This window comes from Cohnella mopanensis, from assembly GCF_022352055.1.
GTDB lineage: Bacteria > Bacillota > Bacilli > Paenibacillales > Paenibacillaceae > Cohnella > Cohnella mopanensis.
In genome coordinates, this window is the sequence record NZ_JAKRWM010000031.1 from 1 (window position 1) to 55,488 (window position 55,488).

Consider the following 55,488-nt stretch of genomic DNA (forward strand, 5'->3'; position numbering starts at 1 on the left):
TATTTAGACGAAGTTTCTCTTCCCAGAGGAACTTCGTCTTTTTGCGTTATACGTTATAAATATTTAGTTACATAAATTAGTTATTTCCTATTTGCGTATTCACTTGTGTTGGAATCCAATCGAATTCAAGGATGTAGAGAAGCACTGGGCGAAACGTGCCGTTAACGAAATGGGTTCGCGCATGGTCATTGAAGGTAAGGGAAATGGAATGTTCAGCCCTGACCAGAACATCACCCGCGCCGAATATGCCGCAATTGTCGTACGAGGACTGGGACTAAAGCTTGAGCGAGGAGCAACGCCATTCAAAGACGTTAACCTAACCGATTGGTATAACGGGGCTATTCATACCGCTTACGAATATGGATTAATTAGTGGATATGAGGACGGAAGTTTCCGGCCAAATGAGCAGATTACTCGTGAACAAGCCGCCGTCATCATGGCGAAGGCAATTGCAATGACGCCTCTACTAGATAAGCTTCCGGAGCGCCATGGTCGACTGCCTACGGGCGGAAGTCATTTCAGGCAGAAAAGGGAACGAGCTTGCACCGCAAGTCTTTATCACCCGAGCGGAAGTAGCGATGATTATTCATTTCCCCGACGGGAGCCTCTTATCGGACTGGAGGAAGGCTTTAGGTGAGCGATAGAACAACTGCGTGGGAAATTATGAGGATTCCAATTGGAGCCCGCAAACATAGAACAAGGGGGTCGTAAGAGGGTGAGCATGATGCGTGTGCAATTAACCGCTGGATGATCGAAGTCGGAGCGAGGGAATTAGAAGTTATGAACTCTTTCTGTTGAGCCGGACTATTTCGTACGATTACGGAATAACGGCACGGGGGTGCTGTTATTCCGAAGCAAAGCGTCATTTTTCTCGAAGTTAGAGTCCGCCACGCCGTTATTTGGATTGAAATTCGAAGAAACGATCGATTGTTTTTGAAATAGCGGTCCCCGGTGCCATTACAACTTAGCAAAGCGGAAATCCCTCCATGAATAACGGCACCTGGTGTCGGTATACATGAATCCCCTTTGGTTGCTAACCGGAGGGGGCCAAGCTCGTTATGGGATAACAAAGCAGATCATAATTCGCTGTTCCTTAATTGAATAAAGCTTTTGCGCCACCTACATACTAAGATTAAGTGGATTGGATAACGGATTACGTAACGCGTTGCATTTTCCGAAAAGCGGCGTATAATAAAACTATAGTCAAAGAAAGTCAAAGTCAGATCAGCCCCTAAATGCTGAGCCGGATAGAGAGGTCTTAAGCGCTCATCCGTCGGCTTTCATCCATGAAAGGAGGTTGGACGTTGGCTAACATAACAGATCTGATCGAGGAGTACTTGAAACAAATATTGCAGAGCAGCTCGGAAGGCTCGGTTGAGATCCAAAGAAGCGACTTGGCCGACAAGTTCTCTTGCGTGCCATCGCAGATCAACTATGTTATCAGCACGAGATTTACGCTGGAGAAGGGCTACTTCGTGGAAAGCAAACGCGGAGGGGGAGGCTATATTCGGATTCAGCGAGTGAGTCTGCCTTCGTTGGAAGCCGTACAGCGCCACATCCAACAGACGGTTGGCGAGCAGATCGACCAGACGACAGCGGAAGGGCTTATTTATCAATTAGAGGAAGCTCGGTTCATCACGATGCGAGAAGCCCGCCTTCTCAAGACCGCTGTTTCCCGGGATGTATTGGCTTTGAAGTTGCCGCTCCGGGATGAGATTCGGGCTAAGCTCGTGAAGGCGATATTGATTGCCCTGCTGGCGAAATGAGGAAAGGAGGCTTGTCCGATGCAGTGCCAAGAATGCGGCAAACGTCCGGCAACTCTTCATTTTACGAAAATCGTGAACGGAGAGAAGGCGGAATTGCACATTTGCGAATCGTGCGCTAGGGAGAAGGGAGAGCTTATTCCCGGAACCTCGAGCGGATTTTCCATTCACAATTTGCTCTCGGGCTTGCTTGATTTCGAGAACCCGAATCCGAACCCTATGGCTAAACCTCCTGCGGCCAAATGCGAAACTTGCGGAATGACATACACCCAGTTCAGCAAAATCGGCCGGTTCGGGTGCAGCCACTGCTATAAGCAATTCTCGGAAAGGCTTGATCCTTTGCTTAAACGGGTACATGGAAATACGGTGCATGTTGGCAAAGTGCCGAAGAGGGCAGGAGGAAGGCTTAAGACGAAGCGGGAGATCGATCGGCTTAAGAAGGAAATGCAAGGGCGCATCGAACGTGAAGACTTCGAGACCGCAGCTCAGCTGCGCGACCGGATTCGCGAGCTCGAGAAAGAAATGAGCGGCTGAAGGGTAGGGGGACACAATGACCAATCGGAAATTCGTCAAGCAAGCACTCAGTCAATGGATGGACGGCGAGGGTCCGGATTCTGAAGTCGTGATCAGCAGCCGAGTGCGCATCGCTCGCAATATACGCAATATGCCTTTTCCGCTAATGGCTGACCCTACCCAATCACACTCCGTGATGGAGCAGTTGCTCGGCGTGGCGGATAGCGGACGGTTAAACGGATTGGGCCAAATCGAACAAATTCGGCTATCCGAGCTAACCGAGCTTGAGAAGCTCGTTCTTGTCGAGAAGCACCTGATCAGTCCGAATCTGGCGAACGAATCCCGCAACGGGGCGTTAGTCTTAAGTCCTAACGAAGATATAAGCGTCATGATCAATGAGGAAGACCATTTGCGAATCCAATGCTTATGTTCCGGCTTTCAAGTGCACGAGGCATGGGATTCGGCAAGCAAGATCGACGATATCTTCGAAGAGCAGGTGGACTACGCTTTCGACGAGAAACATGGCTACCTAACGAGTTGTCCTACGAATGTAGGGACAGGAATTCGGGTATCGGTCATGATGCATTTGCCGGCTTTGGTCATGACGGGCCAGATTAACCGGATCTTATCCGCCGTTACGCAGGTCGGTCTTGCGGTCAGAGGGCTTTACGGGGAAGGTAGCGAAGCGACGGGTAATCTGTTCCAAGTATCCAATCAGATTACGCTTGGCCAATCCGAGCAAGAGATCATCGAAAATTTATTTCAGGTCGCGCGTCAAATGATCGAACACGAGAAGTCGGCCAGGAGTAAGCTAATATCCGAATCCCGCCTGCGGGTGGAAGATCGGGTTCGCAGATCGTTCGGGGTGTTGTCCCAAGCGATGATCATGGATTCTAAAGAAGCATCGCAACGGTTGTCCGACATCCGTCTGGGCGTTCATCTAGGTTTGCTTCCGGAAGTGGACCAGACAACCTTGAACGAACTTCTCGTGTCGACGCAGCCCGGATTTCTGCAGATGACATTCGGAGAAGCAATGGGTCCGGAAGACAGGGATAGATCAAGAGCGGAATTAATCCGATCACGACTGGCAACTATTTCATAAATGTTTTATTCTTAACTTTATAGGAGGTGTGTCTCATGATGTTTGGTAGATTCACGGAACGTGCACAGAAGGTATTGGCCTTGGCTCAAGAAGAAGCGGTGCGTTTGGGACACAATAATATCGGTACAGAACATATTCTGCTCGGGTTGATCCGGGAAGGGGAAAGCATCGCAGCTAAAGCTCTTATCGCGCTAGGCCTCGGTTTGGAGAAAATCCAAGACGAAGTCGAATCGCTGATCGGCCGCGGGCAAGAACAGCCCACGAATATCGCATACACTCCGCGCGCTAAGAAAGTGATCGAGCTTTCCATGGATGAAGCACGCAAGCTTGGCCACACCTACGTTGGCACGGAGCATATTTTGCTCGGTCTTATTCGCGAAGGTGAAGGCGTTGCGGCTCGCGTTCTGAATAATCTAGGGATCAGCTTAAATAAAGCACGCCAGCAAGTTCTGCAATTGCTAGGCAGCAACGAAAGCGTGTCGCAGAATCACGGTCCGTCCGCTAACGTAAGCACGCCGACTTTGGACGGTCTTGCCCGTGATCTGACTGCTAGCGCGCGAGAAGGCAACATCGATCCGGTCATCGGCCGGCAGAAGGAAATCGAACGCGTGATTCAGGTATTGTCCCGCCGGACGAAAAATAATCCGGTTCTAATCGGGGAGCCGGGTGTAGGTAAAACGGCTATCGCCGAAGGACTTGCGCAGAAAATCGTAAACAACGAAATTCCTGAGACGCTGCGCGATAAACGTGTCATGACGCTCGATATGGGTTCCGTCGTTGCGGGCACGAAATACCGCGGGGAGTTCGAAGACCGCCTGAAAAAAATCATGGACGAAATTCGCCAAGCCGGCAACGTGATCCTGTTCATAGACGAGCTTCATACGTTGATCGGAGCAGGCGGCGCGGAGGGCGCGATCGATGCTTCCAACATTCTCAAGCCGGCTCTTGCTCGCGGCGAACTGCAATGTATCGGAGCGACGACGCTGGACGAATACCGCAAATATATCGAGAAGGACGCAGCATTGGAACGCCGGTTCCAGCCGATTACGGTAGATCAACCGACGCCTGAGGAAGCGATCCAAATCCTGCACGGCCTGCGCGATCGCTATGAGGCGCATCACCGGGTTAAAATTACGGATGAAGCGATCGAAGCCGCGGTGAAATTGTCCGATCGTTACATTCCGGATCGTTTCCTGCCCGACAAAGCGATCGATTTGATCGACGAAGCGGGATCGAAAGTAAGATTGAACTCGTACACGGTACCGCCAAACCTGAAACAGTTGGAAACAAGGCTGGAGGATATCCGCAAAGAGAAAGATGCAGCCGTTCAGAGCCAAGAGTTCGAGAAAGCTGCCGCCCTTCGCGATACGGAACAGAAAATTCGCGAAGAACTCGATCATACGAAAAACTTGTGGAAAGAAAAACAAGGCAGAACCGATTCCGAAGTTACGCCTGAGGATATCGCCCAAGTGGTCGCTAGCTGGACCGGCATTCCGGTCAGCAAGCTTGCGGAGGAAGAAACCGAGCGTTTGCTGAAGATGGAGAGCATCCTTCACGATCGCGTCATCGGTCAAGACGAAGCCGTCAAATCCGTATCCAGAGCGATTCGCCGGGCCCGTGCCGGCCTGAAGGATCCGAAGCGCCCTATGGGTTCCTTTATCTTCCTTGGACCAACGGGAGTCGGTAAGACGGAGCTTGCCAGAGCGATCGCGGAAGCGATGTTCGGCGACGAGAATGCCGTTATCCGGATCGATATGTCGGAGTATATGGAGAAGCATTCCACCTCGCGTCTCGTCGGAGCGCCTCCGGGATACGTCGGTTACGAAGAAGGCGGCCAATTGACGGAGAAAGTACGGCGCAAGCCATACTCCGTCGTATTGCTCGACGAAATCGAGAAAGCCCATCCGGAAGTATTCAACGTCTTGCTGCAGGTACTCGAAGACGGTCGCTTGACCGATTCAAAGGGCCGCTCCGTAGACTTCCGCAATACGCTGATCATCATGACGTCCAACGTCGGGGCAGAGCAAATCAAGAAAAACTCGACGCTCGGCTTCACGGCAACTCAAGACGCCGGCCGCGATTATCAGAATATGAAGGATAAAGTGCTTGGCGAGCTGAAGAAATCATTCCGTCCGGAGTTTTTGAACCGGATCGACGAATCGATCGTGTTCCACCCGCTTACGGAGGAGCATATCGCCGAGATCGTAACGCTTATGGCAGACGATCTTCGCAAGCGCCTTGTCGAGCATAACGTTAGCTTCGAGCTTACGGAATCCGCTAAGGCGTTCCTGGCGAAGGAAGGCTTCGATCCGCAATACGGAGCCCGTCCATTGCGCAGAGCGATCCAGAAGCATATCGAGGATCGGTTGTCCGAAGACTTGTTGCTTGGCAAAATCACGAAAGGCAACGCGCTTCTCATCGACGAGGAGAACGGCGGTCTTGTCGTGAAACAGAAAGACGGAATCGAGCTAACGAAAGCCTGATCCTAATAAATAATTAAAGGGCTCTCCGCAACGCCTTCATCGGCGTCCGTGCGGAGAGTCCTTTTTCATGGTAAAATTCTCGTATATAGAAGCGATAAAGGAGCCGTTATCTCAATGGCCAAGGTCAAAACAAAATTCGCCTGCACGCAATGTGGGACGGAATCCCCGAAGTGGATGGGCAAGTGCCCAGGCTGCCACGAGTGGAACACCATGGTCGAAGAGACCGAGACGGAAATCAAAGCACCGGTTGGACGGAGTGAGTTACTCCGGACGAAAGAAAAAGCACGTGCCATCATAGATATAGAAAGTGGGCGAGAGCCGCGGATTTCCACGGGCTTGTCCGAGCTGAATCGGGTTCTCGGAGGAGGGCTCGTGCCGGGCTCGTTAATGCTGGTCGGTGGAGACCCGGGCATCGGTAAATCGACGCTGTTGCTGCAAGCTTCTTATTCCTTGTCTACGCAAGGTTTGAAGGTGCTTTACGTGTCCGGGGAGGAATCGGTTCGCCAAACGAAGCTGAGGGCCGATCGTCTTGGGGCGCTGAACGATAAGCTGTACGTGTTGTGCGAGACGAATCTTGAGGTGATCGAGGAAGCGATAACGGAAGTGGGACCGGATTTCCTCGTCATCGACTCCATCCAAACCGTGTATCGCCCGGAAGTCGCTTCGGCTCCGGGAAGCGTAGCTCAAGTCAGGGAATGCACGGCTCATTTTATGAGAATATCGAAGATTAACGGAGTGGCCACCGTATTGGTCGGACACGTGACCAAGGAAGGAGCAATCGCCGGGCCTCGCCTGCTCGAGCATATGGTCGATTGCGTGCTCTACTTCGAAGGAGAACGGCATCATACTTATCGTATTCTGCGCGCGGTCAAGAATCGCTTCGGCTCCACGAACGAAATCGGAATATTCGATATGACGGAGGACGGCTTGCGAGAGGTCGTGAATCCGTCCGAGTTGTTCCTGTCGGAAAGGCCGTTAGGCGTATCGGGCTCTACTGTTGTTGCTAGCATGGAGGGGACGAGACCGGTGTTGGTGGAATTACAGGCTCTCGTTTCTCCGACCCATTTTCCGTCGCCGCGACGGATGGCATCCGGTTTCGATCATCATCGGATGTCTCTAGTCATCGCGGTTCTCGAGAAGCGCATGGGAATGTTCCTGCAAAATCAGGATGCTTACTTAAATGTAGCGGGCGGGGTTAAGCTAGATGAACCGGCAACGGATTTAGCGGCGGCTGTGAGCCTCGCATCAAGCTTTAAGGATTCTCCGACCAAGCCGTTCGACGTCATCTTCGGCGAAGTAGGCCTTACGGGGGAAGTAAGAGCGGTATCCAGAGCCGAGCAGCGGGTGAAGGAAGCGCATAAGCTAGGCTTCAAACGCGTCATCTTGCCGGAGGCGAGCATGAAGGGATGGCAGGCTCCCAAGGACATTACGCTGATCGGCGTCAGAACGGTTGCGGAAGCTCTTAAAGCCGCTTTGGAATAGGGGGGTATCGATGACAACATGAAAGATCATAAAGATAGAGATCCTAAGGATAAGGAACGCACTCAACAGGAGAAAACGATGAATTTGCTGCTGCAGATGGTGGCACCAGGCACCCCGTTTCGCGATGGGCTTGAGAACGTGCTACGGGCCAAAACCGGTGCGCTCATCGTTGTGGGCTACAGTCCGGAAGTGATGGAAGTCGTGGATGGCGGCTTCTCCATCAACTGCGATTTCAGCCCCAATTATTTGTATGAATTGGCCAAGATGGACGGTGCCATCATCCTTAACGAGGACGTCAAAAGGATACTGTACGCCAACACCCAGCTAATCCCGGATTCCTCGATCAGCTCGTCGGAAACGGGAATTCGCCACCGAACGGCGGAGCGGGTCGCCAAGCAGACGGGGAAGCTCGTCGTATCAATCTCTCAGCGCCGTAACGTCATTACCCTGTACCAAGGCCAACTCCGCTATGCGCTTAAAGAGATGGGAGTCATCTTGACGAAGGCGAATCAAGCGATCCAGACGTTAGAGAAATATCGTGCGGTCTTCACTCAAGCGCTGACGAACTTGTCTGCGCTGGAATTCGAAGAACTGGTTACGATGCATGAGGTCGCGCACGTCATTCAGCGTGCCGAGATGGTATTGCGGATCAACAACGAGATTAACCGCTATGTGCTGGAACTGGGTAACGAGGGTAGATTGATCAGCATGCAGAAGGAAGAGTTGGTCGGGGCGGCCGAGGAAGAAGCATGGCTGCTGCTTAGGGATTATGCCAAGGATGACGGGGAAACGAAAGTGCGTGAAATTCAGGCGGCTATTCGAAAGTTATCGTCTGAGGAGCTTCTCGATTCCGCTTTGTTAATCCGCATTCTCGGATATCCATCCTTGAGCTCCGTCGTCGAAGAAGGATTGTTGCCTAGAGGTTACCGGATGCTTAGCAAGATTCCCCGATTGCCAAGTGTTATCATCCATAATTTGGTCGAACGGTTCTGTGCTTTGCCGCATATCGTCATGGCGTCCATTGAAGAATTGGACGAAGTGGACGGGATCGGGGAGGTTCGGGCAAGAGCGATTAAAGAGGGGTTGAAACGGATCCAAGAGCAGGTGTTTGTTGACAGACAGATATAAGGGGAATACAATTGGAAATGTTCTTCAATTTGCGCAGATTTAAGAAAGCGCACCCTTTAGGCGATGTTTAGATCTCCGCTATCATCTCGAATGAATGCGCCGGAAGGCCGCGCTTAACATTCTGGTCAATAGGGTATAGTAAAGTCGAGGTGGCAAACATGATTACGAAATCGATACCGAATATCTTTACCATAGGCAATCTGTCTTTAGGCGTGATAGCCATTATTTTGGCGTTTAACAACGAAACGAACAGCTCGAACACGGCTGCTCTTCTGGTTATCATAGCGATGTTGCTGGATGGATTGGATGGACGCGTAGCTCGTGCTCTGAATGCGCAAAGCGAGTTCGGCAAAGAGCTGGATTCCCTCTCCGATGTCATTTCTTTCGGGGTTGCTCCGGCGTTCATTATGTATCAAGCTGCATTTCAAGGCGTGAATCCCGCGATTGCTTGGATCGTCACGGCGATTTTCCCGATTTGCGGAGCTTTAAGATTAGCAAGGTTTAATGTCATTGACGGAATTCCAGGTTATTTTATCGGTTTGCCGATTCCTGCGGCGGGCGGTGTGTTAGCGACATTGGCGCTGTTCCACCACGAGCTGCATTATTCTTTGTTATTAATCAGTACGGTCGCTCTGTCTTTCTTAATGGTTAGTAACATGAAATATCCGAATTTCAAGAAGCTGGGCTTGCCGAGGAAGGCAATGTGGGCGATACCCGTCGTTGTCTTAGGAGCCGCGGTGCTCGCTTATATGTTCCAAGAGGCGATTCCTAAAGTCATTCTGGCTCTGTTGCTTCTCTATGCTTTATGGGGCCTAAAAAAAAACGTTGATGGACTGCTCCCTTCAGGTAGAAGAGCGCGCAGGAAAGCGGCGGAAGAAGAGCAGGAGCAATCCAAGCATAGCGCTTAATTTTGCATGAGTATTCGTAGCATCGATGTCTCCCCCAGCGGTTGGGAGATAATCGATGCTTTTTTTCGGCTAATTGTTCGCTAATACCAATAGACCTACGATAGTCAGACCCCAGATCTTAAACCGTTTTTTTTCGGTCTTGCCTATTGTAAGGGAAATGAAGGTACTTTTTTGGCCTAGGTGATTCAGATGAGGCTGATGCGACGAAATTTGCAAATATTTTTGTCTCAACTAGGCTAGAACAGAATTAAAAGAAGCTGCAAAAAGTCGGAGTGACTTTTTGCAGCTTCTTTTATTCCAATATTAAGTTAAGTTAAACCAGCCAAGCGTAGAACATTTGTCAGCTTCCTTGGCGACAACTTCTTCCAGGCTGATATCTAGCAGATTGCACATTGCGGACATGTAGAAAAGATTCTTGCCCATTTCGCTGCGAATGATTTCTTTGCATTGCTCGCACAAGTCGCCTTCCATGTGGGATTTCGATTGGCGATGCGCTTGGTCGAGCGGCATTTCCTCGGAGAAGCCTTGGTTTCGTGCGTTTAAAGCAATACATCCGCATTCGGTGATCGATTTGGATATGGCCCGGTTGACGGATGCATTGGATTGACTGAACTTCGTGACAACATCGAGCAGACTGCGATGACGGAGTAACAATTCCGACACCTGACTCTGAAATTCATGAAGCGTAGGTGAGCTCATCCGTTCCACCTCGGTTACCTTTAATTTACTTTTCCTTCTTCATTATAGATCAAGGGCTGAGAGATTTCAAAAGAAGTTGTCGATCATTAACTTGCGAAGATGAGGTTAGTAATCGATAAATTGGAACATACTATTAAAGAAAACTTGGAATCAAGTTAAGAAAGGGAGTGATTTATCATGATGATGAAAAGAGTAATTCAGATTATAGGCATTTTTATTGGTGCTTTGCTTGGCCAACAAATGTCAGCCTCGTCAGTGTCTGTGAATGAGCCGTGGATGGGAACATTGCTGGGGGCATCGGCAGGCGGCGGGACGTTCAGCGCGGTGATCGGGGCTTTTGCCGGATTTTTGCTTGCGACCTCTATCGCTACGCCTTTATCTCGTTCCTTGTCGCGGGGAATTGATAGGCTGTCCAGCTATCCTGTATCGGATCTTCTTTCTGGCTTGATCGGCTTGACCTTCGGACTTACGCTTTCCTCATTCCTGTATCCTTACGCGTCGAATGTCCCCCATGTGGGACAAGTATTGGCAGCAGGAACGGCATTAACGCTCGGATACGCCGGTCTGAAAATCGGTACGCACAAAAAGGACGAGCTGGGCGACTGGTTCCGGTCGCGCAGAACGGCAGAGGTTCCTCCTAAGGAGGGGCCGCGGTTCGAAGAACATAAAATTTTGGATACTAGTGTCATAATCGACGGACGAATCGCAGATATTTGCAAAACCGGCTTTATTGAAGGAACGCTGGTCATTCCTGAATTCGTGCTGGAGGAGCTTCAGCATATCGCGGATTCTTCGGACTTGCTTAAGCGCAATCGGGGACGGAGGGGATTGGATATCCTTAATAAAATCCAGAAGGAATTAGACGTTAGGGTACTCATTTACGAAGATGCGAACGAAGAGCCCGGGGAAGTGGACAGCAAGCTCGTCAAGCTCGCGAAAGCGATGCAGGGCAAAGTGGTCACCAACGATTTTAACCTGAACAAAGTATGCGAGCTGCAAGGCGTGTCGGTGCTGAACATTAACGATCTGGCTAACGCGGTTAAACCTGTCGTTCTTCCGGGTGAGGAAATCGTCGTTCAAGTGATTAAGGACGGCAAGGAGCACGGGCAGGGCGTCGCTTATTTGGACGACGGCACAATGATCGTGGTGGAAGGCGGACGAGAGTTCATTGGAACGACGATGGAAGTACTCGTGACCAGTGTCCTGCAGACGTCCGCGGGACGAATGATTTTCGCGAAGCCGAAGCTATTGGAAAAAGCGCTGTAACGAGGTATGATATTAAGATTACGGGCGGGACGCGCTCTAGTGTCCCGTCTTTCGTTTGTCATCAAGGCAACTTTCGTTGCGATTTGCAATTATAAGGGGATCATAAGGAATGGATTGGGGAGCAGTCGTGGTAGCGGCGGGGCGCGGCACTCGAATGGGAGCCGCGGATAACAAGCCCTACTTGCAATTGGCCGGTCGTTCGGTGCTGGCACATACGCTCGATGCCTTCGAACGATGTTCCGTCGTGTCTTCCATTGTCTTGGTCGTGACTTCGGGAGAACAGAAGAAGGCGGCCGAGATCATAGCAAGCGAAGGATTCCGCAAAGTAAAATTAATTGTTCCGGGCGGAGCGGAGCGGCAAGATAGCGTATATGCGGGCTTAGCTGTTCTGGACACGGAAGGCGTGCTCGTCCATGACGCGGCAAGGCCGCTCATTACTTCCGGGCAAGTGGAAGCTTGTTGCCTGGCGGCGGAAGAGCATGGTTCGGCCGCGTTAGCGGTTCGGGTTAAAGATACGATCAAAGTTTCGGACGGCAACGGATTTATCGTCGCGACTCCAGAACGCCAGACGCTGTGGAGCGTGCAGACTCCGCAGGCTTTTTTGCGTCTTGAGCTGATGCACGCGCATCGGCAAGCGCAGGAAGTGGGCGCTTCGGCGACGGACGACGCGATGCTGCTAGAGCGGTTAGGCCGTAAAGTCGCTATCGTCGAAGGAAATTACGCGAATATTAAAATTACGACGCCGGAAGATTTGCCGATTGCCGAGCTTCTGCTCGCGAGGCGTTATGAGGAAGGGGTAAGGGAATGATTCGGATTGGACAGGGATTCGACGTACACCAGCTTGTTGCGGGACGCCCATGCATTATAGGAGGCGTTACAATTCCGTACGAGAAAGGGCTTTTAGGCCACTCGGACGCGGATGTGCTTCTACATACGATAAGCGATGCGATACTCGGCGCTCTTGCTCTCGGAGATATCGGCAAGCATTTTCCCGATACCGATCCTGAATTTAAGGATGCCGATAGCGTTAAATTGTTAGAACACGTCTGGGGCTTGGCCAAGGAACGGGGTTATCGGCTAGGCAACGCGGATGCGACGATCATCGCTCAGGCGCCTAAGATGGCTCCGTATATTCCGGCGATGGTCAAGGTAATCGCTCGTGTGTTGGAGTGCGATGAAACCGAGATCAACGTGAAAGCAACGACGACTGAACGTCTTGGATTTCCCGGACGGGGCGAAGGCATAGCATCTCAAGCGGTTGTTCTTCTCGTTAAAGATTGAGAGGCTCTCCGCACGTAGCTCCGCATTTCAAGCCAGTTTATTTTAGGAGGAACAATCATGTCTACGAAAGTCCGCGTACGTTACGCGCCTAGCCCAACGGGCCATTTGCATATCGGTAATGCACGAACGGCTATTTTCAACTATTTATTCGCTCGCCACCATGGGGGCGACTTCATCATTCGCATCGAGGATACGGACGTGAAACGTAACGTAGCCGGAGGTGAGGAAAGTCAGCTCACTTATCTGAAATGGCTCGGCGTCGACTGGGATGAAAGCATTGACCGTCCAGGCGATTACGGCCCTTACCGCCAGACGGAGCGTATCGATATTTACAATACTCACACGCAACAATTGCTGGATCGTCAGCTCGCTTATCCTTGCTATTGCAATGAAGCGGAACTGGAACAGGAACGCGAGGAGCAATCCGCGCGCGGCGAAACGCCGAAATACTCCGGTAAATGCCGCCATCTTGACGCTGAAGGGCGAGCTAAGCTTGCTGCCGAAGGACGAATTCCAAGCATTCGGTTTACCGTCCCGACAGACCGGGTGTATACGTTCACCGATACGGTCAAAGGGGAAATTTCGTTCCGTGCCGACGATTTCGGCGATTTCGTTATCGTGAAGAAAGACGGAATTCCAACCTATAACTATGCCGTGGCCGTTGACGATCATCTGATGGCGATCACGCACGTCTTGCGCGGCGAAGACCATATCACGAACACTCCTCGCCAATTGATGATCTATGAAGCGTTCGATTGGACCCCGCCGGAGTTCGGCCATATGACGCTGATCGTGAACGACCAACGCAAGAAGCTTTCCAAACGGGACGAATCCATCGTTCAATTCATTCAGCAGTACGACGAATTGGGCTACTTGCCGGAAGCGATATTTAACTTCATCACGTTGCTTGGCTGGTCTCCGGAAGGGGAAGAGGAAATCTACAGCCGCGAGCAGCTCATTGAAGTTTTTAATGCGAACCGTCTTTCCAAGAGTCCTGCGGTATTCGACACGGCCAAGCTTAGCTGGTTGAATCAGCATTACTTGAAGCAAGCTTCGCCGGAGCGCGTTATCGAGCTATGCCTGCCTCACCTGAAGGCTTCGGGCCGGTTGCCAGAGGTGCCGAACGAACAGGAAATGGAATGGGCTACCGCATTAGTGACTCTATTCCGGGATCACTTGAGATTCGGAGCCGAGATCGTATCGCTATCCGATCTTTTCTTCCAAGAGTCGCTTGAGTTCAATGATGAGGCGGAGGCCGTACTGGCCGAAGAGACCGTTCCTACCGTGCTGGCGGCTTTCCTTGCCGGACTTGAGGAGGCGGGCGAAGAGGGTTTCACGGTCGAGAATATGAAGAGCCTGATCAAAGGCGTTCAGACGGCTACCGGAGTGAAGGGTAAAGGATTGTTCATGCCGATCCGCGTGGCTCTTACCGGGCAGACGCACGGACCGGATTTGAACGGCACCATCTGGTTGCTGGGCCGCGGACAAGTGCTGAAGCGTCTGAATCAGCAGTTGGCTAAGTGAGGCCATGACTCGCGCATAGCGTGGCATCTCTTGTCACCTGAGAAGCGTTGGGATATACTTGAGCTATATCGAAAATGTGCGACGAACAGGAAAGTAAGTTTCGTTTAACGAATGTCCAGAGAAGGCGGTCATGGCTGAGAGCCGCCCATTCCTGCGAAACCGAATTGCGCCTGGGAGCTGCGCCGCTGATCGGACAACCTAAAGTATCGTGAGAAGGCTCGCGTTATTGCAGGCTTGTACGGGGTAAGCGGTGCCGGGGGGATCCCGTTATTCATCCAATGAGGAGCGGAGTCCATCCGGACGCATGCTCAAGCAGAGTGGGACCACGTCATGACGTCTCTGCAGCGATAAGCTGCAGGGGCTTTTTTTATTCCCGCGGATATTGCGTGTAGCCGTAATGCTGTATGGATCTCAGACAGTTGTTCAAAGGGGGGGACAGGATATGGGAATATGGCGGAAAGTCCAATCCGATATCGATGCGGTTTTCGAGAATGACCCTGCTGCTCGAAGCTGGTTTGAAGTGGTATTCACTTATGCGGGGTTACATGCAATTTGGTCTCATCGTTTCGCTCATTTCTTCTATCGTCATCGTTGGTATACCGTCGCACGCATGATTTCCCAGATTAGCCGTTTCTTTACGGGAATCGAAATTCACCCCGGGGCACGTATCGGCAATAAACTGTTCATAGATCATGGTATGGGCGTCGTGATCGGGGAAACGTGCGAGATCGGGGACGAAGTCGTCATCTATCAGGGAGTCACATTAGGCGGAACGGGCAAAGAAAAAGGCAAACGACATCCGACGATCGGCAACAGGGTCGTTATTGCTTCCGGCGCGAAAGTACTTGGATCGTTCACGGTTGGAGATAACTCTAATATCGGGGCCAATTCCGTCGTGCTGCGAGAAGTGCCGCCCAATAGTACGGTTGTCGGCATCCCGGGTCGAATCGTCAAGCGCAACGGAAAAAAAATCGGCGATCGGTTGGATCATACGAATTTGCCAGACCCGTTGATCGAAACCTTCCGGTTCATGCAGAAGGAAATCAACGAATTGCGGTCCGAGATAGAACGAATTAGAACTAGCGGAACGAACGGCAACAAAGAACTAAGCGATTCCGAGGAAACAAGCGATTCCAAGGAACTTAAAGGAGCTAACGCAACGTGAATCTCAAAATATACGACAGCCTAACGAGACAGCCTCAAGAGTTCATACCGCGCGAGCCGGGTAAGGTCAATATGTACGTATGCGGCCCGACCGTATATGACTATATTCATATCGGCAATGCGCGACCGGTCATTTTCTTCGACGTCGTTCGCCGGTACTTGGAAGCGATCGGCTTGCAAGTGAATTACATCGTTAATTACACGGATGTTGACGACAAAATGATCCGTAAAGCCGCGGAGCTTGGTATTACGGTGCCGGAGTTGGCGGAGAAGTTCATCACGGCGTTCAAGGAAGACAGGGAAGCGCTCGGCGCGTTCCCGCCAACGATATCCCCGCGGGTGACGGAGACGATCGACGAAATCGTGGCGTTCATTCAAGAGCTGGTCGATCAAGGCAGCGCGTACGAGAGCGCCGGAGACGTCTATTTCCGTACGGGGACCTTCGCCGAATACGGGAAGTTATCCCACAAAAATCTCGACGAGCTGCAATACGGCATTCGAATAGATGTGGATGAACGAAAGGAAAACCCGCAGGATTTCGTGTTATGGAAAGCGGCGAAGCCCGGTGAAATTCATTGGCCGAGCCCTTGGGGAGACGGTCGTCCGGGCTGGCATATCGAATGCTCCGCGATGGTACGCAAATACGCGGGAGATACGCTCGATATCCACGGAGGCGGCCATGATCTGCAATTCCCGCATCATGAGTGCGAGATTGCCCAATCCGAATCTTTGACCGGTCAGCCGTTGTCCCGATATTGGATGCATAACGGTTTCGTGAATATTAATAACGAGAAAATGTCGAAATCCTTAGGTAACGGAGTTAACGTCAGGCAACTTCTCAAAGGCACTAGCAAGTACGCGATCAGATACTTGATGCTGGCGACCCATTATCGCAGCCCTCTTAACTTCAGCGACGAGACGATCCGTCAAGCCACCAATAGCATCGAGAGGCTCACCAACTGCCGAGACAATGTCAAACACCGGCTGTCGTCCGTGGCGAAAGGCAGTCTTTCCTTGGCCGAGGATAAGGATCTGCAAGCGCGGCTCGAGCAAATCAATGCCGAATTCCATTCCCGGATGGAGGACGATTTCAGTACCCCGGATGCGATAACCGCCTGGTTCGGTCTCGTTTCCGAAGTGAACTCTTATTTGCAACGGGAAGTCGTAAGCGAAACGGATTTGCATTTCATTCTCGCCCGGATAGACGGGATGAATGCGATTATGGGATTGCTGCCGGCGGTCGAAGAGGCCGAACTGCTGGACGAAGAGGTTGATGCGCTAATCGCTGAACGAACGACGGCTCGCGCTAACCGCAATTTTGCTCGCGCGGATGAGATTCGCGATTTATTGGCGGACCAGGGAATTCTACTGGAAGATACACCGCAAGGCATACGTTGGCGGCGCAAATGACGGAACGGGAAAGCTTGTCTCTAGCCCCCGTCATCTCGCCTGTTGTCCCTACGGACGTTCCCGTGAATTTACTTTCCCCGGTAGTGCTCGCTTACATCGGGGATGCCGTGTTCGAGATATATATCCGCCAGAGGTTAATCGCCGGGTTTAAACGCAAGCCTCATGAGCTACACCGCGCCGCGACATCGTATGTATCCGCCGCGGCTCAGGCAAAACTTCTGCAAAAGTGGAATCCGTTGCTCTCGGAAGAGGAGGCGGACATCGTGAGGCGGGGCCGCAACACCAAGTCGGGCCAGCCTCCGAAGAACGCGGATCCCGCGGACTACCGACATGCGACGGCTCTGGAATGTCTAGTGGGTTACCTTTATTATCAAGGGGCTAAGGAACGTCTGGAGCAACTAATCGAATTGGCATTCTCACATCAACCGGAATAACCGGTTTGCAAGGGTCGCAATAAACGATAAAGGAAGATGAAAAATGAATAATCACAATCCGAGGGCGCCGGGTAATCGCTCTGCGAACGGCGCTAGGCCATCTAAGCCTAACGAGCGCAAAGGCGGCTGGAACTCTTCGAGCAATGGAAGCAAGGATAAAGAAAGACGTCATTCGACGGTTCCCGCGAAGGAATCGGCTGCCGACAACGAGGTATGGGCTGAAGATAGCGCCTTGAAAGGCGACGACGAGTACTTGGCTGGCAAGCATCCCGTGTTGGAGGCCATGAGGGCAGGGCGTTCGATCAACAAAATATTCATGTCGAATCAAGCCCAGAAAAATCTTATACTGCCGATCATGGAAGAAGCCAAGGCGCGGGGAATCGTCGTTCAGCAAGTGGACAAGAGCAAGCTCGATCGATTGGTTCCAGATATGCAGCATCAAGGAGTAGTCGCTCAAGCGGCGGCCGTCGCCTATGTGGAAGTGGACGAGCTTCTTGCGCGTGCAGCTGCGAGTGGAGAAGCGCCGCTCATCGTGTTGCTCGACGAAGTGGAAGATCCCCATAATCTCGGTTCCGTTCTGCGGACGGCCGATTGCACGGGGGTACATGGCGTTATTGTTCCGAAACGCAGAAGCGCAGGGTTGACGGCGGTCGTCGCCAAAACTTCCGCGGGTGCGGTAGAGTACGTTCCAGTGGCGCGGGTAGCCAATCTGGTGCAGACGATGGAGAAGCTTAAGGAAGCGGGGCTATGGATCGCTGGAGCGGATGCAGGCGCCAAGGAAGGCTTCTACGAGACGAACCTAACCGGTCCGTTAGCCATCGTGATCGGTAACGAGGGGCAAGGGCTATCCCGTTTAGTTAGAGAGAGATGCGATTTCATCCTGTCGCTTCCTATGGCCGGACAGATCAACTCGCTCAACGCGTCAGTCGCCGCGGGAGTTATTTTGTACGAAGTCGTTCGTCAGCGTGCTGAAGCCCAGAAGAAAAGAGGCGCTTCGACAAGTCATTCGACTACGGAACATGCGTGAGAAACGCATGTTCCAACGCGAGGACGTCCTGCTCGTCGATGGTTATAACATGATCGGAGCGTGGCCGGAGCTCGCGGTTCTCAAAAGCGAGAAGCTGGAAGACGCGCGAGACCGGTTGCTGGAGATGTTGTCGGATTACCAAAGCTACGCCGGCCTTATCTTGATCGTCGTGTTCGATGCCTTTCGCGTCCCGGGTGTTGGAGCTGAATATCGCCATCGCAAGAAGCTTAAGGTCGTCTATACGCGCGAGCGTGAAACCGCCGACGAATGCATCGAGCGTTTGGTCGGAGAGTGGACGTCGGTGAAGCGCAATATTTACGTCGCCACTTCGGATCTGGTCGAACAGCATGTCGCGTTCGGCCGCGGCGCGCTTCGGCTGTCGGCGCGGGAACTACGGCTGGAGGTACGCCAAAGCAGAGCGGATATTCAATCGGCTATTCAAAGCAAAACGCAGCTTAAGAAAAATCCTTTGGACGAAGTTTTGCCCGATGATGTGCAACGCCGATTGGAACGGATGAGGAGAGGTCTGGGAGAAAATTGAAGGAATCGTGGCTATTATTTACAATTTTACCACCGTGGACGAGCTGTGAAAAACGGCAAATCCATTGACGCTATGCGCCATATCAAGTATATTGTTAATAGTTTGATAGAGCAAAAGGTTCCAGTAGGCCAATGCAGACCGGAGGAATGTTCATGAGCGTCGACTTGGAGAGACTGGCAACGCGTGAGTACGACTTCAAGGCCGACGAGGACATCGTAGAATTCGTTCGCATGGGCGATAGCGAAGCGTTGGAGTACCTCATTCATAAATATCGAAATTTCGTACGTGCCAAGGCGCGTTCTTATTTTCTGATCGGAGCGGAACGGGAAGATATCGTGCAAGAAGGGATGATCGGCCTCTATAAGGCGATTCGAGACTTCAAGGGCGACAAGCTGGCTTCGTTCAAAGCTTTTGCGGAGTTGTGCATCACCCGGCAGATTATTACCGCGATCAAGACCGCAACGCGACAGAAGCATATTCCCCTGAACTCTTACGTTTCCTTGGATAAACCGATTTATGACGAAGATTCTGATCGGACGCTGCTAGACGTCATATGCGGTTCTAGAGTATGCGATCCCGAGGAAATGATTATTAACCAAGAAGAGTTCTACGGGCTCGAAGACAAGATGTCGGAAATCTTAAGCGACCTGGAGCGCAAGGTGCTCATGCTTTACTTGGATGGGCGTTCCTACCAAGAGATCGCCGTAGACCTCGACAGGCACGTGAAGTCGATCGACAATGCCTTGCAACGCGTTAAGCGTAAGTTGGAGCGTTATTTGGAAGTGCGGGATCTTGCCCACTAATGTTCAAGCCATCATATGAATTATTACTGCAGCCGAATAATCGTGCTGCTTTTTTAATGCCGTTATCATACGGTGGAGGGGCGTACGGGAATACTCTGTGCCGAGACATTTTTTGAGCAATAGGGTTAGAACCTCGGAAATATGGCAGAATATTTACAAGGATACTAGGACGAGAGGGAGTTCGTTCGGGAATTGTAAGCCTATCGTTCGACTTCCAATAGTAGGCTAATGACGGTTTTCGTTGACATCGATTTCCCCCTGTGATAAATTATTTTAGTAACCTTAACGTGGTTTCTTATGCGCTGGCTCTGAATCATCGGCGAAACACCAGGAATTGTTGTCTTGATGACTTGTCATTAAGCCTCGATACCGAAGCAGCCTTGGTTCGCCAAGCTGGGGTTTCCGCTGAATGGTTGTCTTTTTTTATGAAGTTATGATCCCGGGAGGTGGAATGGGATGCGCGTAATCATCACTCTAGCTTGTACGAACTGCAAGCAACGGAACTACACGTCGAGCAAGAACAAACGGACACACGCCGATCGCATCGAGTTGAAGAAGTTCTGCAAATTTTGCAATGAACATCATCCTCATCGCGAAACGCGTTAACTCCTAGGAGGTATGAACGTGACTTTCCTGGCCAAGATGAAACAAAACTTTGGGTCCTTTTTTTCGTTTTTTGCCGATAGCTGGAACGAATTAAAGAAAGTCCGTTGGCCCAGCCGGAAAGAACTTGTCAGCTACACAATCATCGTTATTGTGACTGTGCTGCTGGTAACGATCTACTTCTGGGGTCTGGACATCGGTATTTCATCCCTCGTCGATCTCATCATCTGACGCTGGAACCAAAGGTGGCTTTTCCATGGAGAAAAGATGGTATGTAGTGCACACGTACTCCGGTTACGAGAACAAGGTTAAGGCTAACTTGGAGAAACGCGTGGAATCTATGGGTATGCAAGACAAAATCTTCCGTGTGCTTGTTCCGATGGAAGAAGAGATCGTCAACAAAGATGGCAAGAAAAAGACGGTTATGCGTAAAGTGTATCCCGGCTACGTTCTTGTCGAGATGGTCCAAACGGACGATTCTTGGTATGTGGTCCGCAATACTCCGGGAGTAACCGGATTTGTAGGCTCCACGGGATCCGGATCGAAACCGACGGCGCTTCTTCCCGATGAAGTAGAAGGAATTCTAAAACATATGGGTATGGATGAGCCTAAGCCGGTTATCGATTTCGAATTGAAAGAGAACGTCCGCGTTAAGGTTGGTCCTTTTGCTAACTTTGTCGGTTCCGTAGAAGAAATTCTGCCCGATAAGAGCAAGCTTAAGGTGCACGTTAACATGTTTGGCAGGGAAACCCCGGTTGAGTTGGATTTCACTCAAGTGGAAAAGATATAAGTATCTTTGTGTGTATGGGTTTCTTGAATGAGCGGGAGGGACGGAAGTTCCGTTAAACCGCATTATGGGTCAGGGAGGTGTGCAACATGGCAAAAAAAGTCATCAAATTGGTAAAGTTGCAAGTTAACGCGGGTAAAGCTAACCCTGCGCCGCCAATCGGTCCTGCACTAGGTCAAGCTGGCGTTAACATCATGCAATTCTGTAAAGAGTTCAATGCTCGTACAGCGGATCAAGCGGGATTGGTTATTCCAGTCGTTATTTCCGTATTTGAGGATCGTTCCTTTACATTCGAAACAAAGACTCCGCCAGCTGCAGTATTGCTTCGCGTAGCTGCAGGAATCCAAAAAGGTTCCGGCGAGCCGAACAAGAAAAAAGTAGCTACTGTTAAACGTGCTAAAGTTCGTGATATTGCAGAGCAAAAAATGCAAGATCTGAACGCGGCGTCCGTTGAAGCGGCTATGCGTATGGTCGAAGGTACTGCTCGCAGCATGGGCGTAGTTATCGAAGACTAATCGATTGCGACTCTAAAGAGTACAATCGTACTGCGGTTCCTAGAACCGCTTGTGGGAGGAAACTTCCGTTAAAACCACAAAAGGAGGAGAACAACTTGGCTAAACACGGTAAAAAATATGCAGCATCCGCTAAGCTGATCGATCGCGATGCAACCTACGAATCGTTGGAAGCAATCGAACTCGTGAAGAAAGCAGCTACAGCTAAATTCGACGAAACAGTCGAAGCAGCTGTCCGTCTCGGCGTAGATCCGAGAAAACAAGATCAAGCAGTGCGTGGCGTAGTCGTCCTGCCTCACGGCACTGGCAAAACGCAACGCGTCCTCGTATTCGCAAAAGGTGACAAGCTGAAAGAAGCTGAAGCAGCTGGCGCGGATTATGTAGGGGATGCCGATCTCATCGCGAAAATCCAACAAGGATGGTTCGAGTTCGACGTCTGCGTCGCGACTCCGGACATGATGAGCGAAGTCGGTAAACTGGGCCGTATTCTCGGGGGTAAAGGTTTGATGCCGAACCCTAAAGCAGGCACTGTAACGAATGACGTTGCAAAAGCTATTGCTGAGATTAAAGCCGGTAAAATCGAATACCGTCTGGACAAAGCCGGACAAATTCACGCTCCGATCGGTAAAGTTTCGTTCGACTCCGAGAAGCTCGACGAAAACTTGAAAGCTTTGATCGAAGCGCTGAGCCGCGCGAAACCTGCATCTTCCAAAGGCGTATACCTGAAAAACATCTCGATTTCTTCGACGATGGGACCAGGCGCTCGCGTTAATGCATCGGTATATCGCTAATTCGATAAGCTGAAGAGCTAATCGAACGGTAAAAACTGTCTTTGACATCGGTTGATCTTAATGATAAGCTGATGAAGCTGATAAATGAATATGGATACCGTAGACCGTAGGTGCAGCGCGCAGTAAACTGCCGCGTGAGCTTAATTTCCTACCGAGGTGTGTGGATAGAGTTTTTCTTTTATGCAAAGTGCTTCGCATTTTGATCATAAGAGCGAGATCACGTCATGCCTCCGCGATGTCTGCGGGGGCATTTCTTATGCCTCTGACTCGTTGGAAGACGATAATACGGTAATGCCAAGACTTAGGAGGTGTACACAATGGCAAATGCAAAAATCATTCAAGCCAAACAACAGGAAGTCGATGCAATCGCAGCGAAACTTCGCGAGAGCAATTGTACAGTTGTAGCTGACTATCGCGGCCTGAACGTAGCTCAAGTGACTTTGCTTCGTAAGCAATTGCGTGAAGCCGGCATTGAATTCCAAGTGTTGAAAAACTCTTTGGTAAGCCGTGCTGCTGCAAGCGCTGAACTGAGCGAGCTTGATGCCGTTCTGACGGGTCCAACGGCTATCGCTTTCGGTAGCGACGTTGTTGCTCCTGCGAAAATTCTTAGCGATTTCGCTAAGAAGAACGATGCATTGAAAGTTAAAGGTGGCGTAGTTGAAGGACGTTTCGTCGACGCTGCTCAAGTAAAAGCACTTGCGGATCTTCCGTCCCGCGAAGGTTTGCTGTCCATGTTGCTTAGCGTTCTACAAGCACCAGTTCGCAACTTCGCACTCGCTGTCAAAGCGGTGTCGGACAAAAACGAAGCAAGCGCGTAAGACCATCGATTACCAAATTAAGAAGATCATATGATCTCAAATAATGGAGGATATTCAAATGAGCAAAGAGCAAATCTTAGAAGCCATCAAAGCGATGACTGTTCTCGAACTGAACGATCTGGTTAAAGCAATCGAAGAGGAATTCGGCGTAACTGCTGCAGCACCAGTTGCTGTAGCTGCAGGCGGCGGAGCAGCTGCTGAAGCTGAAGAGCAATCCGAATTCGACGTACTTTTGGTTGACGCTGGCGCTTCCAAAATCAACGTAATCAAAGCTGTTCGCGAAATCACAGGTCTTGGCCTGAAAGAAGCAAAAGATCTCGTAGACAACGCTCCAAAAGCAATCAAAGAAAAAGTTGCCAAAGAAGAAGCTGACGCTGTTAAAGCTAAGCTTGAAGAAGCTGGCGCTAAAGTAGAAGTTAAGTAAGAAGCAGATCATCAAACCCCTTGAAGATTTTCTTCGAGGGGTTTGTTCGTATGGAAAATTGATTATGCTTAGTAAAGGCGATCTACGCTGTAAGTTTGGGGGATCTAGCGTGAACGATCACTACTACTCGAATAAACCCAAGTCGGCGAGCAATCGACGGGCATTCGAAACGGTACTTCGAGGGATTAACCTCCGCTTGACGTCGGATGCTGGCGTGTTTTCGCGGGACGGGGTGGACTTTGGCAGTCGGGTGCTTATCGAGCAGATGGAAATTCCATCTGACGCCCAAGTGCTGGATATCGGCTGCGGGTATGGCCCGATTGGATTAATTGCTGCCCGCCTTGCGCCGCAAGGACATGTCAAGCTAATCGACATTAACGAACGGGCAGTTGAACTTGCAAGCCACAATGCGCAAGCGAATGGAATCCGCAACGTATCCTTCGCGCAAAGCGATTTGTTCGCTGCGGTCGCAACAGAAACCTTCGATGTGATTCTCTCCAATCCGCCCATTCGGGCAGGGAAAGTCGTCGTCCATCAGCTATTCATGGAATCCTGGCAACATCTGAATCCTGGCGGCTCTACCTGGGTCGTTATCCAGAACAAACAAGGGGCGCCCTCTGCAAGAGCGAAGCTTGAAGAGATCTATGGCGAGGAACAGGTTGTAGAAGTCGGTAAGGATAAGGGATTCAGGCTATATCGCTGTACTCGAAAGTAAAAATGAAAAATATTTGACTTGACATTTTGGCTGTGGTATTATTAAAAAATGTCAGTATTAGGATGGGCTAATTGTCTTCAACACAATAGACTTGTAAACTCTGATCCTTTCCCAGGAATAAATGAACGTAAGTTGACGTATAATGGGTTTGTTTTGGGGTAAAGGCAGGATGAGTTGCCATTGTGCCGCCAACCGGCGCATAAGGGCTTTTCTTTATTTATGTGTTGAAGCAGACTTAAGGGGTGAGGTTAAGTTGGCAGGACATCTTGTTCAGTATGGCCGCCGTACACGGCGCAGCTACGCCCGCATTAATGAAGTGTTGGACGTTCCGAACCTGATCGAAATCCAGCAACAGTCGTACCAGAAGTTTTTGGACGAGGGTTTGCGCGAGATTTTTCAGGATATTTCGCCAATTTCGGATTTTACCGGCAATCTAGTGTTGGAGTTTATCGACTATAGCTTGGGTGAACCGAAGTATTCCGTTGACGAATCGAAAGAACGCGACGTTACTTATGCGGCTCCACTTCGTGTTAAAGTTCGATTGCTTAATAAAGAAACCGGTGAAGTGAAAGAGCAAGAAGTATTTATGGGCGATTTCCCGCTCATGACCGAAACGGGTACGTTCATTATCAATGGTGCAGAACGCGTAATCGTCAGCCAATTGGTGCGCTCCCCGAGTGTCTACTTCAGTACGAAGGTAGATAAGAACGGTAAGAAAAATTACACTGCAACTGTCATTCCGAATCGTGGAGCATGGCTCGAACTTGAGACGGATGCTAAAGATATCATTTATGTGCGTATTGACCGCACACGGAAGATCCCGGTTACGGTTCTTCTTCGTTCGCTTGGTTTCGGAACCGACGCAGAGATTCTGGATCTGCTAGGACAAGATGATTACATTCGCAATACGCTTGAGAAGGATAACACGGATTCCACCGAGAAAGCGCTCATCGAAATTTACGAGCGTCTTCGTCCGGGCGAACCTCCGACTTTGGAGAACGCGCGCAGCTTGCTGATTGCACGTTTCTTCGATCCTAAGCGCTATGACCTGGCGAATGTCGGTCGTTACAAAGTAAACAAAAAACTGCATATTAAGAACCGATTGTTTAACCAACGTTTAGCGGAGACGCTTGTGGATCCATCCACGGGCGAAATTATCGCCGAAGCCGGCCAGATGATTGACCGTAGACTGTTGGATCAAATTCTCCCTATGCTGGAGAAGAACGTCGGATTCAAAAACTATCGCGTAACAGGCGGAGTTTACGAAGCGGAAGATATTCCTCTGCAAGCCGTGAGCGTGTTCTCGCCTCTTGATGATGGCAAAGTGGTTAAGGTTATTTCCAACGGCATCATCGACAAGTCGGTGAAGAACATTACGCCTGCGGATATTATCGCTTCCGTCAGCTACTTCATGAATCTGTTGCAGAACGTCGGCGACACGGACGATATCGACCACCTCGGTAACCGTCGTCTTCGTTCCGTAGGCGAGCTGCTACAGAACCAATTCCGTATCGGCTTGTCCCGTATGGAACGGGTTGTGCGCGAACGGATGTCGATTCAGGATCAGAATGCGATTACGCCTCAGGCTCTGATCAACATTCGTCCTGTAATCGCGGCAATCAAAGAGTTTTTCGGATCTTCCCAGCTATCGCAATTTATGGACCAAACGAATCCGCTTGCCGAATTGACGCACAAACGTCGTCTTTCCGCGCTCGGACCGGGCGGTTTGACGCGCGAACGCGCAGGATTCGAGGTTCGGGACGTTCATAACTCTCACTACGGTCGGATGTGTCCGATCGAGACGCCAGAGGGACCGAACATCGGGTTGATCAACTCCTTGTCCACCTTCGCGCGAATTAACGAATACGGCTTTATCGAGGCACCTTATCGTAAGGTCGATCCGCAAACTAATCGCGTTACGGAAGAGATCGTCTACATGACTGCGGACGAAGAGTATAACTATATCATCGCGCAAGCGAACGCGAAGTTAAATCCCGATGGCTCCTTTGCTGAGAAGGAAACCATTGTGCGTTATAACAAGCAAGTGGATAATATCCTGACGCTGCCGAGTGACCGCGTTGACTACATGGACGTATCTCCTAAGCAGGTTGTGTCCGTCGCTACGGCGATGATCCCGTTCCTAGAGAACGATGACTCCAACCGTGCGCTCATGGGATCCAACATGCAACGTCAAGCCGTGCCGTTGCTCATTCCGGAAGCTCCTTTCGTAGGAACTGGAATGGAGCATAAGTCTGCGAAAGACTCCGGGGTATGTATTGTATCCAAATATGACGGTTTCATCGAGCGAGTTTCTGCTAATGAAATCCAATTGCGCCGCGTCGAGATTATCGACGGCAAAGAAGTTAAAGGCGACATCGTTAAACATAAGCTGCAGAAGTTTATGCGTTCTAACCAAGGAACATGTATTAACCAAAGACCGCTTGTCCGCCGTGGCGATGTTATCAAGAAAGGTGACATCATGGCAGACGGTCCTTCAACAGATACGGGCGAGCTTGCGCTTGGACGTAACGTAGTCGTTGCCTTCATGACATGGGAAGGCTACAACTACGAGGATGCTATCCTGTTGTCCGAGAAATTGGTGCGCGAAGACGTGTACACTTCGATCCACATCGAGGAGTACGAGTCCGAAGCGCGTGATACGAAGCTGGGACCTGAAGAAATTACCCGCGATATTCCTAACGTGGGCGAGGACGCGCTTCGCAACCTCGACGAGCGCGGAATCATCCGCGTAGGCGCCGAGATTAGCGCTGGAGACATCCTGGTAGGTAAAGTTACTCCTAAGGGCGTAACGGAGCTTACGGCGGAAGAACGCTTGCTACACGCTATCTTCGGAGAGAAGGCTCGCGAAGTCCGCGATACTTCCCTGCGCGTACCGCATGGTACGGACGGAATCGTCGTTGACGTTAAAGTGTTTACCCGTGAGAACGGTGATGAGCTGCCTCCTGGAGTTAACCAATTGGTTCGTGCCTATATCGCTCAGAAACGGAAAATTTCCGAAGGCGATAAAATGGCCGGACGCCATGGTAACAAAGGGGTTATCGCGCGCATCTTACCGGAAGAAGATATGCCGTTCCTGCCAGATGGTACGCCTGTACAGGTCGTTCTTAATCCGCTGGGTGTACCTTCCCGGATGAACATCGGTCAAGTACTCGAAGTTCACTTGGGCATGGCTTGTAAGCTTCTCGGCATTCACTCCGCTACGCCGGTATTCGACGGAGCTCGTGAAACGGACGTCTTCGACGCCATGGAAGAAGCAGGCATGAAACGTAATGGTAAATGGCAATTGCGCGACGGACGTTCCGGTGAACTGTTCGAACGCGAAGTTACCGTAGGCGTTATGTATATGATCAAGCTCGCGCATATGGTCGACGATAAAATCCATGCTCGTTCTACAGGTCCTTACTCGCTCGTTACGCAACAGCCGCTCGGTGGTAAAGCCCAGTTCGGTGGACAACGTTTCGGGGAGATGGAGGTTTGGGCACTGGAAGCTTACGGTGCAGCCTATACGCTACAAGAAATTTTGACAGTGAAATCCGATGACGTGGTCGGTCGTGTCAAAACTTACGAATCGATCGTTAAAGGCGAGAACGTGCCAGAACCAGGCGTTCCTGAGTCCTTCAAAGTATTGATCAAGGAGCTCCAAAGCTTGGGTATGGACGTGAAGATCTTGTCCGGAGACGAGCAAGAGATCGAAATGAAAGAAATGGACGACGAAGAAGATGCCGCTGGAGATAAGCTAAACCTTAACTTAGAGGGCTCTGAAGTCGGTGTCGAATAAACGAAACGTAGCTTAGGCTACGTTTCGCAATCGCATGACGCCGGGCCTTCGGGGCCGTCGTTAAGATCTGAAATCTTAGCAACGATGAAGGAGGGCTTGCTCCTTGTTAGACGTCAATAACTTTGAGTTCATGAAAATCGGTTTGGCTTCCCCGGACAAAATCCGGTCTTGGTCAAGAGGCGAAGTCAAGAAACCGGAAACGATAAACTACCGGACCTTGAAGCCGGAAAAAGAAGGTTTGTTCTGCGAGAAAATTTTCGGACCAACCAAGGACTGGGAATGTCATTGCGGAAAGTACAAAAGAGTTCGTTACAAAGGCGTTGTCTGTGATCGTTGCGGAGTTGAAGTTACGCGTGCGAAAGTTCGTCGCGAACGGATGGGCCACATCGAACTAGCAGCTCCCGTATCGCACATTTGGTACTTCAAAGGGATTCCAAGCCGTATGGGACTTGCGCTGGACATGTCTCCTCGTTCGCTCGAAGAGATCATTTACTTCGCTTCCTACGTCGTAACGGATCCTGGAGATACGCCTCTGGAGAAGAAACAACTTCTCTCCGAGAAAGAATACCGCAGCTACCGGGATAAGTATGGATATGCATTCCATGCGGGGATGGGTGCCGAAGCGGTCAAAAGACTGTTGCAGGATATCGACCTCGATCGTGAACTCGAAATGCTGAAAGAAGATTTGCGCACCGCGCAAGGCCAACGTCGCAACCGCGCGATCAAACGTCTTGAAGTGGTGGAATCTTTCCGTAACTCCGGCAACTTGCCGGACTGGATGATTCTCGACGTTCTTCCGGTCATTCCTCCGGAATTGCGCCCGATGGTTCAACTAGACGGAGGCCGTTTCGCGACTAGCGACTTGAACGACCTGTACCGCCGCGTTATTAACCGGAACAACCGGTTGAAACGTTTGCTCGATCTCGGAGCTCCGGATATCATCGTACAGAATGAAAAACGGATGCTTCAAGAAGCGGTCGACGCGTTGATCGATAACGGTCGCCGCGGCCGTCCAGTAACGGGCCCGGGTAATCGTCCATTGAAATCCCTCAGCCACATGCTGAAAGGGAAACAAGGCCGGTTCCGTCAGAACTTGCTCGGTAAACGGGTCGACTACTCCGGACGTTCGGTTATCGTTGTCGGACCAAGCTTGAGAATGTACCAATGTGGTCTTCCTAAAGAGATGGCGTTGGAGTTGTTCAAGCCGTTCGTTATGAAAGAACTCGTTCTTAAAGGATTAGCCCATAACATCAAGAGCGCGAAGCGCAAAGTAGAACGCGTTAGTCCGGAAGTATGGGATGTGCTTGAAGAAGTTATTAAAGAACATCCGGTGCTTCTCAACCGTGCGCCTACGCTTCATAGACTTGGTATCCAAGCGTTCGAACCGATCTTGGTCGAAGGCCGTGCTATCAAGCTTCACCCTCTCGTTTGTACGGCGTACAACGCCGACTTCGACGGTGACCAAATGGCGGTTCACGTTCCGTTGTCCGCGGAAGCACAAGCGGAAGCACGCTTGCTCATGCTAGCTTCGGGTAACATCTTGAACCCTAAAGACGGTAAGCCTGTCGTAACTCCATCGCAGGATATGGTACTTGGTTGCTTCTATCTGACGATGGATAACAATAAGTCTTATGGAACGGGCCTTCGCTTTGCTAACGTTAACGAAGCCGTTTCCGCTTACCAACGCAGCACGGCAGGCATTTCGCTGCATGCTCGCGTAATCATTCCGGTTAAAGAGCTGAAGAAGAAGACCTTTACTCCGGAACAGCAGGAAGCGCTGATTGTTACGACAATCGGTAAAATCATTTTCAATGAAATCTTCCCGGATACGTTCCCTTACATCAACGAGGCAACGAAAGAAAACCTCGTTAAAGGTACGCCGGATAAATATTTCATCTATGAAAAAGGCGCCGACCTGGATAAATTTATCGATGATCCGCAAATACCGGGAGCTGTTGGTAAAGAGTACTTGGGTAACATTATCGGCGAATGCTTCCGCATTTACCATACGACAGAAACTTCGGTTATTTTGGATAAAATCAAGCAGCTTGGATTCACGTACTCGACGCGCGCAGGGATTACGATCGGCGTATCCGACGTTATTGTTCCTCAGGAGAAGCAACAAATTCTTGCGAAATCCGAAGAACGCGTTAACGTCGTTGCTACGCAATACCGCCGCGGTTTGATTACTAACGAAGAGCGCCGGGATCGCGTAATCGAGATCTGGAGCAAAACGAAGGACGAACTTACAGACGTTCTGATGAAATCGATGGATCGCTACAACAGCATTATGTTGATGGTCGACTCCAAAGCTCGGGGTAACAAATCGCAGATCACCCAATTGGGCGGTATGCGGGGTCTGATGGCCAACCCATCCGGTCGTATCATCGAGTTGCCGATTAAATCGAACTTCCGTGAAGGCCTTACCGTATTGGAATACTTTATTTCGACGCATGGAGCGCGGAAAGGTCTAGCCGATACAGCTCTTAGAACAGCCGACTCCGGTTACTTGACACGTCGTCTCGTAGACGTAGCGCAAGATGTTATCGTCCGCGAGGACGATTGCGGAACGGACAAAGGAATTACCGTTTCCCGGATCGAGGATGGCAAAGAGGTTATCGAGGACTTGTTCGACCGTATCGAAGGCCGTTACGCATTCGAAACGATCCGCAATCCGGAGACGAAAGAAATTATCGCCAATCGCAACGACCTGATCGATACGCCAATCGCGGAAGAGATCATTCGCGCTGGCATCAAGAAAGTTCAGATCCGCTCCGTACTTAGCTGCCGTGCACGTCATGGCGTATGTAAGCTATGTTATGGACGCAACCTGGCGACAGGCAAGAAAGTCGAGATCGGGGAAGCGGTCGGTATCATCGCCGCGCAATCCATCGGAGAACCGGGAACTCAGCTCACTATGCGTACGTTCCATACCGGCGGTGTTGCCGGAGACGATATTACGCAAGGTTTGCCGCGGATCCAGGAGCTCTTCGAAGCTCGGAATCCGAAAGGTCAAGCGATTATTTCCGAGCTTGACGGCGTAATTAAAGAAATTCGTGAAACGAAGGATCGCCGTGAAATCGAGTTGCAGGGCGGAGCAGAATCCAAAATCTATCCGGTCAGCTACGGTTCGCGTATTCGCGTCATTCAAGGCCAGCAAGTTGAAGCTGGAGACGAATTGACCGACGGTTCGATCGATCCGAAAGAAATGCTACGGATCAAAGGTATTCGCGGCGTGCAGAATTATATTCTGCAAGAGGTACAACGCGTTTACCGTAACCAAGGCGTTGAAATCAACGATAAGCATATCGAGGTTATGATCAAGCAGATGCTTCGTAAGATTCGCATCGTTGATCCAGGCGACACGGTATTGCTCCCTGGAGCATTCGTGGATCTGCACGAGTACGAAGCGGCTAACCGCGACGCTATTCTTGCGGACAAAGAGCCTGCGGTTGCACGTCCAGTGCTCCTCGGTATTACAAAGGCGTCGCTCGAGACCGATTCATTCCTATCGGCGGCATCTTTCCAAGAGACGACTCGCGTTCTGACCGATGCAGCTATCAAAGGCAAAGTCGACAGATTGCTTGGACTCAAGGAGAACGTCATTATCGGAAAACTCATTCCTGCTGGTACGGGGATGGCTCGTTACCGCAACATTCGAGTCGTGTCGCCTTTTGACGAACCGACAGACGAAGCGGCTGAGCTCGAGCCCGTTGGCGTAGAGTAATTCGATTACATGTAAGCTTACAAGGCGGATACCGGCAACGGTATTCGCCTTTTTTACACCCATCTTCGCGCGGAGGCCGCTTTCATGACTAAATCTTTAGTTACGTTAGACCATATTTCGTGCTTTTTCGCACATAAAGAAGTGTTGAAAGACCTATCGCTTAACGTTCACGAGGGTGAGGCCATGGCCATTGTCGGAAACAATGGTACGGGGAAGAGCACTTTATTGAAAATAATAAGCGGTCTAGGAGCCATTAATGGCGGGAGAAGGATAGAAGCGCCAGAAGACAAAAGGCTCTCGATCGGATTCGCACCGGACAGATTTCCTAAGTTACGATTCACGGCTACGGAGTATTTGCGATACATGGGTAGAATCAGAGGGATGAATAAGCAACGGCTAGAGGAAAGAATCTCAGACTTAATGAGCCAGCTTAGGCTTGATCCGACCATTCGCCAACAGCTTCGTAACTATTCTAAGGGAATGCTCCAGAAAGTTAATCTGATGCAAGCGTTGTTGGAGAAGCCGGATTTATTGCTACTCGACGAACCTTTGTCGGGTTTGGATATGAGAACCCAAGAGGAACTGATGAATGTTCTGATACAAATTAAAAGGCAAGGAATGACCATCGTATTAACAACGCACGAGAAGGTGATGATGGAGCAAATTGCCGATCGCGTCGTGGAACTTGCCGATGGGGGAATCGCTAGCGATAAGCGGGTTCCCGTTTACGCAACGATTGTTAAAGAAATCATTTTTGACCTCGGGGAAAACGAAATGCGTCAATGCCTATCGGACGGAGAAGGCGTTAGAACATGGTCGCGGTTAAATACTCATTGGCGCGTAGAAATCAGTGCAGATAATAGCGATGCTTTCCTGCGTTCCATTCTTCAAGCGGGTGCGGCCATTATTAAGGTGATTAGTCTGCCTGAGAGCCCAACGTTAGGCGCGATGGTGCCGGTTAAGACTGAGAAGGTGGTAGTCGTATGACGGCAACGATGGCATACTCCTTACAATATTATTTGCGATCCTACAGATACGTAGCTCCTCTATTAATATTCAGTCTTACCTTATTTTTCATTTATAGCATTGTTCCTAATCCGGTTATGCCCAGTTATTCGTTAACGTCCACGTTTCTATTTGTCGTGTCCGCTTGGCTAGCATTCGGATATATCGACGTCGAAGACGGAACACAGCAACAGATTACGGTCATGCATACGGGAAGCTTATCGAAATATTATTATGGCAAACTACTCGTTATCGTTATCATCGTCAACATATTGTCGATCATCTGCGTCCTGTACCCGATCCTGTTCAATAAGTTCGATAGGCAACCTTCGTTATCGGAATGGGTGATCGCGCTGCTAAGTCATAGCATTCTCTCTATATTAGGAATAGCGCTCTCCATTTTATTTACGAATAAATGGGTTCAGAAATTGAGCTATGCCATTCTAGGGATATTCCTTGCAATCGCGCTGTCTTTGGCTGGAGCTGGAATCGAGAATTCTTCGCCGCATTCTATTAAGGCGTTATCATGGCTCATTCCCCCGGTGTTTCGAACGATGGACATGCTTAATAATTATGAGGAGACGGCCTATTCCGGCGTTGTCGTTTCGTTGATTTCTCCGTTGGTTTATAGTGGCTTGCTATTTTGGCTGTTTCTCATCAAGATGAAAAGAAAGCTGGTTTGATTGATGGATGCTTGCGGAGTTAAACTTCTTGACACACCCAAATTCAAGTGATAATATGTTCTAGTGTGTGCCAGACGTACGTCAAACTGACGTGCATCGATACGGTGCGAACCTAAGCAAAGAGTGCGACATTGCATCGGCATAACTGCTAGTTATAGCCGTCGGAGAATAAGATTGTTGGGTTTGATTCGGTCAAAGACCACGGAAAAGCGATTTTCATGTGCGAAGATGACTGGTCGGGCCCTTTCTCGTCTCTCAAAATGAACCACCTGGATCTGTGGGCTTCGCAAAAGGGTATCGGGTAAGTCGTTTACTCATTATTTTTCTACCGTTTACGGGAAGGGGGTGGCAGCATGCCAACAATTAACCAGTTAGTTCGTAAAGGCCGTCAATCGAAGGTCGTGAAATCGAAATCTCCTGCACTTCAAAGAGGTTTTAACGCATTGAAACGCGTTGAAACGGAATTGAGCGCTCCTCAAAAACGCGGAGTGTGCACTCGTGTAGGTACGATGACTCCGAAAAAACCGAACTCCGCACTTCGTAAATACGCTAGGGTCCGTTTGACCAACCGTGTTGAGGTGACCGCCTACATTGGGGGGATCGGCCATAACTTGCAAGAGCATAGCGTTGTTCTTGTTCGCGGAGGCCGGGTTAAAGACTTACCGGGGGTTCGTTATCATATCGTTCGCGGAGCTTTGGATACCGCTGGCGTTAACAACCGGAAACAAGCTCGTTCCAAATACGGTACGAAAAGACCGAAAGTTAAAAAATCCTAATAAGCGGAAGAGCGACTTGATCGCTTGACGCAGAACAACATGAATGAGAAAGGAGGAACTTCGATGCCACGTAAAGGACCAGTTCCGAAACGGGATGTACTCCCGGATCCGCTGTACAACAGCAAACTTGTTACTCGTCTTGTAAACCGTATCATGATCGATGGAAAGAAGGGCGTAGCCCAACAACTTCTATATGATGCGTTCAAATTGATTCAAGAGCGCTCCGGTAAAGAACCAATGGAGGTTTTTGAAGCAGCAATCAAGAACATCATGCCGGTGCTTGAAGTTAAAGCTCGCCGTGTAGGTGGAGCGAACTATCAAGTTCCGATTGAAGTTAAGCCTGAACGCCGCACGTCCCTAGGACTGCGCTGGCTCGTTAACTACTCCCGCAACCGCGGTGAGAAAACGATGGAAGAGCGTTTAGCAGCTGAAATTCTGGATGCTTCCAATAACACTGGAGCAGCCGTTAAAAAACGTGAGGACACTCACAAAATGGCGGAAGCGAACAAAGCGTTTGCTCACTACCGTTGGTAGGATTCGCTTAAGCGAGACAAATGAAGGGAGACTATATCGATGGCTAGAGAGTTCTCCTTGCAAAATACGCGTAATATTGGGATTATGGCGCATATTGATGCGGGTAAAACCACGACTACGGAACGGATTTTGTTCTACACCGGCCGTGTTCATAAGATCGGCGAAGTGCATGAAGGCGCCGCGACAATGGACTGGATGGAGCAAGAGCAAGAGCGCGGTATTACGATTACGTCTGCCGCGACTACCGCTCAGTGGAAGGGTCACCGTATCAATATTATCGACACTCCGGGTCACGTTGACTTTACGGTAGAGGTCGAGCGCTCCCTGCGCGTATTGGATGGGGCCGTTGGCGTATTTAGCGCCAAAGAAGGCGTAGAACCGCAATCCGAGACGGTATGGCGTCAAGCTGACCGTTACAGCGTACCGCGTATTGCTTATGTCAATAAGATGGATATCATCGGTGCGGATTACCTTAATGTTATTCAATCGATGAAAGACCGCTTGAATGCAAATGCTGTAGCGATTCAATTGCCAATGGGTGCTGAAGATGTTTTCATAGGTATGATCGACCTGGTTGAACGGGTTGCTTATAAATACCTTGATGACAAAGGCAAAGACCCAGAGAAAATTGCAATTCCTGCAGAGTACGAAGCTCAAGTGGAAGAACTGCGCGCTATCTTGGTAGAGAAAGTTGCAGAACTGGATGAAGAATTGACGATGAAATTCTTGGAAGGTGAAGAACTCACTATCCCGGAAATCAAAGCGGCTCTTCGTAAAGGCGTCTGTGAAGTGAAAATCTTCCCAGTCGTATGCGGATCCTCTTACCGTAACAAAGGCGTTCAGCCGATGTTGGACGCTGTAGTTGATTACCTGCCATCCCCTCTTGATGTTCCTGCAATCACAGGTCATTTAGAAGATGGTACGGAGACAGTTCGTAAATCCTCTGACAGCGAGCCGTTCGCTGCACTTGCATTCAAAATCATGACTGACCCTTATGTTGGTCGTCTGACTTTCTTCCGCGTATACTCCGGTATTCTGAGCGCAGGCTCATATGTTGTTAACGCGACGAAAGGCAAACGCGAACGCGTTGGTCGTATTCTGCAAATGCATGCGAATAGTCGTCAAGAAATTAATGAAGTTCACTCTGGCGATATTGCTGCAGCCGTTGGTCTGAAAGATACAACGACTGGAGACACGCTGTGTGATGAGAAAAATCCTGTAATCCTGGAATCGATGAACTTCCCAGAGCCGGTTATCCAACTTGCGGTTGAGCCTAAAACGAAAGCCGACCAAGATAAAATGGGTATCGCTCTGCAGAAGCTCGCTGAAGAGGATCCTACGTTCCGTGCTCATACGGACGAAGAAACAGGCCAAACGATCATCTCCGGTATGGGTGAGCTTCACTTGGAAATCCTTGTTGACCGTATGCTTCGCGAATTCAAAGTTGAGACGAATGTTGGTAAACCGCAAGTTGCTTACCGTGAAACGTTCCGTACACCTGCGAAAGTCGAAGGCAAGTTCGTTCGCCAATCTGGTGGACGCGGTCAATACGGCCATTGCTGGATCGAGTTCGAACCGCGTGAGCCAGGCGAAGGCTTCTTGTTCGAGAACAAAGTCGTCGGCGGCGTAGTACCACGCGAGTTTATCGCGCCAGTACAAGCTGGTATCGAAGAATCAATGAAAAACGGCGTAATCGCAGGCTTCCCGCTTGTGGATATCAAAGCCACTATCGTTGACGGATCGTACCATGACGTCGACTCCTCGGAGATGGCGTTCAAAATCGCTGGATCGATGGCGCTTAAAGCAGCGAAGGACAAATGTGATCCTGTGTTGCTCGAGCCAATCATGAAGGTTGAAGTAACGGTTCCCGAAGAGTACTTCGGCGATGTTATGGGCATGCTGAGCTCCCGCCGTGGCCGCATCGAAGGATCGGATATGCGTTTCGGCGCACAAATCGTCCGTGCGAAGGTGCCGTTGGCAGAGATGTTCGGATACTCCACAACGCTTCGTTCCGGTACGCAAGGCCGTGGGGTGTTCTCGATGGAACTTTCCCACTACGAAGAAGTACCTAAGTCGATTTCGGAAGAAATCATTTCGAAACACAAAGGCGCGTAATGTCTTAGTAAGCGGAAGGGAAGTGGGAATGCTTCTTGCATTCCTCGCCCTCCACCAAATATAATCCTTTTAAATATTAAGGAGGAACAGAATCCATGGCTAAGTCTAAATTCGAACGTAACAAACCACACGTTAATATCGGTACAATCGGTCACGTTGACCACGGTAAAACAACGACTACGGCTGCAATCACGTCGGTATTGAACAAAAAATACGGTAGCGGTTCTGCTGTAGCTTTTGACCAAATCGACAAAGCTCCTGAAGAGCGCGAGCGTGGAATCACAATTTCCACAGCACACGTTGAGTACGAAACTCCTAACCGTCACTATGCACACGTTGACTGCCCAGGACATGCTGACTATGTTAAAAACATGATCACTGGCGCTGCTCAAATGGACGGAGCAATCCTGGTTGTATCCGCTGCTGACGGTCCTATGCCGCAAACGCGCGAGCACATCCTTCTCTCCCGTCAAGTAGGCGTTCCTTACATCGTCGTATTCTTGAACAAATGCGACATGGTTGAAGACGAAGAGTTGCTTGAGCTTGTTGAGATGGAAGTTCGCGATCTTCTTAGCGAATATGAATTCCCAGGCGATGACACTCCAATCATCCGCGGTGCTGCTCGTGAAGCTCTGCAAAACCCAGATGGCCCATGGGCTGACAAAATCATCGAGTTATTCGAAGCAATCGATAGCTACATCCCAACTCCTGAGCGTGCAACTGACAAGCCTTTCTTGATGCCAGTTGAGGACGTGTTCACAATCACTGGTCGTGGTACAGTTGCTACAGGCCGTGTTGAGCGTGGTATCATCAAAGTTGGCGACGAGGCTGAAATCATCGGTTTGCAAGAAGAAACTCGCAAATCCGTTGTAACGGGCGTAGAAATGTTCCGCAAATTGCTTGATCAAGCTCAAGCGGGCGACAACATCGGAGCATTGCTTCGTGGTGTAGACCGTAAAGACATCGAGCGTGGCCAAGTAATCGCGAAACCAGGTTCCGTTAAACCACACACTGAGTTCACTGCTCAAATCTACGTTCTGACTTCCGCTGAGGGTGGCCGTCACAAGCCTTTCTTCACAGGATACCGTCCGCAGTTCTACTTCCGGACAACAGACGTAACTGGCATCATCAACCTGCCAGAAGGAACAGAAATGGTTATGCCTGGTGATAACATCACTGTAACCGTTCAACTGATTTCCCCAATCGCTATCGAAGAAGGTACTCGCTTCGCTATTCGCGAAGGCGGACGTACTGTAGGCGCTGGCGCGGTTGCTTCGATCCAAAAATAATAAGCAACACAAATAAAAGGCCGTTCAGCATCTTGCTGGATTGGCCTTTTTTTCGTCCGTTCGAAGTTGAAATCAGTTAGATCCTCAATAAGTAAAATACTTGCTTGTACACAAGCTTGTTGCTAATCCTCCAGAAACTATCGTGGCTATGGATAGAAAGAAAGTGTCTAAGGAGAAGAGCAACCCTCCCAGAATGATCACGATGGCATCCATCATCAGAATAAGTACGCCGACATTAAGCCGCAAACGCGGGGCCAACAAACTCGCAAGCAAATCCATCCCCCCAGTACTCGTGTCTATTCTTAATAGAATGCCAAATCCGATACCAATGCACGTGCCTCCTATTATAGAAGCTACGAAAGGATAAGCGTGAACGGCCGATCCTAAAGGGTTGAAAGCATCTAATAGATCGATGAAATAAGAAAGCAGAACCATTCCAAAAAGGCTATGAAAGAACATGCCGCGGGCCATCCTCCAAGTATATATAAAAACCGGGAGGCTGAGTGCGATGAGGATAATCCCGGCTTTGGCTTGGAACAGGTAATTTCCTATTAGCGCTAATCCGATAAAGCCCCCATCGAGCACTTTGATAGGCATGAGAAAAAAATCGATTCCGATCGCGATCAATAAACTTCCAACGACTATCGTTATTGTTTTTTGCAGAGAAAGCAAACACGAACACTCCCCTCAACAAAGCCTGTCTTATCTATATGGCGGATAGGAACGAGGCATGAGCGGAGTCGGCGACTTATTTGAAAATAATGTCCTAGATAGGATGATGAAATAAATAAAGGAGGGCTCACGCCCCCCAGGTTGTCTCACTTTAATATGAAAATTAGCGGAGATTGGATCAAGCGGACGCACTTGGACTCAGAAACCTTTATATTGAGGTTCTTCGCTTTCTAATTGCTGAACTCTACTTTCCACCTGCTGAACGATTTGCTCGGTTTGCCCGGCCGCATTCGTGAATAAGGTTTTAGCTTCTTGATTCTGAGTGGCCAAGGCAAACGTTTCAAGACTTGCTTGAGCGCTTTTTAACGAAGCTAAGCATGTTTTTACGTCAGATGCTACTGTCATTGAAATCACCTCCAATCGTTAACGGGTTTATTATCAAGTCCGAGGAGTGATTTTATGCGCGAATTGCCGTTTCATTTTTCTCCCTGTAGTGGAAGATGATTTGTGGTGACCTCATTCATAATGCAGGTGATAATTACAAACAATTTGTTATGTTAAAGCCTTGGACTAAGGGGGAACCGACTTGTCAGATGTCATGCAAATTGCTGTTCGTACATTAGTAGCGGTGATTGTGCTCTTCACCATCACGAAAATCCTAGGTAAAAGACAGGTCTCGCAACTTTCCTTGTTCGAATATATTACGGGAATAACGCTCGGTAATTTGGTTGCTTACGTATCGATGGATCTACAGACAAAGTGGTACTTGGGAGTCGTTGCTTTAACGGTTTGGTCGCTTGTTTCTTTGGGGATTGGCTTTCTCCAATTAAAAAGCAAGAAAATGCGAGATTTTCTCGACAGCAAAGCGACAGTACTTATTAAAGATGGAAAAGTGTTAGAGGACAATTTGAAAAAGGAAAGACTGACCACGGACGAGCTTATGGAGCAATTGAGGAAGAAGATGGCTTTTAGAGTGGCGGATGTTGAATTCGCGATTATGGAATCAAGCGGTGACATAAATGTGTTGCTGACTCGAGAGAATCAACCGATAACCGCTAAGCATTTGGGGATCAAGGTTGGCCCGGAACAGGAACCGCAGGCCGTTATTATGGACGGAAAAATAATGGACGAGCCATTGGCTACACTGGGACTCAGTCGCCAATGGTTGAATACGGAACTGGAAAAGATAGGGGTAGCCCTCGAAAACGTCTTTCTTGGTCAAGTCGACACCTATGGACAATTGTACGTGGATTTGTTCGACGATCAAATCAAAGTACCTTTTCCGCAAGAAAAAGCATCTCTGTTCGTGACATTGAAAAAGTGCGAAGCGGATCTCATGCTGTTCGGGATGACAACGAGAAACAAAAAAGCAAAGGATATGTATGAACAGTGCGTCATCCAAATGGGAGAGATCATTTCGGAGGTTAGACCCGTACTTTATCGGTAAAGGATGATACTCGTGTCGAATAACTCGAAGAAGAAGCTTACTCCCGTACAGCAGGAGTATAAGCATTTGGCGAAGAAAAGGGAACCGGCGCGGCCAGTTATTAAAAACTGTATTCGTGCTTTTCTTGTCGGAGGAATGATTTGCTTAATAGGTCAAGCTATAACGGATATGTTCGTTCATTGGGGAGGATTCGACAGAGAAAAAGCAGGTAACCCCACGGTAGCTGTGCTGATCATCCTTTCCGTGCTGCTAACCTCATTAGGGGTGTACGATAAAATGGGGCAATGGGCGGGTGCGGGTACTGCGGTACCCGTTACGGGCTTCGCCAATTCAATGGCGTCGGCTGCCATAGAACATCGCAGCGAAGGACTTGTCCTTGGAGTCGGAGGGAAGATGTTTACGCTAGCGGGCCCGGTTATTGTGTACGGCACCGTTGCGGCATTCATTGTCGGTATTCTGCATCTTCTATTTAATCCAAGTGGTGTAGGAGGACATTAAGAATGCTACAGGGACATCAAAGCTGGATATTTGAAAATAAACCGATCATTAAAGGGACAGCAACCGTAGTTGGACCTTTCGAGGGACAGGGGCCGTTAGCCGGCGATTTCGATATCGTGCACGGAGATTTGATGTTGGGCCAAGATAGCTGGGAGAAGGCAGAGAAAACCCTTCTCGAGGAAGCATCCAAGCTTGCGATCGAGAATGCTGGAATGACAAGCGGTCAAGTCAATTTCTATGTCGGCGGGGATTTAATGAATCAGATTATTAGCAGCAGCTTTGCCGCTAGAACGTTGGCTATACCGTATCTTGGAGTGTTCGGTGCGTGTTCGACTTCAATGGAAAGTTTGGCGATCGCCGCTAATTTCGTGAATTCCCGTTCAGCCAAGAATGTGTTGGCTAGTGCCTGTAGTCATAATGCCTCGGTCGAAAAACAATTTCGTTATCCTACGGAATACGGATCGCAAAAACCGCCGACTGCGCAATATACCGTTACGGGTGCCGGCGCATCCGTCATTTCGCAAGATGGAGAAGGTTTGACGGTGACTTCAGCAACGATCGGCAGAGTCATCGATATGGGGCTAACGGATCCGTTTAATATGGGAGCGGCAATGGCTCCCGCGGCAGTCGATACCATTCAAGCCCATTTGCGGGACTTCAGAATTGAACCCGGCTATTACGATCTCATTGTAACCGGCGATCTCTCGAAGATAGGTTATGAGCTTGCTTGGGATTTATTCGAGAAGCATAAGATACCAATGAAGCAGACGGAATATTACGATTGCGGAATGATGATTTACGATTATGAAAAGCAGAAGGTACAGGCCGGTGCCAGCGGCTGCGGCTGTTCGGCGGTAGTTACTTACGGACATTTGTTGAATCGAATGCGCAGAGGGGAATTAAAACGAATTCTTGTCGTTGCGACGGGAGCATTATTATCTCCTTTGTCCTTTCAACAAGGCGAAAGCATTCCATGTATCGCGCATGCGGTTTCCATTGAGAGCGGGGAAAAACGATGATCTATCTATGGGCTTTTGTTATTGGCGGAGCAATCTGTATTTGTGGACAAATTTGTTTTGACGTGATCAAACTAACGCCAGCTCATACGATGACGTTATTAGTGGTATTGGGAGCTGCCCTAGACGGAGTCGGACTTTATGAACCGCTTATCAAATTTGCTGGAGCAGGAGCGACGGTTCCGATAACAAGCTTCGGCAATGCGTTGGTTCATGGCGCGCTAGAGGAATTAAAGGCAGATGGATGGATCGGGATTATCACCGGGATCTTCAAGGTAACTAGCGCGGGGATATCAGCGGCGATCATTTTCTCGTTTCTTGCGGCTTTAGCCGTTAAACCTAAAGGTTAAGACCCGATTCAAACGCCGGCTTATTCTTAGGAATGATGCCGGTGTTTTTTTGCTGTTTTGCTGCTGTGCGAATAATATAACGATCTTTGAAAATATGCTAAAGATTTTTGTTGCATTCGGTTGGGCAGATCGCTATAATAGTGAATGTTGGTCTGTGACTGTGCGTTGATGTGAGAGGTTGCCGACACACCCGGCCCCTTTGCCATATAGGATGCCAATGGGTGAATGTGGGGTTATTCTCACGGAGTATGTCCGATTCCAAAATTGGGCGAATGAAGGAGGGAATTCTATGGCTAAGCAAAAAATCCGTATCCGTTTGAAAGCCTACGACCACCGTATCCTGGATCAATCCGCGGAGAAAATCGTAGAAACGGCGAAACGTACTGGTGCAGGTGTATCCGGTCCAATCCCGTTGCCGACCGAAAAGCAGATCATTACGATCCTGCGTGCGGTGCACAAATACAAGGATTCGCGTGAGCAGTTCGAAATGCGTACGCACAAGCGTTTGATTGATATCGTCAATCCTACGCCGCAAACAGTCGATGCGCTAATGCGTCTTGATCTGCCGTCCGGCGTTGATATCGAAATCAAGCTTTAATTGTAAGAAGAAGTAAATCAGAACCATCAGAAAAGAGGTGTCAACATGTCAGGAATCTTGGGACGTAAACTCGGAATGACTCAAATATTCGCAGCTGACGGCAATGTAGTGCCGGTTACTGTGGTAGAAGCAACTCCGAACGTCGTATTGCAAAAGAAATCTGTGGATAACGACGGATACGAAGCAGTACAGCTCGGCTTCGCGGACAAACGCGAAAAGCTAGCAACTAAACCAGCCATCGGCCACGCTAAAAAAGCGGGCACGGCACCCAAGCGCTTCATTCGCGAAGTTAGCGGACTTACTCCGGCTGACTTGGAAGTTGGTCAAGAACTTAAAGTTGACCAATTCTCCGAAGGCGATATCGTTGACGTTACGGGTATTTCCAAAGGTAAAGGAACGACAGGCGCAATCAAACGTTGGGGCTTCCAACGCGGTAAAATGACGCACGGTTCCAAGTATCACCGCGGTAACGGTTCACTCGCGACGATTCGCGATGCAAACCGCGTACCTAAAGGTAAGAAAATGCACGGTCGTATGGGTAGCGAAACGATCACTGTACAAAACCTTGAAATCGTTAAAGTCGATCTTGAGCGTAACGTATTGTTGATCAAAGGCTCCGTACCGGGCGCACGCAATAGTTATCTCAAAATCCGCACATCGGTGAAGAAATAATTCACAATGGTTGAGGAAAGGAGGACCACTCATGCCGAAAGTTACTGTATTTAATGTAGACGGCAAAGAAGTTGGACAATTGGATCTGGCAGAAGGAGTATTCGGTTTAGAGCCGAACGTTCACGTACTGCACAGTGCTGTATTGCTTCAACAAGCTTCGCTTCGCTCGGGCACGCACGATACGAAAGGTCGTTCGGAAGTTCGCGGAGGCGGGCGCAAGCCTTGGAAACAAAAAGGAACTGGCCGCGCGCGTCAAGGTAGTATTCGTTCGCCGCAATGGAAAGGCGGCGGTATCGTATTCGGACCAACGCCACGCAGCTACAGCTTCAAATTGCCGCGTAAAGTTCGTCGTTTGGCAATCAAATCTGCGTTGTCCAGCAAAGTTGTGGATAACCAAATCATCGTTCTTGATCAGCTGAGCTTGTCCCAACCGAAAACGAAGGACATCGCGAAGCTCTTGAACAACCTCAAAGTATCCCGTAAAGCTCTAGTAGTAACGGCTGACTTTGATAATAACGTGGCCCTGTCCGCGCGTAATATCCCAGGCGTTAAATTCGTTTCCGCTGAAGGAATCAACGTGCTTGACGTGATGAAACATGATCAATTGATCATCACGAAGGATGCAGTCGCTAAAGTTGAGGAGGTGTTCGCGTAATGAAAAACCCCCGCGATCTAATCAAACGGCCGGTTGTTACCGAACGCACAAGCGACTTCTTGGACCAGCGCAAATACGTTTTCGAAGTTGACTTGAGAGCGAACAAGACAGAAATCAAACAAGCCATCGAACAGATCTTCAAAGTGAAAGTCGTTGGCGTTAATACACTCAGAATGCCTGCTAAGCCTAAACGCTACGGCAGACATAGCGGTTATACTTCTGAATGGAAAAAAGCAATCGTGCAGCTTTCCGCAGACAGCAAACCACTTGAGTTTTTCGAAACCTCTGTATAATAAGTCTCTAAAGTAAGGAGGGAATCCAATTGCCAGTCAAAAAGTTTAATCCGACAACGGCTAGCCGTCGTCAAATGACGATCGCAACGTTCGAAGAGATTACGGCAACAGAGCCGGAAAAATCCTTGCTCGCACCGTTGTTCAAACGTGCAGGCCGTAATAACCAAGGTAAAATTACCGTTCGCCATCATGGCGGTGGTCATAAGCGTAAGTACCGGATCATCGACTTCAAACGCACGAAGGACGGCATTCCCGGCCGCGTGGCTACGATTGAATACGATCCGAACCGTACTTCTTACATCGCTCTGATCAACTATGCAGACGGAGAAAAAACGTACATCATCGCACCGAAGGGCCTTAAAGTCAACGATGTGATCATGTCCGGTCCAACTGCCGACATCAAAGTGGGTAATGCACTTCCACTCGAGAACATTCCAGTGGGTACAGTTATCCACAACATTGAGCTTAAACCAGGTAAAGGCGGCCAAATGGTTCGTGCAGCCGGTACAAGCGCTCAATTGCTCGGTAAAGAAGAAACTTACGTTACCATTCGTTTGACATCCGGCGAGATTCGCCGCATTCTCAAAACTTGCCGTGCAACAATCGGTACTGTTGGTAACCAAGATCACGAGTTGCTGAACATTGGTAAAGCTGGACGTAATCGTTGGTTAGGCAAACGCCCTACAGTTCGTGGTGTTGTAATGAACCCGAACGATCACCCACACGGTGGTGGTGAAGGCCGCGCTCCAATCGGTCGCAAATCCCCGCTTTCTCCATGGGGCAAACCGACGCTCGGTTACAAAACTCGCAAGAAGAAAAAAGCTTCGAGCAAATATATTGTTCGTCGTCGCAGCAAGTAAGAATCAACTGTCTAGCGGCGTGAACGGCAAACTCTCAAGCCGCGTTGAAGGGAGGAGCATTCCATGGGTCGCAGTTTGAAAAAAGGACCTTTCGTGGATGGATATCTTCTGAAAAAAGTGGAAGAACTGTCCGGTTCGAATAAGAAAGTAGTTATTAAAACTTGGTCTCGTCGCTCGACGATTTTCCCACAATTCGTGGGTCAAACGTTCGCGGTATATGATGGACGCAAGCACGTGCCAGTATACGTATCGGAAGATATGGTTGGACATAAGCTTGGTGAATTCGCGCCGACGCGTACATTCAAAGGCCATACAGACGATGATAAAAAAACGGGCAAGCGTTAATTTTAACCCTACGAAGTACGATTGATTAAACAGCTCGCGAGTTGTTGGTTAATCGCTACGAACGTAACGTAAGGGAGGAGGTACATCGATGTCTCAGCAAGCGAAAGCTGTTGTGAATAACATTCGCATTCCGGCTCGTAAAGTCCGCCTGGTCGTTGACCTGATCCGCGGTAAGAAAGTCGGCGATGCTGTTGCTATTCTGCGTCACACTCCGCGTTCGGCATCTCCGGTTCTGGAGAAATTGTTGAACTCTGCCATTGCGAACGCTGAACACAACTACCAGCTCGACGTGAACAAATTGGTCGTGTCCGAAGCCTTCGTTAACGAAGGCCCAACGATGAAACGATTCCAACCTCGTTCCCAAGGTCGCGCATTCAGTATTTTCAAGCGCTCCAGCCACATTACGCTGGTCGTATCTGAGAAATAAGGAGGGACAACGTGTGGGTCAAAAAGTAAATCCCGTCGGTCTTCGCATCGGCATTATCCGTGATTGGGAATCCAAATGGTATGCTGACAAAGATTTCGGCACCCTTCTTATCGAAGATGTCAAAATCCGCGAATTCCTTAAGACGAAGTTGAAAGAAGCTGCAGTATCCAAAATCGAAATCGAACGTGCCGCTAATCGCGTTAACGTTACGATTCACACTGCTAAGCCGGGTATCGTAATCGGTAAGGGCGGCGCTGAAGTAGAAGTACTTCGCGGTCAACTTACGAAAATCACGAACGGCAAAAAAGTGCACATCAATATCTCCGAGATCAAAAACCCGGAATTGGACGCTATCCTGGTTGCCGAGAGCATCGCGCAACAATTGGAACGCCGCGTTTCATTCCGCCGCGCGATGAAACAAGCTATGCAACGTACGCAACGCGCTGGCGCGAAAGGAATCAAAACATCCGTTAGTGGTCGTCTGGGCGGAGCGGAAATTGCTCGTCAAGAAGGATACAGCGAAGGAACAGTGCCATTGCACACACTCCGCGCTGATATCGATTACGGAACGGCAGAAGCACATACGACTTACGGCCGCATCGGCGTAAAAGTATGGATCTACCGTGGCGAAGTCCTTCCGACGAAGAAAAGAGCTGCTGAGGAAGGAGGCAACTGATCATGTTGGTCCCTAAACGCGTAAAACACCGCAAAGTACACCGCGGTAAAATGAGAGGCCAAGCTAAAGGCGGTGCTGAGGTTCATTTCGGTGAATACGGCCTGCAAGCTATGGAGCCTTCTTGGGTAACAAACCGTCAAATCGAGGCAGCGCGTATCGCGATGACTCGTTACATCAAACGGGGCGGTAAAGTTTGGATCAAAATTTTCCCTTCGAAACCAATTACCCAAAAACCTCTTGAGGTTCGGATGGGTAGCGGTAAAGGTAACGTAGAAGCATGGGTTGCCGTTGTGAAACCGGGCAAAGTATTGTTCGAACTCGCAGGGGTATCCGAGGAGATCGCACGTGAAGCGATGCGTCTTGCAGCACACAAGTTGCCGATCAAGACGAAGTTTGTGAAACGTGAAGAACTGGGTGGTGAAGCAAATGAAAGCCAGTGAATTTCGCAACCTGACATCGGCGGAACTCGAACAGAAGATCGCCGGCTTCAAGGATGAGCTGTTCAACCTCCGCTTCCAACTGGCTACTGGCCAACTGGATAACCCGCACCGCCTAGGCGATTTGCGGAAAGAAATTGCTCGGGCTAAAACCATTTTGCGCGAGCGTGAACTCGGCATCGGCTAAAACCCGGGAAAAGGAGGATTACCATGAGCGAACGCAATAACAATCGTAAAGTGCAGATTGGTAAAGTCGTCAGCGACAAAATGGATAAAACGATTGTGGTAGCTGTTGAAACGTACAAAAAACACAGCCTTTACCACAAACGGATTAAATACACGAAGAAATTCAAAGCGCATGACGAAACTAACGATGCAAAAATCGGCGACACCGTGAGAATCATGGAGACCCGCCCGTTGTCGAAAGACAAAACATGGCGCCTGGTCGAAATCGTCGAGAAAGCCGTATTGGCCTAAGCGACTCACCTGTGACTGAAAGGAGGACCTTGCGATGATTCAACCGTTTACGCGTCTGGCTGTTGCCGACAACTCCGGCGCTAAAGAATTGATGTGTATCCGCGTACTTGGCGGTACAGGACGCCGCGTAGGACATATCGGTGATATGATCGTATGTTCCGTCAAACAAGCAACACCAGGCGGCGTTGTCAAAAAAGGCGACGTAGTCAAATGTGTTATCGTTCGTACAAAACGTTCGGTACGCCGCAAAGATGGATCTTACATCGCATTCGACGAGAATGCTGCTGTAATCGTTAAAGAAGACAAGAGCCCGCGTGGTACCCGTATTTTCGGACCAGTAGCTCGTGAACTTCGTGAACACGACTTTATGAAAATCATTTCCCTGGCACCGGAAGTTCTTTAATCCGGAACGCACCGATGGAGAAACACTCAAGGAGGTGTACCCATGCCCCGTCTGAAAAAAGTGCTTGAATCGCACAATAATAAACTGCACGTGAAAAAAGACGATAACATCATCGTCATCTCGGGCAAAGACAAAGGCAAAAAAGGCCGCATTATCGCTGCATACCCGCGCGAAAATCGCGTGCTTGTCGAGGGCGTCAACATGGTGAAACGCCATACGCGTCCTAACCCAACGAATCAACAAGGCGGTATCATCGAGCGCGAAGCGCCGATTCACGTATCGAACGTGATGCATATCGATCCTAAAAGCGGCAAGCCAACTCGCGTTGGCACTAAGACGCTTGATAACGGCAAAAAAGTCCGGGTAGCTAAACGCTCCGGAGAAATGATCGACTAATCGCAGTAAGAACGGAAAGGAGGTCACTGTGACTCATGGCAGCAAGAATGAAGGAACGTTTCCTGAATGAAATTACTCCTGCTCTGATGCAGAAGTTTAGCTACAAATCCGTCATGCAAGTGCCGAAAATCGAGAAAGTCGTCATCAACATGGGTGTCGGCGAAGCGGTTTCGAACTCCAAAATCATGGATTTTGCAGTTGAGGACATGCAGAAGATTGCCGGCCAAAAGCCAGTAATCACTCGCTCGAAAAAATCGATCGCGGGCTTCCGCTTGCGTGAGAACTTGCCGATCGGAGCTAAAGTAACTCTTCGCGGCGAGCGTATGTATTACTTCTTGGATAAATTGTTCAACATTTCTCTCCCTCGCGTACGTGACTTTCATGGCGTATCGACGAAATCGTTCGATGGCCGTGGTAACTACACGCTCGGATTGAAAGAACAATTGATTTTCCCGGAAATCGAGTATGACAAGATTGATAAAGTTCGCGGGATGGATATCGTCATCGTCACGACAGCACAATCGGACGAAGAAGCGCGTGAGCTGCTCACCCAATTGGGTATGCCGTTTGCGAAGTGACGATTGCCCGGTCAATGAGCAAAAGGTTCCTAATGGAGGTGTGAAAGCAAGTGGCAAAAACGTCGATGAAAATCAAGCAACAGCGTACGCCGAAGTTTAAAGTCCAGGCTTACACGCGTTGCGAACGTTGCGGACGTCCGCATTCCGTTTTGCAAAAATTCAAGATCTGCCGGATCTGTTTCCGTGAATTGGCATATAAAGGCCAGATTCCTGGCGTCAAAAAAGCGAGCTGGTAATCAGCCTAGTTCGGGAAGGAGGTTTACCCCATGGTTATGTCTGATCCTATTGCAGATATGTTGACGCGGATTCGCAACGCGAATTTGGTGCGTCATGAGTCGGTGGAAATGCCTGCGTCTACGGTTAAGAAGCAAATTGCTGAAATCCTGAAACGTGAAGGTTTTATCCGCGACGCTGAATATGTAGAAGATAACAAACAAGGTTTGATCCGCATTTTCTTGAAATACGGTGCAAACAACGAGCGTGTTATCACGGGTCTTAAACGCATAAGCAAACCTGGTTTGCGCGTTTACACGAAATCTACAGAAGTTCCTCGTGTGCTGGGTGGCCTCGGCATCGCGATCATTTCTACATCTAAAGGCATTATCACCGACAAGGAAGCCCGTCAAGGGAAAGCCGGCGGCGAAGTGCTCTGCTACGTTTGGTAATTTAACTGTCACACGATTGGAGGTGTACCTATGTCCCGTATTGGACGCAAACCGATTCAGGTGCCTAACGGCGTGAACGTGAACCTGGACAACAACGTAATTACGATTAAAGGACCGAAAGGAACTTTGTCCCGCGTTCTGCACAGCGATATGAAGGTTTCCTACGAGTCCGATGTCATTACTGTTGAACGTCCTTCCGATAACAAGCTTCACCGCTCGCTGCACGGAACAACTCGCAGCGTAGTTGCCAACATGGTAAGCGGCGTAACCGAAGGTTACATCAGAAACCTTGATCTGGTAGGTGTAGGTTACCGTGCTAGTAAATCCGGCGATAAGCTGGTATTGAACGTGGGTTACTCTCACCCGGTCGAAATCGTACCGGAAAGCGGCATCGAGTTCGAAGTGCCGGCGCAAAACAAAATCATCGTTAAAGGCATCGACAAAGAACTTGTCGGCGCAACTGCTGCTAAAATCCGCTCCGTACGCGAACCTGAACCTTACAAAGGTAAAGGGATCAAGTATGAAGGCGAACGTATCCTTCGTAAAGAAGGTAAAGCAGGTAAAAAGAAATAAGCTTAAAGCGGCTTAACGCCGCTTAAGCATTGATCAAGAAGGGAGTGAACTATGCGGATGATTACTAAAGCCGATAAGAACAAAGCTCGTCTTAAAAGGCACCTTCGGGTACGTAAGAAAATCAGCGGGACAAGTGAACGTCCACGTCTGTCCGTGTTCCGTTCATCCAAGCATATCTATGCTCAACTGATCGATGACGTTAAAGGCATCACCATTGCTGCCGCGTCTACAGTTGACAAAGAACTTGCTGATGTAGGCAACGGCGGTAACGTAGAATCTGCGCGTAAAGTTGGCGAGTTGATCGCTAAACGTGCAAAAGATAAAGGATACGAAGTTGTCGTATTCGATCGTGGTGGATATTTGTATCACGGACGTATTCAAGCACTGGCTGACGCAGCTCGCGAAGCCGGATTACAGTTTTAATTCATTTTTGACACAAGGAGGTAAACGACTTGCGTGTAGATCCGAATACATTGGAACTGACCGAAAAAATGGTTCAAATCAATCGTGTCTCCAAAGTCGTCAAAGGCGGACGTCGCTTTAGCTTCAGCGCACTCGTCGTTGTCGGAGACGGCAAAGGATGGGTTGGCGCTGGTATCGGTAAAGCTTCCGAAGTTCCAGACGCAATCCGTAAGGGCGTCGATGACGCAAAGAAAAATTTAGTATTCGTACCACTCGTTGGAACTACAATTCCACACGCCGTTACGGGAAGTTTCGGCGCCGGCAAAGTGTTGCTGAAACCAGCATCAGAAGGTACGGGCGTTATCGCGGGCGGTCCTGTCCGCGCAGTGCTCGAACTGGCTGGAGTCGGCGATATTTTGACGAAATCGCTGGGTTCCTCCAACTCCATTAACATGGTCAATGCGACGTTGGAAGGTTTATCCCGCCTCAAACGCGCCGAAGACGTAGCGAAACTGCGCGGCAAAACCGTAGCAGAGCTATTCCGTTAAGGAGGGGAAACAGATGGCACAGCTTCAAATTACCCTCGTTCGTAGCTTGATCGGCCGTCCTGAGAATCAACGTCAAACGGTGAAAACTCTAGGACTCGGCAAGTTGCATTCGTCTGTAGTAAGAGAAGATAATGTCGCTACTCGTGGCATGATCAACACAGTTAACCATTTGATCGAAGTTAAAGAAGTTTAAGATATTAAAGCAAAACTCTCAAGGAGGTGCGACTTACGATGAAATTGCATGAGCTATCTCCGAACGAAGGCTCGAAGTTCACCCGCAAGCGGGTAGGACGCGGAGCTGGTAGCGGACTCGGCAAAACGTCAGGTCGCGGTCACAAAGGGCAAAATGCTCGTTCCGGCGGCGGAGTTCGTCCCGGATTCGAGGGTGGACAAAACCCTTTGTACCGTCGGGTACCAAAACGCGGATTTAACAATGATCGTTTTGCTACGGTCTTTGCGATTGTCAATCTTGACCAGCTGAGCCGTTTTGCAGCGGGTACAGAAGTGACTCCAGAATTGCTTCTTAACGAAGGAATTCTCAAAAATCCAAAAGACGGAATTAAAATTCTGGGCAATGGCGATTTGAACGTGCAGCTGACTGTTAAAGCTCATAAGTTCTCTCAGTCTGCAGCAGAAAAAATTCAAGCCGCCGGCGGTAAAACCGAGGTGATCTAATGTTCGCGACCGTCACTAACATTTGGAAAGTCGAGGACCTTCGTAAGAGGATCCTGTTTACCCTTTTCATCCTGTTTGTTTACAGAATCGGATCCTTCATCCCGGTTCCGAACATTAACAAGGACGTTCTTACGATGGCCGACCAATCAGGCACTGACCTGTTCGGCCTTCTAAATACGTTCTCTGGCGGTGCGTTGTTCAACTTCTCCATATTCGCTTTGGGGATCACGCCGTATATTACGGCTTCGATTATCGTTCAATTGCTTTCCATGGACGTCATTCCGAAGTTCTCGGAATGGCAGAAGGAAGGCGAGAACGGTAAACGTAAGCTGGCGCAGATTACTCGTTATGGAACGATCATCTTGGGGCTTATCCAAGCCTTTGCTACGGCTATCGGTTTTAACAGAATGTATAGTTACGATATGGTCATTGATCCTAGTACAGCAACATATTTAATGATTGCGATCGTACTGACAGCGGGTACCGCGTTCCTCATGTGGCTCGGAGAACAGATCAACGAAAAAGGTATCGGCAACGGTATCTCGATCCTGATCTTTGCAGCAATCGTTGCTGCTATTCCGAAGCATGCTCGCGACATCTACGCTAGTCAGTTCACGGATTCCAGTCAATTGTTCCTGAACATTGTGAAGATGATCATCATCCTGCTCGTAATCATCCTGATTATCGCAGGCGTAATTTTCATTCAACAAGGCGTACGGAAAATTCCGGTGCAATACGCTAAACGGGTTGTCGGACAGAAAATGTATGGCGGCCAATCGACGCATATTCCACTTAAAGTGAATGGCGCCGGCGTTATTCCCGTAATTTTCGCAATCTCGCTATTGATGTTCCCGTATACAATTGCTTCATTTTGGTCAACACATGCTTGGGCAAAATGGATAATGACGAACATGAGCTATACTGCTCCGCTGGGTATGGTTCTGTATATCCTTTTGATCATCGGTTTCACTTTCTTCTACACATTCGTTCAATTCAATCCGCAGCAACTAGCGGATAACATGAAGAAGAACGGCGGATATATCCCTGGTATTCGTCCTGGTAAGCCAACGGCTGGTTTCTTGATGCGGGTTATTACGCGCATTACGCTAGCAGGTGCGGTATTCTTGGCGATCATCTCGGTTATCCCTGTATTCTTCGGTTCATTGGCCGGATTGCCGGATTCGGTTAAAGTGGGCGGTACTTCGCTCTTAATCGTAATCGGGGTTGCACTTGAAACGATGAAACAAATCGAGAGTCAATTGATCAAACGTCACTACAAAGGGTTTATCAATAAGTAACCATCGAGACGGACAGGAGGAACGACAATGAACATTTTGTTTATGGGGCCTCCTGGCGCCGGTAAAGGAACGCAGGCAGAACGGATCGTCGAGCAATTCGGCATTCCGCACATCTCGACCGGTGATGCGTTTCGTTTAGCCATGAAGCAGGGCACTCCGCTCGGACAGAAAGCCAAGGAGTACGTAGACCAAGGTTTGCTCGTTCCGGATGAAGTGACGAATGGAATCGTTCGCGATCGTTTGGCTGCAGATGATTGTGCCAAAGGATTTTTGTTGGACGGGTTTCCACGGACGATCGCTCAAGCCGAAGCGCTTGACGGTATGCTTGCCGAAATGGGTCGTAAGATCGACCATGTCATCAACCTGAAAGTGGATCGCGGCTTCTTGCTAGCTCGCTTGACAGGCAGAAGGATTTGTAAATCTTGCGGCGCGACGTATCATGTTATTTTCAACCCTCCTAAGCAGGAAGGCATCTGCGACAAGGATGGGGGAGAGCTGTATCAGCGTTCTGATGATACGGAAGAAAAAGTGGGTACCCGTCTTGATGAATATACGAGCAAGACGGCTCCGCTTCTGACGTATTACGGCGACAAAGGTTCGCTCCGTGAAGTAGACGGGGAGAAGGATATCGATGCGGTTACGACCGATATCGCTTCCCTTCTCAGAGGGTAATCGGCCATGATCGTAATCAAGTCTGATAAAGAATTGAGCTTGATGCGTGAGGCGGGACGGATTGTTGCAGAGACGCATCGCCTGATGAAACAGGCAGTCGTACCTGGCGTCACTACCGCCGAATTAGATCGGATAGCCGATACTTTCATCCGCAGTCAAGGTGCCGTTCCTTCTTTCAAAGGTTATAACGGTTTTCCGGCCAGCATATGCGCTTCTACGAACGAGGAACTCGTACACGGGTTTCCTGGTCCGCGGAAGCTAGTAGAAGGCGACATCATCAGCATCGATATCGGCGCACAGTACCATGGCTATCACGGAGATTCCGCTTGGACGTACGGAGTCGGCCAAATTTCCGAAGAAGCGCAACGTCTTCTGGATGTTACGGAAGCTTCGCTCTTCGCGGGATTGGAGCTTTGTCGTCCTGACGTGAGGCTGTTTACCGTTTCCCACGGTATTCAGAAAGTGATCGAAGAGGCGGGCTTCTCGGTAGTCAGAGAATATGTCGGACACGGCGTAGGCGCTGAGTTACACGAGGAACCGCAAATTCCGAATTACGGCGTTCCTGACCGCGGTCCGCGGCTTAAACCAGGAATGACACTCGCGATCGAACCGATGGTCATCGTGGGAGAACGTTATGTGAAGACATTGTCCGATAATTGGACGGTCGTCACAGTGGACGGATCGCTGTGCGCGCATTTCGAGCATACGATTGCCGTAACCGAAGACGGGTACGAAATTCTAACCCGTGCGTAAAGCTAGGTGAATGTTATGACGGTAAACGTTAAGTTGGAGCCCGGAGATATCGTGAGAAGCCGGCGTGGTAGAGACGAAGGGCAGCTCATCATCGTGATCGCCCTCGTCGATGAGCGATTCGCGCTCGTGGCTGACGGTGATAAACGCCGCTTCGATCGGCCCAAACGCAAAAACGTGCTGCATCTCGAACCGATCGGGACCCGAAGCGAGGAAGTAGCGAATAGCCTTCGCGAAACCGGACGCGTGACCAACGCGAAGCTCCGGTACGCTATCGGACAAATCGAACAACGGCTCGAAACGCATGCTGAAGAGAAAGGAGAATGACGGTGGCCAAAGAGGACGTCATCGAGGTGGAAGGAACGGTTATTGAACCGCTACCGAATGCCATGTTCAAAGTGGAACTCGAGAACGGACATCAAATCCTTGCGCATGTTTCCGGAAAGCTTCGGATGCATTTCATACGGATTCTAACGGGGGATAAAGTGGTAATCCAGTTATCACCCTATGATCTAACGCGGGGCCGTATCACCTACCGTAAATAAGTTCGTTCGGTCTACCTATGCACGAATCGTTCGAACGGCTTTGACCCAAATGTCATACCGCAAGTTCGATCGGACCGTGTCAACCAACACGCGATCGCAAGGCGCCGCTTCGTTGGATGCATTCGTGAGACTGACATGCGACGTCTGGAGACGCTATTTCAGTCACACACTAAGGAGGGTATTATCATGAAGGTGAGACCTTCGGTCAAACCGATTTGCGAAAAATGCAAAGTCATTCGCCGCAAAGGCAACGTGATGGTTATCTGTGAGAATCCGAAGCATAAACAAAAACAAGGCTAATATAGAAGGAGGTGCCCCTAACAATGGCACGTATATCTGGTGTTGACCTCCCGCGCGACAAGCGCGTGGAAATCGCCCTCACGTATATCTTCGGAATTGGTAAGCCAACTTCCCAGAGGATTCTAGCTACAACGGGCGTCAATCCCGACACTCG

General features: G+C 49.6%; 69 protein-coding genes, 1 pseudogene and 1 other annotated feature (1 of these 71 only partly in view). Of the genes and pseudogenes, 67 read left to right on the forward strand and 3 right to left on the reverse strand.

Translation table 11 applies throughout. The features are described from left to right. Window positions 1-181: 181 nt before the first annotated feature. The 9 genes and pseudogenes from L3D05_RS26550 to pssA all read left to right on the forward strand — a co-directional run. Window positions 182-328, forward strand: a pseudogene (locus tag L3D05_RS26550) (S-layer homology domain-containing protein); the annotation flags it as partial. Between the two features lie 160 nt (window positions 329-488). Beyond that, the gene (locus tag L3D05_RS25190) at window positions 489-644 is read left to right on the forward strand and encodes an S-layer homology domain-containing protein (RefSeq protein WP_239619142.1); all 156 of its coding nucleotides are present in this window, start codon (window positions 489-491) and stop codon (window positions 642-644) included. A gap of 660 nt (window positions 645-1,304) precedes the next feature. After that, complete coding sequence (locus tag L3D05_RS25195; RefSeq protein WP_305037465.1) at window positions 1,305-1,766, forward strand: CtsR family transcriptional regulator; 462 nt, start codon at window positions 1,305-1,307, stop codon at window positions 1,764-1,766. A gap of 18 nt (window positions 1,767-1,784) precedes the next feature. Beyond that, window positions 1,785-2,297 (forward strand): protein-arginine kinase activator protein McsA, encoded by a 513-nt coding sequence (mcsA, locus tag L3D05_RS25200; protein WP_239619144.1) that lies wholly within the window; start codon window positions 1,785-1,787, stop codon window positions 2,295-2,297. A 16-nt stretch (window positions 2,298-2,313) separates the two neighbouring features. After that, window positions 2,314-3,378 (forward strand): protein arginine kinase, encoded by a 1,065-nt coding sequence (mcsB, locus tag L3D05_RS25205; RefSeq protein WP_239619145.1) that lies wholly within the window; start codon window positions 2,314-2,316, stop codon window positions 3,376-3,378. A 35-nt stretch (window positions 3,379-3,413) separates the two neighbouring features. Beyond that, on the forward strand, window positions 3,414-5,861 hold the full coding sequence (gene clpC, locus L3D05_RS25210; RefSeq protein WP_239619146.1) for an ATP-dependent protease ATP-binding subunit ClpC: 2,448 nt from the start codon (window positions 3,414-3,416) through the stop codon (window positions 5,859-5,861). A 114-nt stretch (window positions 5,862-5,975) separates the two neighbouring features. Beyond that, the gene (radA, locus tag L3D05_RS25215) at window positions 5,976-7,343 is read left to right on the forward strand and encodes a DNA repair protein RadA (RefSeq protein WP_239619147.1); all 1,368 of its coding nucleotides are present in this window, start codon (window positions 5,976-5,978) and stop codon (window positions 7,341-7,343) included. Window positions 7,344-7,361: 18 nt separating this feature from the next. After that, entirely contained in the window at window positions 7,362-8,471 is a 1,110-nt protein-coding gene (gene disA / locus L3D05_RS25220; protein WP_239619148.1) for a DNA integrity scanning diadenylate cyclase DisA, read from the forward strand. A 158-nt stretch (window positions 8,472-8,629) separates the two neighbouring features. After that, complete coding sequence (gene pssA / locus L3D05_RS25225) at window positions 8,630-9,379, forward strand: CDP-diacylglycerol--serine O-phosphatidyltransferase (protein ID WP_239619149.1); 750 nt, start codon at window positions 8,630-8,632, stop codon at window positions 9,377-9,379. Window positions 9,380-9,682: 303 nt separating this feature from the next. Here the strand turns inward: pssA and L3D05_RS25230 are convergent, their stop codons facing one another. Then, complete coding sequence (locus L3D05_RS25230) at window positions 9,683-10,078, reverse strand: nucleoside triphosphate pyrophosphohydrolase family protein (protein WP_239619150.1); 396 nt, start codon at window positions 10,076-10,078, stop codon at window positions 9,683-9,685. 180 nt (window positions 10,079-10,258) lie between these two features. On the opposite strand from L3D05_RS25230, the gene L3D05_RS25235 reads away from it, so the two are divergent. From L3D05_RS25235 to tuf, 26 genes are all read left to right on the forward strand, one after another. After that, the gene (locus tag L3D05_RS25235; protein ID WP_439647985.1) at window positions 10,259-11,344 is read left to right on the forward strand and encodes a PIN/TRAM domain-containing protein; all 1,086 of its coding nucleotides are present in this window, start codon (window positions 10,259-10,261) and stop codon (window positions 11,342-11,344) included. 109 nt (window positions 11,345-11,453) lie between these two features. Beyond that, window positions 11,454-12,152 (forward strand): 2-C-methyl-D-erythritol 4-phosphate cytidylyltransferase, encoded by a 699-nt coding sequence (gene ispD / locus L3D05_RS25240; protein ID WP_239619152.1) that lies wholly within the window; start codon window positions 11,454-11,456, stop codon window positions 12,150-12,152. Then, complete coding sequence (ispF, locus tag L3D05_RS25245; protein ID WP_239619153.1) at window positions 12,149-12,625, forward strand: 2-C-methyl-D-erythritol 2,4-cyclodiphosphate synthase; 477 nt, start codon at window positions 12,149-12,151, stop codon at window positions 12,623-12,625. The genes ispD and ispF overlap by 4 nt, the downstream gene beginning before the upstream one ends. Window positions 12,626-12,682: 57 nt before the next feature. Further along, the gene (gltX, locus tag L3D05_RS25250; RefSeq protein ID WP_239619154.1) at window positions 12,683-14,149 is read left to right on the forward strand and encodes a glutamate--tRNA ligase; all 1,467 of its coding nucleotides are present in this window, start codon (window positions 12,683-12,685) and stop codon (window positions 14,147-14,149) included. 442 nt (window positions 14,150-14,591) lie between these two features. After that, window positions 14,592-15,314 (forward strand): serine O-acetyltransferase, encoded by a 723-nt coding sequence (gene cysE, locus L3D05_RS25255; protein ID WP_239619155.1) that lies wholly within the window; start codon window positions 14,592-14,594, stop codon window positions 15,312-15,314. Beyond that, window positions 15,311-16,723, forward strand: a complete 1,413-nt coding sequence (gene cysS / locus L3D05_RS25260) for a cysteine--tRNA ligase (RefSeq protein WP_239619156.1) — start codon at window positions 15,311-15,313, stop codon at window positions 16,721-16,723. The genes cysE and cysS overlap by 4 nt, the downstream gene beginning before the upstream one ends. Further along, on the forward strand, window positions 16,720-17,157 hold the full coding sequence (locus tag L3D05_RS25265; RefSeq protein WP_239619157.1) for a Mini-ribonuclease 3: 438 nt from the start codon (window positions 16,720-16,722) through the stop codon (window positions 17,155-17,157). The genes cysS and L3D05_RS25265 overlap by 4 nt, the downstream gene beginning before the upstream one ends. A 232-nt stretch (window positions 17,158-17,389) precedes the next feature. Beyond that, a complete protein-coding gene (rlmB, locus tag L3D05_RS25270; RefSeq protein ID WP_255807867.1) occupies window positions 17,390-18,184 on the forward strand; it encodes a 23S rRNA (guanosine(2251)-2'-O)-methyltransferase RlmB in 795 nt (264 codons plus the stop codon). A gap of 7 nt (window positions 18,185-18,191) precedes the next feature. Continuing rightward, a complete protein-coding gene (locus tag L3D05_RS25275) occupies window positions 18,192-18,725 on the forward strand; it encodes an NYN domain-containing protein (protein WP_239619158.1) in 534 nt (177 codons plus the stop codon). A 152-nt stretch (window positions 18,726-18,877) separates the two neighbouring features. Next, entirely contained in the window at window positions 18,878-19,528 is a 651-nt protein-coding gene (gene sigH / locus L3D05_RS25280) for an RNA polymerase sporulation sigma factor SigH (RefSeq protein ID WP_239619159.1), read from the forward strand. 456 nt (window positions 19,529-19,984) lie between these two features. Continuing rightward, the gene (gene rpmG, locus L3D05_RS25285; protein ID WP_115995294.1) at window positions 19,985-20,134 is read left to right on the forward strand and encodes a 50S ribosomal protein L33; all 150 of its coding nucleotides are present in this window, start codon (window positions 19,985-19,987) and stop codon (window positions 20,132-20,134) included. 18 nt (window positions 20,135-20,152) lie between these two features. After that, on the forward strand, window positions 20,153-20,362 hold the full coding sequence (secE, locus tag L3D05_RS25290; RefSeq protein WP_115995295.1) for a preprotein translocase subunit SecE: 210 nt from the start codon (window positions 20,153-20,155) through the stop codon (window positions 20,360-20,362). Window positions 20,363-20,387: 25 nt separating this feature from the next. Beyond that, window positions 20,388-20,921: a transcription termination/antitermination protein NusG gene (gene nusG, locus L3D05_RS25295; RefSeq protein ID WP_239619160.1), complete on the forward strand. Its 534-nt coding sequence runs from the start codon at window positions 20,388-20,390 to the stop codon at window positions 20,919-20,921. Between the two features lie 86 nt (window positions 20,922-21,007). Beyond that, a complete protein-coding gene (rplK, locus tag L3D05_RS25300; RefSeq protein WP_169281367.1) occupies window positions 21,008-21,433 on the forward strand; it encodes a 50S ribosomal protein L11 in 426 nt (141 codons plus the stop codon). Between the two features lie 95 nt (window positions 21,434-21,528). Further along, window positions 21,529-22,221 (forward strand): 50S ribosomal protein L1, encoded by a 693-nt coding sequence (rplA, locus tag L3D05_RS25305; RefSeq protein WP_239619161.1) that lies wholly within the window; start codon window positions 21,529-21,531, stop codon window positions 22,219-22,221. Window positions 22,222-22,300: 79 nt separating this feature from the next. After that, window positions 22,301-22,485, forward strand: a sequence feature (ribosomal protein L10 leader region). A gap of 53 nt (window positions 22,486-22,538) precedes the next feature. Then, the gene (gene rplJ, locus L3D05_RS25310; RefSeq protein ID WP_239619162.1) at window positions 22,539-23,039 is read left to right on the forward strand and encodes a 50S ribosomal protein L10; all 501 of its coding nucleotides are present in this window, start codon (window positions 22,539-22,541) and stop codon (window positions 23,037-23,039) included. 58 nt (window positions 23,040-23,097) lie between these two features. Then, window positions 23,098-23,463, forward strand: a complete 366-nt coding sequence (rplL, locus tag L3D05_RS25315; protein ID WP_239619163.1) for a 50S ribosomal protein L7/L12 — start codon at window positions 23,098-23,100, stop codon at window positions 23,461-23,463. A gap of 109 nt (window positions 23,464-23,572) precedes the next feature. Continuing rightward, complete coding sequence (locus L3D05_RS25320; RefSeq protein ID WP_239619164.1) at window positions 23,573-24,178, forward strand: class I SAM-dependent methyltransferase; 606 nt, start codon at window positions 23,573-23,575, stop codon at window positions 24,176-24,178. A gap of 253 nt (window positions 24,179-24,431) precedes the next feature. After that, window positions 24,432-27,977: a DNA-directed RNA polymerase subunit beta gene (gene rpoB, locus L3D05_RS25325; protein ID WP_239619165.1), complete on the forward strand. Its 3,546-nt coding sequence runs from the start codon at window positions 24,432-24,434 to the stop codon at window positions 27,975-27,977. A 103-nt stretch (window positions 27,978-28,080) separates the two neighbouring features. Further along, window positions 28,081-31,704, forward strand: a complete 3,624-nt coding sequence (rpoC, locus tag L3D05_RS25330) for a DNA-directed RNA polymerase subunit beta' (RefSeq protein ID WP_239619166.1) — start codon at window positions 28,081-28,083, stop codon at window positions 31,702-31,704. Between the two features lie 84 nt (window positions 31,705-31,788). Next, on the forward strand, window positions 31,789-32,691 hold the full coding sequence (locus L3D05_RS25335) for an ATP-binding cassette domain-containing protein (RefSeq protein ID WP_239619167.1): 903 nt from the start codon (window positions 31,789-31,791) through the stop codon (window positions 32,689-32,691). Continuing rightward, entirely contained in the window at window positions 32,688-33,392 is a 705-nt protein-coding gene (locus tag L3D05_RS25340) for a hypothetical protein (protein ID WP_239619168.1), read from the forward strand. The genes L3D05_RS25335 and L3D05_RS25340 overlap by 4 nt, the downstream gene beginning before the upstream one ends. Before the next feature lie 353 nt (window positions 33,393-33,745). Further along, on the forward strand, window positions 33,746-34,168 hold the full coding sequence (gene rpsL / locus L3D05_RS25345) for a 30S ribosomal protein S12 (protein ID WP_169281358.1): 423 nt from the start codon (window positions 33,746-33,748) through the stop codon (window positions 34,166-34,168). 63 nt (window positions 34,169-34,231) lie between these two features. Next, window positions 34,232-34,702 carry a 30S ribosomal protein S7 gene (gene rpsG, locus L3D05_RS25350; RefSeq protein ID WP_239619169.1) on the forward strand — a complete coding sequence of 157 codons (471 nt, stop codon included), beginning with the start codon at window positions 34,232-34,234 and terminating at the stop codon, window positions 34,700-34,702. A 39-nt stretch (window positions 34,703-34,741) separates the two neighbouring features. Continuing rightward, complete coding sequence (gene fusA / locus L3D05_RS25355; RefSeq protein WP_239619170.1) at window positions 34,742-36,817, forward strand: elongation factor G; 2,076 nt, start codon at window positions 34,742-34,744, stop codon at window positions 36,815-36,817. 95 nt (window positions 36,818-36,912) lie between these two features. After that, a complete protein-coding gene (tuf, locus tag L3D05_RS25360) occupies window positions 36,913-38,106 on the forward strand; it encodes an elongation factor Tu (RefSeq protein ID WP_239619171.1) in 1,194 nt (397 codons plus the stop codon). Window positions 38,107-38,190: 84 nt separating this feature from the next. Here tuf and L3D05_RS25365 read toward each other — a convergent pair whose 3' ends face one another. Then, on the reverse strand, window positions 38,191-38,778 hold the full coding sequence (locus tag L3D05_RS25365; RefSeq protein WP_239619172.1) for a YitT family protein: 588 nt from the start codon (window positions 38,776-38,778) through the stop codon (window positions 38,191-38,193). Between the two features lie 198 nt (window positions 38,779-38,976). Then, complete coding sequence (locus L3D05_RS25370; protein ID WP_239619173.1) at window positions 38,977-39,183, reverse strand: DUF1657 domain-containing protein; 207 nt, start codon at window positions 39,181-39,183, stop codon at window positions 38,977-38,979. A gap of 181 nt (window positions 39,184-39,364) precedes the next feature. Here L3D05_RS25370 and L3D05_RS25375 point away from each other — a divergent pair, with 181 nt between their 5' ends. From L3D05_RS25375 to rpsM, 32 genes are all read left to right on the forward strand, one after another. Then, the gene (locus L3D05_RS25375; protein ID WP_239619174.1) at window positions 39,365-40,225 is read left to right on the forward strand and encodes a DUF421 domain-containing protein; all 861 of its coding nucleotides are present in this window, start codon (window positions 39,365-39,367) and stop codon (window positions 40,223-40,225) included. A 12-nt stretch (window positions 40,226-40,237) separates the two neighbouring features. Then, window positions 40,238-40,723 carry a stage V sporulation protein AC gene (spoVAC, locus tag L3D05_RS25380; RefSeq protein WP_239619175.1) on the forward strand — a complete coding sequence of 162 codons (486 nt, stop codon included), beginning with the start codon at window positions 40,238-40,240 and terminating at the stop codon, window positions 40,721-40,723. 2 nt (window positions 40,724-40,725) lie between these two features. Further along, window positions 40,726-41,742 (forward strand): stage V sporulation protein AD, encoded by a 1,017-nt coding sequence (spoVAD, locus tag L3D05_RS25385; RefSeq protein WP_239619176.1) that lies wholly within the window; start codon window positions 40,726-40,728, stop codon window positions 41,740-41,742. Beyond that, window positions 41,739-42,089, forward strand: coding sequence for a stage V sporulation protein AE (spoVAE, locus tag L3D05_RS25390; RefSeq protein ID WP_239619177.1), 351 nt, complete (start codon window positions 41,739-41,741; stop codon window positions 42,087-42,089). Before spoVAD ends, spoVAE begins: the two co-directional genes overlap by 4 nt. 289 nt (window positions 42,090-42,378) lie before the next feature. After that, window positions 42,379-42,687, forward strand: coding sequence for a 30S ribosomal protein S10 (gene rpsJ / locus L3D05_RS25395; RefSeq protein ID WP_027087350.1), 309 nt, complete (start codon window positions 42,379-42,381; stop codon window positions 42,685-42,687). Window positions 42,688-42,732: 45 nt separating this feature from the next. Beyond that, complete coding sequence (gene rplC / locus L3D05_RS25400; RefSeq protein ID WP_239619178.1) at window positions 42,733-43,359, forward strand: 50S ribosomal protein L3; 627 nt, start codon at window positions 42,733-42,735, stop codon at window positions 43,357-43,359. Window positions 43,360-43,390: 31 nt separating this feature from the next. Continuing rightward, on the forward strand, window positions 43,391-44,014 hold the full coding sequence (rplD, locus tag L3D05_RS25405) for a 50S ribosomal protein L4 (RefSeq protein WP_239619179.1): 624 nt from the start codon (window positions 43,391-43,393) through the stop codon (window positions 44,012-44,014). Further along, complete coding sequence (rplW, locus tag L3D05_RS25410) at window positions 44,014-44,307, forward strand: 50S ribosomal protein L23 (protein WP_239619180.1); 294 nt, start codon at window positions 44,014-44,016, stop codon at window positions 44,305-44,307. Before rplD ends, rplW begins: the two co-directional genes overlap by 1 nt. A 29-nt stretch (window positions 44,308-44,336) precedes the next feature. After that, on the forward strand, window positions 44,337-45,167 hold the full coding sequence (rplB, locus tag L3D05_RS25415) for a 50S ribosomal protein L2 (protein WP_239619181.1): 831 nt from the start codon (window positions 44,337-44,339) through the stop codon (window positions 45,165-45,167). Window positions 45,168-45,230: 63 nt separating this feature from the next. Further along, a complete protein-coding gene (rpsS, locus tag L3D05_RS25420) occupies window positions 45,231-45,512 on the forward strand; it encodes a 30S ribosomal protein S19 (protein ID WP_135153599.1) in 282 nt (93 codons plus the stop codon). An 88-nt stretch (window positions 45,513-45,600) separates the two neighbouring features. Continuing rightward, entirely contained in the window at window positions 45,601-45,939 is a 339-nt protein-coding gene (gene rplV, locus L3D05_RS25425) for a 50S ribosomal protein L22 (protein WP_169281348.1), read from the forward strand. 13 nt (window positions 45,940-45,952) lie between these two features. Next, window positions 45,953-46,615: a 30S ribosomal protein S3 gene (rpsC, locus tag L3D05_RS25430; RefSeq protein WP_239619182.1), complete on the forward strand. Its 663-nt coding sequence runs from the start codon at window positions 45,953-45,955 to the stop codon at window positions 46,613-46,615. A 2-nt stretch (window positions 46,616-46,617) separates the two neighbouring features. Further along, window positions 46,618-47,055, forward strand: coding sequence for a 50S ribosomal protein L16 (gene rplP / locus L3D05_RS25435; protein ID WP_182302914.1), 438 nt, complete (start codon window positions 46,618-46,620; stop codon window positions 47,053-47,055). After that, window positions 47,042-47,239 carry a 50S ribosomal protein L29 gene (gene rpmC / locus L3D05_RS25440; protein ID WP_041066918.1) on the forward strand — a complete coding sequence of 66 codons (198 nt, stop codon included), beginning with the start codon at window positions 47,042-47,044 and terminating at the stop codon, window positions 47,237-47,239. The genes rplP and rpmC overlap by 14 nt, the downstream gene beginning before the upstream one ends. Before the next feature lie 23 nt (window positions 47,240-47,262). Beyond that, entirely contained in the window at window positions 47,263-47,529 is a 267-nt protein-coding gene (gene rpsQ / locus L3D05_RS25445; RefSeq protein WP_169281345.1) for a 30S ribosomal protein S17, read from the forward strand. A gap of 34 nt (window positions 47,530-47,563) precedes the next feature. Further along, window positions 47,564-47,932 (forward strand): 50S ribosomal protein L14, encoded by a 369-nt coding sequence (gene rplN, locus L3D05_RS25450; RefSeq protein WP_169281344.1) that lies wholly within the window; start codon window positions 47,564-47,566, stop codon window positions 47,930-47,932. Window positions 47,933-47,974: 42 nt separating this feature from the next. Continuing rightward, window positions 47,975-48,328 (forward strand): 50S ribosomal protein L24, encoded by a 354-nt coding sequence (gene rplX / locus L3D05_RS25455; protein ID WP_239619183.1) that lies wholly within the window; start codon window positions 47,975-47,977, stop codon window positions 48,326-48,328. A gap of 35 nt (window positions 48,329-48,363) precedes the next feature. Further along, window positions 48,364-48,906, forward strand: coding sequence for a 50S ribosomal protein L5 (gene rplE, locus L3D05_RS25460; RefSeq protein WP_115995322.1), 543 nt, complete (start codon window positions 48,364-48,366; stop codon window positions 48,904-48,906). 50 nt (window positions 48,907-48,956) lie between these two features. Further along, window positions 48,957-49,142, forward strand: a complete 186-nt coding sequence (locus L3D05_RS25465; protein WP_169281342.1) for a type Z 30S ribosomal protein S14 — start codon at window positions 48,957-48,959, stop codon at window positions 49,140-49,142. Between the two features lie 30 nt (window positions 49,143-49,172). Next, the gene (gene rpsH / locus L3D05_RS25470; RefSeq protein WP_239619184.1) at window positions 49,173-49,571 is read left to right on the forward strand and encodes a 30S ribosomal protein S8; all 399 of its coding nucleotides are present in this window, start codon (window positions 49,173-49,175) and stop codon (window positions 49,569-49,571) included. A gap of 30 nt (window positions 49,572-49,601) precedes the next feature. Further along, the gene (rplF, locus tag L3D05_RS25475; RefSeq protein ID WP_239619185.1) at window positions 49,602-50,144 is read left to right on the forward strand and encodes a 50S ribosomal protein L6; all 543 of its coding nucleotides are present in this window, start codon (window positions 49,602-49,604) and stop codon (window positions 50,142-50,144) included. Window positions 50,145-50,201: 57 nt separating this feature from the next. Beyond that, window positions 50,202-50,567: a 50S ribosomal protein L18 gene (gene rplR / locus L3D05_RS25480; protein ID WP_239619204.1), complete on the forward strand. Its 366-nt coding sequence runs from the start codon at window positions 50,202-50,204 to the stop codon at window positions 50,565-50,567. A 29-nt stretch (window positions 50,568-50,596) separates the two neighbouring features. Further along, window positions 50,597-51,094: a 30S ribosomal protein S5 gene (gene rpsE / locus L3D05_RS25485; RefSeq protein WP_094050613.1), complete on the forward strand. Its 498-nt coding sequence runs from the start codon at window positions 50,597-50,599 to the stop codon at window positions 51,092-51,094. Between the two features lie 13 nt (window positions 51,095-51,107). Further along, window positions 51,108-51,287, forward strand: coding sequence for a 50S ribosomal protein L30 (gene rpmD, locus L3D05_RS25490; RefSeq protein WP_239619186.1), 180 nt, complete (start codon window positions 51,108-51,110; stop codon window positions 51,285-51,287). 38 nt (window positions 51,288-51,325) lie between these two features. Next, window positions 51,326-51,769 carry a 50S ribosomal protein L15 gene (gene rplO, locus L3D05_RS25495; protein ID WP_239619187.1) on the forward strand — a complete coding sequence of 148 codons (444 nt, stop codon included), beginning with the start codon at window positions 51,326-51,328 and terminating at the stop codon, window positions 51,767-51,769. After that, window positions 51,769-53,067 carry a preprotein translocase subunit SecY gene (gene secY / locus L3D05_RS25500; RefSeq protein ID WP_239619188.1) on the forward strand — a complete coding sequence of 433 codons (1,299 nt, stop codon included), beginning with the start codon at window positions 51,769-51,771 and terminating at the stop codon, window positions 53,065-53,067. The genes rplO and secY overlap by 1 nt, the downstream gene beginning before the upstream one ends. A gap of 27 nt (window positions 53,068-53,094) precedes the next feature. Next, window positions 53,095-53,739: an adenylate kinase gene (locus L3D05_RS25505; protein WP_239619189.1), complete on the forward strand. Its 645-nt coding sequence runs from the start codon at window positions 53,095-53,097 to the stop codon at window positions 53,737-53,739. 6 nt (window positions 53,740-53,745) lie between these two features. After that, the gene (gene map, locus L3D05_RS25510; RefSeq protein ID WP_239619190.1) at window positions 53,746-54,492 is read left to right on the forward strand and encodes a type I methionyl aminopeptidase; all 747 of its coding nucleotides are present in this window, start codon (window positions 53,746-53,748) and stop codon (window positions 54,490-54,492) included. A 15-nt stretch (window positions 54,493-54,507) separates the two neighbouring features. Continuing rightward, window positions 54,508-54,816: a KOW domain-containing RNA-binding protein gene (locus L3D05_RS25515; protein ID WP_239619191.1), complete on the forward strand. Its 309-nt coding sequence runs from the start codon at window positions 54,508-54,510 to the stop codon at window positions 54,814-54,816. Between the two features lie 2 nt (window positions 54,817-54,818). Continuing rightward, a complete protein-coding gene (gene infA, locus L3D05_RS25520; protein ID WP_035121186.1) occupies window positions 54,819-55,034 on the forward strand; it encodes a translation initiation factor IF-1 in 216 nt (71 codons plus the stop codon). A 186-nt stretch (window positions 55,035-55,220) separates the two neighbouring features. Next, window positions 55,221-55,334 carry a 50S ribosomal protein L36 gene (rpmJ, locus tag L3D05_RS25525; RefSeq protein WP_003333770.1) on the forward strand — a complete coding sequence of 38 codons (114 nt, stop codon included), beginning with the start codon at window positions 55,221-55,223 and terminating at the stop codon, window positions 55,332-55,334. A gap of 23 nt (window positions 55,335-55,357) precedes the next feature. Continuing rightward, window positions 55,358-55,488, forward strand: the start of a protein-coding gene (gene rpsM / locus L3D05_RS25530; RefSeq protein WP_182302904.1) for a 30S ribosomal protein S13. 238 nt of this gene lie beyond the right edge of the window; 131 of the gene's 369 nt are visible here — the first part of the coding sequence; it begins with the start codon at window positions 55,358-55,360; its stop codon lies off the right edge, out of view.

What these genes read in the sequence shown, in the direction of transcription:
- rplL (WP_239619163.1), top strand. Translation starts at nt 23,098, where the DNA reads ATGAGCAAAGAGCAAATCTTAGAAGCCATCAAAGCGATGACTGTTCTC.
- nusG (WP_239619160.1), top strand. Translation starts at nt 20,388, where the DNA reads ATGGAGAAAAGATGGTATGTAGTGCACACGTACTCCGGTTACGAGAAC.
- fusA (WP_239619170.1), top strand. Translation starts at nt 34,742, where the DNA reads ATGGCTAGAGAGTTCTCCTTGCAAAATACGCGTAATATTGGGATTATG.
- rpsG (WP_239619169.1), top strand. Translation starts at nt 34,232, where the DNA reads ATGCCACGTAAAGGACCAGTTCCGAAACGGGATGTACTCCCGGATCCG.
- L3D05_RS25230 (WP_239619150.1), bottom strand. Translation starts at nt 10,078, where the DNA reads ATGAGCTCACCTACGCTTCATGAATTTCAGAGTCAGGTGTCGGAATTG.
- spoVAD (WP_239619176.1), top strand. Translation starts at nt 40,726, where the DNA reads ATGCTACAGGGACATCAAAGCTGGATATTTGAAAATAAACCGATCATT.
- rpsQ (WP_169281345.1), top strand. Translation starts at nt 47,263, where the DNA reads ATGAGCGAACGCAATAACAATCGTAAAGTGCAGATTGGTAAAGTCGTC.
- L3D05_RS25340 (WP_239619168.1), top strand. Translation starts at nt 32,688, where the DNA reads ATGACGGCAACGATGGCATACTCCTTACAATATTATTTGCGATCCTAC.
- rpmG (WP_115995294.1), top strand. Translation starts at nt 19,985, where the DNA reads ATGCGCGTAATCATCACTCTAGCTTGTACGAACTGCAAGCAACGGAAC.
- rpmC (WP_041066918.1), top strand. Translation starts at nt 47,042, where the DNA reads ATGAAAGCCAGTGAATTTCGCAACCTGACATCGGCGGAACTCGAACAG.
- rplF (WP_239619185.1), top strand. Translation starts at nt 49,602, where the DNA reads ATGTCCCGTATTGGACGCAAACCGATTCAGGTGCCTAACGGCGTGAAC.
- secY (WP_239619188.1), top strand. Translation starts at nt 51,769, where the DNA reads ATGTTCGCGACCGTCACTAACATTTGGAAAGTCGAGGACCTTCGTAAG.
- clpC (WP_239619146.1), top strand. Translation starts at nt 3,414, where the DNA reads ATGATGTTTGGTAGATTCACGGAACGTGCACAGAAGGTATTGGCCTTG.
- spoVAE (WP_239619177.1), top strand. Translation starts at nt 41,739, where the DNA reads ATGATCTATCTATGGGCTTTTGTTATTGGCGGAGCAATCTGTATTTGT.
- rplR (WP_239619204.1), top strand. Translation starts at nt 50,202, where the DNA reads ATGATTACTAAAGCCGATAAGAACAAAGCTCGTCTTAAAAGGCACCTT.
- L3D05_RS25235 (WP_439647985.1), top strand. Translation starts at nt 10,259, where the DNA reads ATGATGAAAAGAGTAATTCAGATTATAGGCATTTTTATTGGTGCTTTG.
- rplO (WP_239619187.1), top strand. Translation starts at nt 51,326, where the DNA reads ATGAAATTGCATGAGCTATCTCCGAACGAAGGCTCGAAGTTCACCCGC.
- ispF (WP_239619153.1), top strand. Translation starts at nt 12,149, where the DNA reads ATGATTCGGATTGGACAGGGATTCGACGTACACCAGCTTGTTGCGGGA.
- L3D05_RS25265 (WP_239619157.1), top strand. Translation starts at nt 16,720, where the DNA reads ATGACGGAACGGGAAAGCTTGTCTCTAGCCCCCGTCATCTCGCCTGTT.
- rplC (WP_239619178.1), top strand. Translation starts at nt 42,733, where the DNA reads ATGTCAGGAATCTTGGGACGTAAACTCGGAATGACTCAAATATTCGCA.
- rpmJ (WP_003333770.1), top strand. Translation starts at nt 55,221, where the DNA reads ATGAAGGTGAGACCTTCGGTCAAACCGATTTGCGAAAAATGCAAAGTC.
- rplV (WP_169281348.1), top strand. Translation starts at nt 45,601, where the DNA reads ATGTCTCAGCAAGCGAAAGCTGTTGTGAATAACATTCGCATTCCGGCT.
- L3D05_RS25275 (WP_239619158.1), top strand. Translation starts at nt 18,192, where the DNA reads ATGTTCCAACGCGAGGACGTCCTGCTCGTCGATGGTTATAACATGATC.
- L3D05_RS25370 (WP_239619173.1), bottom strand. Translation starts at nt 39,183, where the DNA reads ATGACAGTAGCATCTGACGTAAAAACATGCTTAGCTTCGTTAAAAAGC.
- L3D05_RS25190 (WP_239619142.1), top strand. Translation starts at nt 489, where the DNA reads ATGGTCGACTGCCTACGGGCGGAAGTCATTTCAGGCAGAAAAGGGAAC.
- rpsS (WP_135153599.1), top strand. Translation starts at nt 45,231, where the DNA reads ATGGGTCGCAGTTTGAAAAAAGGACCTTTCGTGGATGGATATCTTCTG.
- rplD (WP_239619179.1), top strand. Translation starts at nt 43,391, where the DNA reads ATGCCGAAAGTTACTGTATTTAATGTAGACGGCAAAGAAGTTGGACAA.
- disA (WP_239619148.1), top strand. Translation starts at nt 7,362, where the DNA reads ATGAAAGATCATAAAGATAGAGATCCTAAGGATAAGGAACGCACTCAA.
- cysE (WP_239619155.1), top strand. Translation starts at nt 14,592, where the DNA reads ATGGGAATATGGCGGAAAGTCCAATCCGATATCGATGCGGTTTTCGAG.
- rpmD (WP_239619186.1), top strand. Translation starts at nt 51,108, where the DNA reads ATGGCACAGCTTCAAATTACCCTCGTTCGTAGCTTGATCGGCCGTCCT.
- sigH (WP_239619159.1), top strand. Translation starts at nt 18,878, where the DNA reads ATGAGCGTCGACTTGGAGAGACTGGCAACGCGTGAGTACGACTTCAAG.
- rplN (WP_169281344.1), top strand. Translation starts at nt 47,564, where the DNA reads ATGATTCAACCGTTTACGCGTCTGGCTGTTGCCGACAACTCCGGCGCT.
- rpsH (WP_239619184.1), top strand. Translation starts at nt 49,173, where the DNA reads ATGGTTATGTCTGATCCTATTGCAGATATGTTGACGCGGATTCGCAAC.
- L3D05_RS25335 (WP_239619167.1), top strand. Translation starts at nt 31,789, where the DNA reads ATGACTAAATCTTTAGTTACGTTAGACCATATTTCGTGCTTTTTCGCA.
- rplX (WP_239619183.1), top strand. Translation starts at nt 47,975, where the DNA reads ATGCCCCGTCTGAAAAAAGTGCTTGAATCGCACAATAATAAACTGCAC.
- rpsL (WP_169281358.1), top strand. Translation starts at nt 33,746, where the DNA reads ATGCCAACAATTAACCAGTTAGTTCGTAAAGGCCGTCAATCGAAGGTC.
- mcsB (WP_239619145.1), top strand. Translation starts at nt 2,314, where the DNA reads ATGACCAATCGGAAATTCGTCAAGCAAGCACTCAGTCAATGGATGGAC.
- tuf (WP_239619171.1), top strand. Translation starts at nt 36,913, where the DNA reads ATGGCTAAGTCTAAATTCGAACGTAACAAACCACACGTTAATATCGGT.
- rplW (WP_239619180.1), top strand. Translation starts at nt 44,014, where the DNA reads ATGAAAAACCCCCGCGATCTAATCAAACGGCCGGTTGTTACCGAACGC.
- ispD (WP_239619152.1), top strand. Translation starts at nt 11,454, where the DNA reads ATGGATTGGGGAGCAGTCGTGGTAGCGGCGGGGCGCGGCACTCGAATG.
- rplJ (WP_239619162.1), top strand. Translation starts at nt 22,539, where the DNA reads ATGGCAAATGCAAAAATCATTCAAGCCAAACAACAGGAAGTCGATGCA.
- rplE (WP_115995322.1), top strand. Translation starts at nt 48,364, where the DNA reads ATGGCAGCAAGAATGAAGGAACGTTTCCTGAATGAAATTACTCCTGCT.
- rpsJ (WP_027087350.1), top strand. Translation starts at nt 42,379, where the DNA reads ATGGCTAAGCAAAAAATCCGTATCCGTTTGAAAGCCTACGACCACCGT.
- radA (WP_239619147.1), top strand. Translation starts at nt 5,976, where the DNA reads ATGGCCAAGGTCAAAACAAAATTCGCCTGCACGCAATGTGGGACGGAA.
- map (WP_239619190.1), top strand. Translation starts at nt 53,746, where the DNA reads ATGATCGTAATCAAGTCTGATAAAGAATTGAGCTTGATGCGTGAGGCG.
- rplP (WP_182302914.1), top strand. Translation starts at nt 46,618, where the DNA reads ATGTTGGTCCCTAAACGCGTAAAACACCGCAAAGTACACCGCGGTAAA.
- L3D05_RS25505 (WP_239619189.1), top strand. Translation starts at nt 53,095, where the DNA reads ATGAACATTTTGTTTATGGGGCCTCCTGGCGCCGGTAAAGGAACGCAG.
- rplK (WP_169281367.1), top strand. Translation starts at nt 21,008, where the DNA reads ATGGCAAAAAAAGTCATCAAATTGGTAAAGTTGCAAGTTAACGCGGGT.
- mcsA (WP_239619144.1), top strand. Translation starts at nt 1,785, where the DNA reads ATGCAGTGCCAAGAATGCGGCAAACGTCCGGCAACTCTTCATTTTACG.
- pssA (WP_239619149.1), top strand. Translation starts at nt 8,630, where the DNA reads ATGATTACGAAATCGATACCGAATATCTTTACCATAGGCAATCTGTCT.
- gltX (WP_239619154.1), top strand. Translation starts at nt 12,683, where the DNA reads ATGTCTACGAAAGTCCGCGTACGTTACGCGCCTAGCCCAACGGGCCAT.
- L3D05_RS25515 (WP_239619191.1), top strand. Translation starts at nt 54,508, where the DNA reads ATGACGGTAAACGTTAAGTTGGAGCCCGGAGATATCGTGAGAAGCCGG.